At 55.6% G+C, this 44,487-nt stretch carries 40 protein-coding genes and 1 pseudogene; 11 read left to right on the plus strand and 30 right to left on the minus strand.

What is annotated here, in order from left to right; genetic code table 11:
* Positions 1 to 564: 564 nt before the first annotated feature.
* From ACIQ2T_RS02150 to ACIQ2T_RS02160, 3 genes are read left to right on the plus strand one after another with little or no spacing between them, the layout of a single operon-like run.
* The gene (locus ACIQ2T_RS02150; RefSeq protein WP_333568635.1) at positions 565 to 1,473 is read left to right on the plus strand and encodes an enoyl-CoA hydratase/isomerase family protein; all 909 of its coding nucleotides are present in this window, start codon (positions 565 to 567) and stop codon (positions 1,471 to 1,473) included.
* A gap of 3 nt (positions 1,474 to 1,476) precedes the next feature.
* The gene (gene fabG, locus ACIQ2T_RS02155; protein WP_333568634.1) at positions 1,477 to 2,232 is read left to right on the plus strand and encodes a 3-oxoacyl-ACP reductase FabG; all 756 of its coding nucleotides are present in this window, start codon (positions 1,477 to 1,479) and stop codon (positions 2,230 to 2,232) included.
* A gap of 53 nt (positions 2,233 to 2,285) precedes the next feature.
* Positions 2,286 to 3,152: an alpha/beta hydrolase gene (locus ACIQ2T_RS02160; RefSeq protein WP_333568633.1), complete on the plus strand. Its 867-nt coding sequence runs from the start codon at positions 2,286 to 2,288 to the stop codon at positions 3,150 to 3,152.
* A gap of 179 nt (positions 3,153 to 3,331) precedes the next feature.
* On the opposite strand, the gene ACIQ2T_RS02165 is transcribed toward ACIQ2T_RS02160, so the two are convergent.
* Positions 3,332 to 4,558 carry an MFS transporter gene (locus ACIQ2T_RS02165; RefSeq protein ID WP_333568632.1) on the minus strand — a complete coding sequence of 409 codons (1,227 nt, stop codon included), beginning with the start codon at positions 4,556 to 4,558 and terminating at the stop codon, positions 3,332 to 3,334.
* Between the two features lie 352 nt (positions 4,559 to 4,910).
* Between ACIQ2T_RS02165 and ACIQ2T_RS02170 the strand changes: the two genes are divergently transcribed.
* Positions 4,911 to 5,576: a glutathione S-transferase N-terminal domain-containing protein gene (locus tag ACIQ2T_RS02170; RefSeq protein WP_333568631.1), complete on the plus strand. Its 666-nt coding sequence runs from the start codon at positions 4,911 to 4,913 to the stop codon at positions 5,574 to 5,576.
* 5 nt (positions 5,577 to 5,581) lie between these two features.
* Here the strand turns inward: ACIQ2T_RS02170 and ACIQ2T_RS02175 are convergent, their stop codons facing one another.
* The 8 genes from ACIQ2T_RS02175 to ACIQ2T_RS02210 are packed head-to-tail and all read right to left on the minus strand — an operon-like array spanning position 5,582 to position 14,353.
* Positions 5,582 to 6,358: a cyclase family protein gene (locus ACIQ2T_RS02175; RefSeq protein WP_333568630.1), complete on the minus strand. Its 777-nt coding sequence runs from the start codon at positions 6,356 to 6,358 to the stop codon at positions 5,582 to 5,584.
* 3 nt (positions 6,359 to 6,361) lie between these two features.
* Positions 6,362 to 7,288, minus strand: a complete 927-nt coding sequence (locus ACIQ2T_RS02180) for a 3-keto-5-aminohexanoate cleavage protein (protein WP_333568629.1) — start codon at positions 7,286 to 7,288, stop codon at positions 6,362 to 6,364.
* Entirely contained in the window at positions 7,285 to 8,085 is an 801-nt protein-coding gene (locus ACIQ2T_RS02185; protein ID WP_333568628.1) for an ester cyclase, read from the minus strand. The genes ACIQ2T_RS02180 and ACIQ2T_RS02185 overlap by 4 nt, the downstream gene beginning before the upstream one ends.
* Positions 8,082 to 9,608 carry a long-chain-fatty-acid--CoA ligase gene (locus ACIQ2T_RS02190; RefSeq protein WP_333568627.1) on the minus strand — a complete coding sequence of 509 codons (1,527 nt, stop codon included), beginning with the start codon at positions 9,606 to 9,608 and terminating at the stop codon, positions 8,082 to 8,084. The genes ACIQ2T_RS02185 and ACIQ2T_RS02190 overlap by 4 nt, the downstream gene beginning before the upstream one ends.
* 1 nt (position 9,609) lies before the next feature.
* The gene (locus tag ACIQ2T_RS02195; RefSeq protein ID WP_397589397.1) at positions 9,610 to 10,788 is read right to left on the minus strand and encodes an acyl-CoA dehydrogenase family protein; all 1,179 of its coding nucleotides are present in this window, start codon (positions 10,786 to 10,788) and stop codon (positions 9,610 to 9,612) included.
* 15 nt (positions 10,789 to 10,803) lie between these two features.
* Positions 10,804 to 11,649 carry a 3-hydroxyacyl-CoA dehydrogenase family protein gene (locus ACIQ2T_RS02200; RefSeq protein ID WP_333568625.1) on the minus strand — a complete coding sequence of 282 codons (846 nt, stop codon included), beginning with the start codon at positions 11,647 to 11,649 and terminating at the stop codon, positions 10,804 to 10,806.
* Positions 11,646 to 12,413, minus strand: coding sequence for a crotonase/enoyl-CoA hydratase family protein (locus tag ACIQ2T_RS02205; RefSeq protein ID WP_333568624.1), 768 nt, complete (start codon positions 12,411 to 12,413; stop codon positions 11,646 to 11,648). The genes ACIQ2T_RS02200 and ACIQ2T_RS02205 overlap by 4 nt, the downstream gene beginning before the upstream one ends.
* Positions 12,410 to 14,353: a flavin-containing monooxygenase gene (locus ACIQ2T_RS02210; RefSeq protein WP_397589398.1), complete on the minus strand. Its 1,944-nt coding sequence runs from the start codon at positions 14,351 to 14,353 to the stop codon at positions 12,410 to 12,412. The genes ACIQ2T_RS02205 and ACIQ2T_RS02210 overlap by 4 nt, the downstream gene beginning before the upstream one ends.
* Before the next feature lie 433 nt (positions 14,354 to 14,786).
* Between ACIQ2T_RS02210 and ACIQ2T_RS02215 the strand changes: the two genes are divergently transcribed.
* Positions 14,787 to 16,205 (plus strand): aldehyde dehydrogenase family protein, encoded by a 1,419-nt coding sequence (locus ACIQ2T_RS02215; protein WP_333568622.1) that lies wholly within the window; start codon positions 14,787 to 14,789, stop codon positions 16,203 to 16,205.
* Here the strand turns inward: ACIQ2T_RS02215 and ACIQ2T_RS02220 are convergent.
* The 11 genes from ACIQ2T_RS02220 to ACIQ2T_RS02270 all read right to left on the minus strand — a co-directional run bounded on the left by ACIQ2T_RS02220 (position 16,202) and on the right by ACIQ2T_RS02270 (position 27,640).
* Entirely contained in the window at positions 16,202 to 16,855 is a 654-nt protein-coding gene (locus tag ACIQ2T_RS02220; RefSeq protein WP_333568621.1) for a TetR/AcrR family transcriptional regulator, read from the minus strand. The genes ACIQ2T_RS02215 and ACIQ2T_RS02220 overlap by 4 nt on opposite strands.
* 79 nt (positions 16,856 to 16,934) lie before the next feature.
* On the minus strand, positions 16,935 to 18,707 hold the full coding sequence (locus tag ACIQ2T_RS02225) for an amidohydrolase family protein (RefSeq protein ID WP_333568620.1): 1,773 nt from the start codon (positions 18,705 to 18,707) through the stop codon (positions 16,935 to 16,937).
* A 245-nt stretch (positions 18,708 to 18,952) separates the two neighbouring features.
* Positions 18,953 to 20,110, minus strand: coding sequence for a CoA transferase (locus tag ACIQ2T_RS02230; RefSeq protein ID WP_333568619.1), 1,158 nt, complete (start codon positions 20,108 to 20,110; stop codon positions 18,953 to 18,955).
* 49 nt (positions 20,111 to 20,159) lie between these two features.
* The gene (locus ACIQ2T_RS02235) at positions 20,160 to 20,966 is read right to left on the minus strand and encodes an enoyl-CoA hydratase/isomerase family protein (protein WP_397589399.1); all 807 of its coding nucleotides are present in this window, start codon (positions 20,964 to 20,966) and stop codon (positions 20,160 to 20,162) included.
* A gap of 9 nt (positions 20,967 to 20,975) precedes the next feature.
* On the minus strand, positions 20,976 to 22,142 hold the full coding sequence (locus ACIQ2T_RS02240) for a thiolase family protein (protein ID WP_397589400.1): 1,167 nt from the start codon (positions 22,140 to 22,142) through the stop codon (positions 20,976 to 20,978).
* A complete protein-coding gene (locus tag ACIQ2T_RS02245) occupies positions 22,139 to 23,710 on the minus strand; it encodes an AMP-binding protein (RefSeq protein ID WP_397589401.1) in 1,572 nt (523 codons plus the stop codon). Before ACIQ2T_RS02245 ends, ACIQ2T_RS02240 begins: the two co-directional genes overlap by 4 nt.
* The gene (locus tag ACIQ2T_RS02250) at positions 23,710 to 24,111 is read right to left on the minus strand and encodes an OB-fold domain-containing protein (RefSeq protein ID WP_333568269.1); all 402 of its coding nucleotides are present in this window, start codon (positions 24,109 to 24,111) and stop codon (positions 23,710 to 23,712) included. Before ACIQ2T_RS02250 ends, ACIQ2T_RS02245 begins: the two co-directional genes overlap by 1 nt.
* Positions 24,112 to 24,114: 3 nt before the next feature.
* On the minus strand, positions 24,115 to 25,341 hold the full coding sequence (locus ACIQ2T_RS02255; RefSeq protein ID WP_333568270.1) for a thiolase family protein: 1,227 nt from the start codon (positions 25,339 to 25,341) through the stop codon (positions 24,115 to 24,117).
* Positions 25,342 to 25,809, minus strand: a complete 468-nt coding sequence (locus tag ACIQ2T_RS02260) for a MaoC/PaaZ C-terminal domain-containing protein (protein ID WP_333568271.1) — start codon at positions 25,807 to 25,809, stop codon at positions 25,342 to 25,344.
* Between the two features lie 77 nt (positions 25,810 to 25,886).
* Positions 25,887 to 26,477 (minus strand): TetR/AcrR family transcriptional regulator, encoded by a 591-nt coding sequence (locus tag ACIQ2T_RS02265; RefSeq protein WP_333568272.1) that lies wholly within the window; start codon positions 26,475 to 26,477, stop codon positions 25,887 to 25,889.
* Positions 26,478 to 26,491: 14 nt separating this feature from the next.
* Complete coding sequence (locus tag ACIQ2T_RS02270) at positions 26,492 to 27,640, minus strand: acyl-CoA dehydrogenase family protein (protein ID WP_333568273.1); 1,149 nt, start codon at positions 27,638 to 27,640, stop codon at positions 26,492 to 26,494.
* 92 nt (positions 27,641 to 27,732) lie between these two features.
* On the opposite strand from ACIQ2T_RS02270, the gene ACIQ2T_RS02275 reads away from it, so the two are divergent.
* Positions 27,733 to 29,388, plus strand: a complete 1,656-nt coding sequence (locus tag ACIQ2T_RS02275) for a class I adenylate-forming enzyme family protein (RefSeq protein ID WP_397589402.1) — start codon at positions 27,733 to 27,735, stop codon at positions 29,386 to 29,388.
* Positions 29,385 to 29,675, plus strand: coding sequence for an antibiotic biosynthesis monooxygenase (locus ACIQ2T_RS02280; RefSeq protein WP_333568275.1), 291 nt, complete (start codon positions 29,385 to 29,387; stop codon positions 29,673 to 29,675). Before ACIQ2T_RS02275 ends, ACIQ2T_RS02280 begins: the two co-directional genes overlap by 4 nt.
* A gap of 4 nt (positions 29,676 to 29,679) precedes the next feature.
* On the opposite strand, the gene ACIQ2T_RS02285 is transcribed toward ACIQ2T_RS02280, so the two are convergent.
* From ACIQ2T_RS02285 to ACIQ2T_RS02295, 3 genes are read right to left on the minus strand one after another with little or no spacing between them, the layout of a single operon-like run.
* Positions 29,680 to 29,880, minus strand: coding sequence for a ferredoxin (locus tag ACIQ2T_RS02285; RefSeq protein ID WP_333568276.1), 201 nt, complete (start codon positions 29,878 to 29,880; stop codon positions 29,680 to 29,682).
* Positions 29,881 to 29,902: 22 nt separating this feature from the next.
* Positions 29,903 to 30,709 (minus strand): enoyl-CoA hydratase/isomerase family protein, encoded by an 807-nt coding sequence (locus ACIQ2T_RS02290; RefSeq protein WP_300038623.1) that lies wholly within the window; start codon positions 30,707 to 30,709, stop codon positions 29,903 to 29,905.
* The gene (locus tag ACIQ2T_RS02295; protein WP_333568277.1) at positions 30,706 to 31,953 is read right to left on the minus strand and encodes a cytochrome P450; all 1,248 of its coding nucleotides are present in this window, start codon (positions 31,951 to 31,953) and stop codon (positions 30,706 to 30,708) included. Before ACIQ2T_RS02295 ends, ACIQ2T_RS02290 begins: the two co-directional genes overlap by 4 nt.
* Positions 31,954 to 32,115: 162 nt before the next feature.
* On the opposite strand from ACIQ2T_RS02295, the gene ACIQ2T_RS02300 reads away from it, so the two are divergent.
* The 3 genes from ACIQ2T_RS02300 to ACIQ2T_RS02310 all read left to right on the plus strand — a co-directional run bounded on the left by ACIQ2T_RS02300 (position 32,116) and on the right by ACIQ2T_RS02310 (position 35,552).
* The gene (locus ACIQ2T_RS02300; RefSeq protein ID WP_333568278.1) at positions 32,116 to 33,753 is read left to right on the plus strand and encodes an NAD(P)/FAD-dependent oxidoreductase; all 1,638 of its coding nucleotides are present in this window, start codon (positions 32,116 to 32,118) and stop codon (positions 33,751 to 33,753) included.
* 73 nt (positions 33,754 to 33,826) lie between these two features.
* A complete protein-coding gene (locus ACIQ2T_RS02305; protein ID WP_333568279.1) occupies positions 33,827 to 34,570 on the plus strand; it encodes an SDR family oxidoreductase in 744 nt (247 codons plus the stop codon).
* A gap of 25 nt (positions 34,571 to 34,595) precedes the next feature.
* Positions 34,596 to 35,552, plus strand: coding sequence for an SMP-30/gluconolactonase/LRE family protein (locus tag ACIQ2T_RS02310; protein WP_333568280.1), 957 nt, complete (start codon positions 34,596 to 34,598; stop codon positions 35,550 to 35,552).
* A gap of 81 nt (positions 35,553 to 35,633) precedes the next feature.
* Here the strand turns inward: ACIQ2T_RS02310 and ACIQ2T_RS02315 are convergent, their stop codons facing one another.
* The 6 genes from ACIQ2T_RS02315 to ACIQ2T_RS02340 all read right to left on the minus strand — a co-directional run bounded on the left by ACIQ2T_RS02315 (position 35,634) and on the right by ACIQ2T_RS02340 (position 42,647).
* Positions 35,634 to 36,641 carry an NAD(P)-dependent alcohol dehydrogenase gene (locus ACIQ2T_RS02315; RefSeq protein ID WP_333568281.1) on the minus strand — a complete coding sequence of 336 codons (1,008 nt, stop codon included), beginning with the start codon at positions 36,639 to 36,641 and terminating at the stop codon, positions 35,634 to 35,636.
* A gap of 11 nt (positions 36,642 to 36,652) precedes the next feature.
* Positions 36,653 to 37,399, minus strand: a complete 747-nt coding sequence (locus tag ACIQ2T_RS02320; protein ID WP_397589403.1) for a glucose 1-dehydrogenase — start codon at positions 37,397 to 37,399, stop codon at positions 36,653 to 36,655.
* A 155-nt stretch (positions 37,400 to 37,554) separates the two neighbouring features.
* The gene (locus tag ACIQ2T_RS02325) at positions 37,555 to 38,727 is read right to left on the minus strand and encodes an LLM class flavin-dependent oxidoreductase (protein ID WP_333568283.1); all 1,173 of its coding nucleotides are present in this window, start codon (positions 38,725 to 38,727) and stop codon (positions 37,555 to 37,557) included.
* A gap of 43 nt (positions 38,728 to 38,770) precedes the next feature.
* Entirely contained in the window at positions 38,771 to 41,152 is a 2,382-nt protein-coding gene (locus ACIQ2T_RS02330; RefSeq protein WP_397589404.1) for a TonB-dependent receptor, read from the minus strand.
* Positions 41,153 to 41,191: 39 nt separating this feature from the next.
* Entirely contained in the window at positions 41,192 to 41,539 is a 348-nt protein-coding gene (locus tag ACIQ2T_RS02335) for an iron-sulfur cluster assembly protein (RefSeq protein WP_333568285.1), read from the minus strand.
* Complete coding sequence (locus tag ACIQ2T_RS02340) at positions 41,532 to 42,647, minus strand: amidohydrolase family protein (RefSeq protein WP_333568286.1); 1,116 nt, start codon at positions 42,645 to 42,647, stop codon at positions 41,532 to 41,534. The genes ACIQ2T_RS02335 and ACIQ2T_RS02340 overlap by 8 nt, the downstream gene beginning before the upstream one ends.
* 484 nt (positions 42,648 to 43,131) lie before the next feature.
* Here ACIQ2T_RS02340 and ACIQ2T_RS02345 point away from each other — a divergent pair, with 484 nt between their 5' ends.
* Positions 43,132 to 43,470: a helix-turn-helix domain-containing protein gene (locus ACIQ2T_RS02345; RefSeq protein WP_397589405.1), complete on the plus strand. Its 339-nt coding sequence runs from the start codon at positions 43,132 to 43,134 to the stop codon at positions 43,468 to 43,470.
* Positions 43,471 to 44,401: 931 nt separating this feature from the next.
* Here ACIQ2T_RS02345 and ACIQ2T_RS02350 read toward each other — a convergent pair.
* Positions 44,402 to 44,487, minus strand: a pseudogene (locus ACIQ2T_RS02350) (IS481 family transposase); the annotation flags it as partial.

A 44,487-nucleotide genomic window follows, 5' to 3' on the forward strand; every position in this document is an offset into this window, starting at 1 on the left:
GGCTCTATCCTGAGCATCTGCGCAGCACTCAACATCGGTAAGTCACCCATCAAATCCTCCTTCATTACGGAGAGTTTGAATCAGACGTGCCGACCCAATGCAACTAATTTAACGCATCCTGAGCCTAAACAGCGAAACAGGTTGGATCAATAGATGGCCGAATGGTGCCTTCCTCAACGCCCTGCTTCAACCAACGTTCGGCGTCACGCCGAAATATAAGATAGTTCGGGGCCAATCGAGCCCCAAACCTCAGTGATGCTGCTGATCGACCCAAGCCATGTAATACAAACGATGGTGCGGTTCGTCTAAGGTGCTACCCTGAAATGTGACGAGAAATTTATGGTGTCGGACATGCAAGGAGCCGGACGCATTAAGCCCTCGAAGGCCAGCCAAGCACGCTCCCTTTATAATCGCATCAACCGTTTGCATCCCGCTATTCTTGCGGGAGCGACACGCTATTCCCAATAACGCATTTCCATTTTATCAACATAAATGTTGATAATTATTTTGATTGCGATAGTGTTGCTGATATTGAGCACGAGACTGGAATGAAAGGTAAGGGCTATGAAATTTGAAACTATCATTTATGAAAAAAAGGATCGGATCGCGACGTTGACGCTGAACCGTCCGCACACCGGTAATGCGATCTCGAAGCAGCTGCGCGATGAGCTAGACATGGTGATGGACGATCTTGACGATGATGATGAGACGCGGGTCCTGATAATCAAAGCGGCGGGCAATCATTTCAGCACCGGCTATGATCTCAAGGAATTCTCATATCTTTGGGATGCCGAGAGCGCACAGAATGAACAGCAGCGCCGCCCGCATAGCCGCTCTCCAATCTGGTCGCGACACCGTTTCCATCTTTCGCGCGAGCGCTGGATGCGGCTCTTCCATCTGCGTCAGGCGACGATTGCGGTGATTCATGGCCACTGTGTAGCAGGCGGGCTTGATCTGGTCGGCGTTTGCGATATTGCATTTGCGGCGGACGATGCGTTGCTGGGGCAGCCGGAGGCTCGCGCGATGGGTGAGCTCCATGTCTTTGCCTTCTGGCCAATCCATCTAGGTATGCGCAAAACCAAGGAATGGTTGTTCACTGGCGATAATATGACCGGCACCGAAGCCGAGGAGCTTGGGCTCGTCAACAAAGCGGTGCCGCACGGCGAGCTCGAGGCCGTGGCGCAGGCATATGCCGAGCGTGTCGCCAATGTACCACTCGACGCGATCTACAGTCACAAGGAAATTACTAATCGCTGGTTTGAAGCTGCAGGCATGCATGCTGGCATGGCAGCGGCAAACGATCTGGACGCGATGGGCATTGCTGGCCCTGGCATGGATGATTTCACTAGGGTCTGGCGCGAAGGCGGCGTTCGCCCCGCAGTCCGCATGCGCGATGAACCGTTCAAGCCCCATCGCACCTATCTGGAGGCCTATGCTGCCAAGCGCGACAGGGATGAGCCAAGCGGGGACTGAGAGATGACAACGCCCCGCATCGCAATCGTCACTGGCGCCGCGCGCGGAATTGGCGCAAGCATTGCTCTACGATTGGCTGAGGATGGTCATGATATAGCCGTACTCGATCTCGACGAATCAACCTGCGCAGCGACGGTGGCAGCAGTTACTCAGCTTGGACGGCGCGCGGTGGCGATAGGCGCAGATGTCGCCGACGAAGCTGCAATAAGGGCCGCTGTTGCCAAGGTCGTCGGGGCGCTTGGCGGGCCAACAATACTCGTCAACAATGCCGGCATAATTCGAGATCGCAGCCTTGCAAAAATGACAATCGACGATTGGGACAGCGTGATTACCGTCAATCTGCGCGGCGCATTTCTCATGAGCCGCGAGCTGCAGCCACATATGCGGGCCGCGGGCTGGGGACGGATTGTCAATCTATCGAGCACTGCAGCGTTAGGTAATGTCGGAGAGGCTAATTACTCGGCAGCGAAGGCCGGTGTGCAGGGCTTTACCAAGTCACTCGCCCTTGAACTTGGGCGCTACGGCATCACCGCGAACGCGGTTGCCCCAGGGTTTGTCGTAACCGAGATGACCAGAGCCGTTGCCGAACGAACTGGAATGTCGTTTGACGAGATGAAGCAGCAACAGATTGACGCCACCGCTGTTGGCCGAACCGGACAGCCAGAGGAAATCGCGCACGCTGTTTCCTTTTTCGCCGATGAACGGTCCGGCTTTGTGACTGGACAGATACTCTATGTCGCTGGAGGGCCGCGCGGATGACTTTGCACCCCCAACTCCAGACTATGATTGATAGCATGGTCGGAGCGCCACCAATGGATTCTTATGAACCCGAAATGCTGCGCACGATCTATGAGGATATGTCGGCCAAAGCCCGGCCGCCTTATGTTGCCTATGTTGAAGACAGGATGATACCCGGCCCACGCGGCGAAATTCGGGTGCGCATCTACCGTCCGGATCTAGCGCCCAGCCACCCTGTTATTGCTTATTTCCACGGTAGCGCATTTGTAATCTGCAGCGTCAACACCCACGATGTACTGTGCCGCTATTTGTGCTTGCGGGCGAATGCCGTGGTAGTGTCCGTGGACTATGGTCTTGGCCCGGAAGACAAGTTTCCAGCCGGGCCAGATGACAGCCTCGCTGCGGCACGCTGGGTCGCGGCAAATGCTTCAGCCTTTGGCGGCGATCCGACGCAGCTTATCATGGCTGGCGACAGTGCGGGAGCGACGATGGCAACCGTTACCTCGATGCGCATTCGCGATGAAGGTGGGCCAAAGGTCAAGGCGCAACTCCTAATCTATCCCGTCACCGACTATCCCGATAATGCACCCCCCTCCTATTTTGAGCGTTCCCAGGGTTGCGGGATGCTGACAGCAGAGGCAATGCGTTGGGGCTGGTCGCATTATCTTAAGGACCCTGCCGATGGAGCTCACCCTCATGCCTCGCCGAATCGTGCGACCGATCTGGGTAGCTTACCTCCTGCCTATGTCATCACCGCAGAGTATGACATTCTGCGCGATGAAGGCGAAGTCTATGCGAGACAACTGAAGGAAGCGGGAGTAGATACGACGCTCATCAGATACAGCGACATGAACCACGGCTTCATGGGAATGGTCGGCAGTCTTGATCGTGCTGATGAAGCTTTGGCTGCGGCTTGCGATTGGCTGGCCACTCGTCTTTAACCCAGAGTGATGCGCGACTGTTGCCGCAGGCGGCTTGTGAGCCGCCAAAACATGATCGCCAAGGGTCTTGATATGACCAATGCCGCTATTGGATCGCGTATTGGCGACCTGCGCAGGGGAACAGCTAAATCGATTTCCGTTCTCCAAAATGCGCGCGGTTCGACACCATGTGGCCAGTGTCAACGACCCTCCATCTGCGACCGCGCGCTTAGGCCAAAAGCCACTGCGGCCGATCCCAAGAGCAGCGAGACATTCGCCAGCAAAGCAATGTCGTAAGATCCGAATTGATCGTGCAGATGCCCCATCAACAATGGCCCTAAGCCAAAGCCGAATGAGAAGAGGCTGTAAGTCCAGCCATAGATCGCGCCGAACGCCCGTTGGCCAAACAGCCGAGAAGTGAGATAAGCAAGCAGATCAAGCTCTGCGCCCAACAATAATCCTATCAAGATGACGCCCGGCAATCCAAATCGCAAGCCCCCGAGCCAGATGAGCGCGATACCCAACGTCCCCAGACAGATCACCAAAACTGTTACAAGTCCAACCGGAAACCGGTCAAGGCTGAACCCGGTAAGCAACCGGCTGAACGTGCTCGAAATGCCGATCAGAGACGCAAGACCCGCCGCCGTTGCTGCGCTTGCTCCATAGTCTTGAAACAAGGGGTTCAAATGGACGACCATACCGCCGATACCGAGCGCCATACTGAACGCTAGGACTGAAACCATTGCGAAAGCTCGCGTGTTGCAGGCTTCGCGAAATGTCATTCCGGTCTTGGGTGTTCCACTAATGTTGGCTAGTTCATCACGTTTCTCAGAAGGCCGAAATCCAAACCAAACAATTGGTGCAGCCAGCATTGCCGCCGCTGCCACGGCCCAATAACCGGCCTGCCAGCCGTAGTTTGCGATGACGGCTGTGACCACGTTCGGGACCCAGAATCCAGAGAGGCCTGCGCCGGTCAAAGCGATACCGAGCGCCAATCCTCGTTGCTTGTCAAAACCCGCAGCTATTGGCCGGAGTAAAACAATAGGAGTGGATCCCACACCACACAATGCGATCATGAAGTAGAAAATCCAAAGCCCAGGAAGTGTCTGGACAGTGAGCGACATGACTACCACCATTGCAGCATAGCTCACCAAACTGATCGAGCCGACGGCTGCCGCTCCAAATCGGTCGCCAAGCCGGCCGACAACAGGGCCAAACAGAAAGACGCCAAGCGTCAATATCGTTGAAGCAAGCGAAACGTCACCTCGGCTCCAGCCGAAGGCAGAATTGAGTGGAACCATAAACGAACCCAAGCCATAAACCATTGTTGCGTTCATGCTGGCAGTAAGGCCCAACGCGGCGCAAAGTAGTAAGAGCTTGCGCCCCTCAAACTCGCTGCGAACAATGGTGCCAGCTGTCTCACTCATCGTTTAGTTTCCCAGTCGAAGTCGATCCCGTCATCCTGCGCCACGACGCCCGAATGCACTTTTATTTCTGAGCCTGGCTCCACCCGAAATACCAAGACCCAAATCACGGCTCATCGTTAGCGCTCCCAAATATGAAATAATCTCAAGTTTGCACTCGACAAACAGAATAATCAACATATATGTTGAATTAAGGATCGGATCACATTTTTCTGTCGCTAGACCGGAAGTTGAGGATGGTTACACGCATGGGTAGAGAAGACAGCTGTCGCCGCCATAACCGGCGCACCTGCCGCCATCGATTTTCTGGTCGACCATGCCGGCTGGACTTTTGATGAATTGAAGGAGAAACCCTATGATATTGATCAGTGCAACCCCCAGCCCCTTCGCTCGCAAAGTGCGCATCTCAATGATCGAAAAGGGGATACCCTTCACGGTTCAGAATGAAGTGCCCTGGCACGCCGACACCAAGACACGGCTCTATAATCCGCTTGAGCAACTACCCATATTGATCCGCGATGACGGCGATCCGGTGTTTGAATCGACCTATCTGATGGACTGGCTTGAGCATCAATATCCTGAGCCCTCCATGCTCCCAGCCGACCGCACGCTCGCGATGGAGGCGAAGCTGGTCCACACCATTGCCGAGGGCGTGGCCGACGCGACGGTATTGCTCTTCTGGGAAATGCAGCGTGAACATATCAGCGCTGAATGGGCCAGTCGCCAGTTGCGCAAAGTGAAAGGCGGCTTGACCGATCTTGATCGCCGTGTGGGAGACCAGGAGTTCGTTGTTGGCGATCGGTTCGGGCTGGCGGACATCGCGGTGATTGCGCTGCTGGGCATGCAGGATACCGTGATCGAGTCACAATTGATCCCAGCTTGGCAGAACTATGCGCCTGATATGGATGCGTGGAATGTGCTGTATCCGAATTTGAAACGGTTTGAAGCACACCACCGCGACCGCCCCTCGGTCAAGGATACCGCGCCGTTCATGTTTGATCTGGCGGAAAAAATTGTTTGAGGGGACTACTCCTCAAATATTGCCACGGCGCGTGTCCACCCTGCGGACGCCGCCCGTATCTTCATTGGAAAGCAGGCAATTGTAAAACCCGTCGCTGGGAGCACCTCGAGATTGTGGAGCTTCTCCAGATGGCAATATCCGATATCCCGCCCAGCCTTATGGCCTTCCCATATGAGCCCGGCATTACCCGTCGCTTCATAGGCTTCACGTGTATGGACGAAGGGTGCGTCCCAGCTCCAGCCATCGGTGCCGGTCAGCCGCACACCGCGTTCAAGCAGGTATATCGTCGCTTCATAGCCCATGCCGCAGCCCGCGGTCACATAGTCGTCCTGCCCATAGCGCTTGCCTGCCGCCGTATTGACCACGACGATTTCGAGCGGCGACAGCGTGTGGCCGATGCGCGCGAGCTCGGCCTCGACATCGGCAGCGGACACGACATAGCCATCGGGCAGCGCTGTGAAATCAAGCTTCACGCCGGGCTGAAAACACCAATCAAGCGGGACTTCATCAATCGTGATTGCGCGCTCGCCCTTATTCATCGTTGACGCGAAGTGATAGGGCGCGTCGAGGTGCGTGCCATTGTGCGTGATCAGCTCGACCTTCTCAATCGCCCAGGCCTCGCCATCGGGCAGGTCTTCAGGCTTGAGGCCGGGGAAGAAGTTGATCAGTGACGGGATAGAGGTGTTGTGATCAATATACTCGATCTTGGGCTGATAGGGTGGTGGATCGGAGATCACGTCATTTTCGAGATAGATGGAAAGATCAACAATCGTCCGTGCCATAACCTAAAACTCCACCCTGTCGCCGCCCTTGAGGTTCAACATAGCGCGGGCCTCTGCGGGGTTTGCGGGCTCATGGCCCATTTCGCGGATGATCCGTACGATCTTCTCAACCTGCTGCGCATTGGAGACAGCAAGCTGCCCGCGTTCGATGAACAGGCTGTCTTCTAGCCCGACGCGGACATGCCCACCCATCAGGGCGGCTTGCGTCAAGAACGGCATCTGATGTTTCCCCGCCGCGAGCACCGACCATTGGAAGCTATCCTTGCCAAACAGGCGGTCTGCAGTCGATTTCATGAACATCAGATTTTCAAGATCGGGGCCAATGCCGCCCAATATGCCGAAGATCATCTGGATAAAGAACGGCGGCTTGACCGCGCCAGAGTCAACGAAATAGGCAAGATTGTAAAGATGCCCGACATCATAGCATTCATGCTCAAACCGTGTGCCGGCCTCGCCCATTGTCTCTAAGATCGTGGCTATATCGCGGAATGTGTTGCGGAAGATGAAGTCGTCTGACCCAAGGATATAGTCCTTCTCCCACTCGTGCTTCCAGCTGCTGATCCGCTTGGCGGCGGGGAACATGGCGAAGTTAATCGTGCCCATGTTAAGCGAACACATTTCGGGCTTGAACCGCACGGCGGCTCGCAACCGCTCGACCAGCGGCATCGTCGCCGAGCCCCCGGTCGTGATGTTGACGATGGCATCTGTGCGTTGTTTAATGACGGGAAGGAACTGGTTGTAAACCTCCGGATCACCGGTAGGCTTGCCGTCTTCGGGCATCCGCGCATGGAGATGGAGGATCGCAGCCCCTGCCTCAGCCGCCGAAATGCTCTGTTCTGCAATTTCGGCGGGTGTGCAGGGCAGCGCGGAGGACATGGTCGGCGTATGCGCACCGCCCGTCACGGCGCAGGTGATGATGATCTTGCTCATTTGGGTCCCATCAAAGAACGGTGAAGGCCCAGCCGGTCGGCAGTCACCTGAACGCGGGCGACTTTGCCACCCGCAACGTCGAATATCCCTGAGAGGTGGAGGGTGACGATCTGGCCCGTTCGTGCTGGGTCAATATCCTCAAAGCCACCAGTGTAGGTTCCGGTGCAGCTGAGGTGGAACGCGCCGCGCTGTCCGGCCGAGAAAAGCTGATTGATCGTAACGGCATCAATCATCAGGAGCTCGACAAAGCGCGGTCCCTCGGCGCTAATTTCATCAATGCGTGATGTGTCGGTCCAGCTGTCAGGAGTAACGAGCCATTCACGAGCCAGCGCCTCAACCGCCGTGTCGGGTGCCTCACATGGCGCATCCCAAGGGGCGGGGTGCGGCGACTTCACGACATCGCAGGTTGCGTCAGCCAATTGCCGTTTGCGTGCGTAATAATCCTCTTCTGCCCAGCCCTTACACAGGCGACCATTCTTGATGCAGAAAAGGGTGACCCCTCCCCATGTTGACAGGCGACCACCATGTCGGTGAGACGCACCATGTTCGGTAAAGCGCATCGCAACCGCATCCGGGCCGATAACCGTATCATGGACAGTGACGCACAGGCCGGGAAATTGCTCCAGTTGCGCAGCAGTTGCAGGAAGGTATTTGTCATCCCGCCCGGCCAGCAGAAACCCGCCGATGCTCAGTGCATAATCGGGTTCCATAATCGTCTCGACTGTCGCAACATTGTGGCAAGTGAGAAAATCGACTGCAAAGCCGCGCAGCAATTGGGCCGATGCACCGATACTCATACGTTGTCTTTCAGCCAAAAAGGGTTGCGCATTTCTTTCTTCAGGATCTTCCCCGCGCCGTTCACTGGCAATGCGGCCACAAAAGCCACCGACGTCGGGCATTTGTAATGCGCCAACCGGTCACGCGTGAATTGGATCAGTTCGGCCTCGCTAAGCCGCGCACCCTCGCGTGCAACGACGAATGCCTTGGGCGTTTCGCCCCAGCGTTGATGCGCGACACCAATCACCGCGACCTGCGCGACACCGGGATGTTCAAACAGGGCATTTTCAATTTCGGTGGGATAGATATTCTCGCCGCCAGACACGATCATATCCTTAAACCGATCATGGATGTACACATAGCCATCGGCATCCTGATACGCCGCGTCCCCGGTACAGAGCCAGCCATCGGACGTGATCGTCTTCGCGGTTTCTTCGGGTTTGTTCCAATATCCAAGCATGTTGACCGCAGAACGGATACGGATTTCGCCTACATCTCCTGTTGAAACTGCTTCGCCCGTTTCCGGATTGATGAGCGCAAGTTCCGCCCAAGGCATTGGCAAGCCGCATGAGCGCAGACGGTGCGCGCGTGGTCCACCGGGATCATGATCCTCCGGCACCAGCGTGATCACCGTGCCGGCTGTTTCGGTCATTCCGTAACAATGGATAAAGCCACAGCGGAACATTTCCATGGCCCGCTTGAGGACCGCTTCCCCTATCGGCGCGCCGCCATAGAGCATACATTTCAGGCTCGACATGTTCATTTCCGCGACGCCGGGAACCTCCATCAGCATCTGGATAACAGTGGGAACAAAAAAGCCGTGGGTGACGCGGTGTTGGCGGATCGCTTCGACAATGTCGACCGGGATGACTTGCTGCATCAAAACCGTGTGTCCGCCCCGACCGAATGCCGACAGTCCATAGCCAATGCCGCCAATATGGAAGAGCGGCATCGCGACCAGATTGACGCCATCCGCGGGGAAATCCCACAACTCGCCTGCCATGCGGTTCATGTAAGAAAGGTTGCGATGGCTTAGTACTGCACCCTTCGGACGGCCTGTTGTGCCTGATGTATAGAGCATCAGCGCGGGTGTGTCGGGTGTAATGGGTTGCTCTGGAGCCTCTGCCGATGCCGCTTCACGCCACGCGGGATAGTCCGCATGCAAATCCATCGTCTCAATCGGCATCTCAGCCTCAGCGAGCAAGTCGCGAAAATCACCCTCGATGATCAACAGGCTTGGTTCCGCATCGGCCAGTATGTCCGCCACTTCGCGGGGCGCGAGCCGCCAGTTCACGGGCAGCAGGATCGCGCCGATAATACCGCAGCCAAAGAGCAATTCATATTGGGCCGGTGAATTGCGCGCGAGGATGGCGACACGGTCCCCAGCTTTTACGCCCTGTTGGGCCAAAGCTTGGGCGACACGGCGGCACCTTTGGTACATATCACCATAATTGAGCGTCTCCGTTTCGAACGAAAGGCATGGCGCGCCAGGTGTTTGTGTCGCGTGGTTTCGGACCAAATTGAGGATGCTGTCGCCCATCATATCAATAGCTCTTCGGTAATCCAAGGCTATGCGTCGAGACGTAGTTGAGGATCATCTCGCGGCTCACCGGCGCGGTGCGGTGCAGGCGCGCGATGAACCATAGATCAGACAGACCATACTCGTTCGAAAGCCCGTTGCCGCCGTGGACTTGGATCGCCTGATCCAGCGCCTTCAAGGAGGATTCCGCTGCTGCGAACTTGGCCATGTTGGCGGTCTCGGCGGCATCTTCCCCACCATCGCAGAGTTGCGCGGCGCGCGCATTGAGCAAGCGGGCGGCTTGCACGTTGATATAGGCCTCGGCCAGCGGGTGGGCCACGCCCTGATGCGCGCCGATCGGCGTGTTCCACACCGAGCGATCCTTGGCATACTGCGTGGCCTGCGTGATGGCGAAGCGCGAGATACCATTGTTGATCGCAGCGGCCGCGATACGTTCAGGATTAAGGCCCGAGAACACTTGCTTCAGACCCGCCCCCGGCTCACCGATCAGCGCTTCGTCGGGCACTTCGACATTGTCGTAGAACACGGAAAACTGCTTTTCGGAGGTGCGCAGGGCAGAATCGATCTGGGTCATGGAAATGCCCGGCGTGTTGGTCGGCACCACGAACAGCGACAGGCCCTGCCGCGAGCCATCGGTCACCGGCACGCCGTCACGCGCCACGACCATGACCGCGTCCGACTGGTCGATGTCCGAGGTCCAGTACTTCGCACCGTTAATCACCCAGCCATTGCCTTTGCGCACCGCGTGGGTGGTGACCTTGTGGGTGTTCGATCCGGCGTTCGGCTCAGTGATGCCGAAGCACATCTTGCGCTTACCGCTGGCGATGCCAGGCAGCCATTCCTGCTTCATCGCCTCGCTGCCGCAAGCTGCAATGATAGGTGCGGTGATCGAGGAGATGACCATTGAGAGGATCGGGCAGCCGTGCGCTGCGGTTTCCTCGATGCAGATGTTGAGTTCGGCCAGACCGCCGCCACCGCCGCCGTAGGCCTCAGACACGTGCACACCCAGAAACCCAGCTTCGCCCAGCGCTGACCACAGAGCGGTCGGCTGCTCGCCCTTGTTGACGACATCCTGAAAATACTTCCGGCCAAACTTACCGACAAGCTTGCTGACCGCATCGCGCAAATCACGATGGTGTTCAGCAGTGTCGCAGAGCGAGTTTTGAAAAAGTTCCGACGACATCAATCTTCTCTCCATTCATTCCGGCCAAGCAAAGAAGCCTTGGCCGGATTTGACCCCAAGTTTTCCCTTACCGACCATATCGATCAAAATTTGTGGTGCCGCAAACCGGTCACCGTGAGCGGCTTGCAGTGTGCGCGCTATGTCAAGGCGGACGTCTAGCCCGACAATATCGCTTAACCTGAGTGGCCCGACCGGATGCCGATAAGCAAGCACCGCTGCACGGTCGATATCCTCGGCACTAGCAACACCGCTTTCAAGCATGCGCATAGCCTCAAGGCCCGCGATCAGATCGAGGCGGCTGGTCGCAAAGCCGGGCACATCGCGCACGGTCAGCGATTGCTTGCCAAGCCAGCTGACGAAACCACGCGCGGTTTCGAGCGTCGTTTCGGAGGTCTTCTCGCCTCTGATCAATTCGACCAAGGGAAGCGACCAGACAGGGTTGAAAAAGTGCATCCCTAAAAAGGCGGTCGGATCGGGGAGAGCCTCAGCCAGCCGGTCGATCGACATAGCGCTGGTATTGCTGCCGATCATCTTTGGCCTGCGCGCAGCGATGCGGGACAGGATGTTGAGCTTTAGCTCCAAACGCTCAGGCACAGTCTCGATCGCTACGTCCAAACCCTCGGGAATTTCGTCAACATTTCCGATCCGTGTAATGCGCTCGACGAGAGCCTGGCCGCCCGCATCATCAAGCTTGCCGCGCTTGATCGATGACTGGACCGTTTCGGCGACGACCTTGCTGAATGTTGCGCCACGCGCATCATCGGGCTCCACAACCGTCACTAGGCCGCCAGCCATTGCCGTGACATAAGCAATGCCGACACCCATGGTGCCACCTCCAATGACTGCGACGTCGCGCGTCATTTGCCCTTCCAAACGGGTGCGCGTTTCTCGGCAAAGGCGCGCGCTCCTTCCCGTGCGTCTTCAGACGAGAGAACGAACTCAGTCAACGGGCGCTGCCGATCCCATATTTCATCTTCGGGCCAGCTCGCAGATTCCTGAATGATACGCTTGGTCATCAAGGTTGACAGCGGCGCATTGGCGGTGATTTGCGCTGCAAGCGCAAGCGCTTCGGTTAGCGCCTCACCCGAGGACGTTAGGCGATTCACCAGCCCCCAGTGATGCGCGGTCGGCGCACTGATGCGTTCGCCAGTCAAAGCATATTCAAGCGCAATCGCCGCTGGAATACGGCGCGGCAAACGCATGAGTCCGCCGGATCCAGCAACAAGCCCGCGCGTGACTTCGGGTAGGCCAAACCATGCGTTATCAGCTGCAACAATCATGTCGCATGCCAGCGCCAGTTCGCAGCCACCCGCCAGCGAATATCCCTCGACAGCGGCAATCAGCGGCTTCGTCGGCGGCGCTTCGGTCACTCCACCAAAGCCGCGCCCTTGAAGCTCTGGCCGTTCGCCGTTGAGAAAGGCTTTGAGGTCCATGCCAGAGCAAAAGGATCCGCCACGGCCCGTGATGATACCAACGCGCAGTCCGGGATCGTTATCAAGCCGGTCAAGCGCACCTGCGATTGCCAGCGATACCGCCTGATTGACCGCATTGCGCTGCGCAGGGCGATTGATTGCGATTACCAGCGTTGCATTGACCTGGTCGATCTCGACGGGCGCGTCTGTCATCGCACGGCAGCCTTCACAAGCGTTTCAACATGAGACGAGCAGTGAAAATCATCTAAATCAGAAACTTGGGTCATCCTCCACACATCGAGTATTCGGAACGGGTTGTTGATTACAACGCGGCCCTTACTGTTTTTGTAATAGCTTTCCACGCCGGGGTAGGTCCACACCATTTGTTCGTGCGTGGCATCGACCTTGGCGTTATAGGCATCGTGAACGTCCTGCCGGACCTCGACGTGCGTGAAGCCTTTCCCAAACATTTGACGCAGCATCGACATGATATAGTGCATTTGCCGTTCGAGCACGGTAATCAAACTCCCGCCATGACCGAACTGCGTGTTAGGACCGTATAGGCAGAAGAAGTTGGGATAACCTGGCATTACGGTGCCCAGATAGGCGCGGGCATCGTCTCCGCCCCAATCCTTGTGGAGTTCGCGCCCTCCAAGGCCCACGACCTTCATTGGCGCGAGCAGATTGACGACATCGAACCCTGTCGCCCATATTATCACATCTGCCTTGTGGACCGCGCCGTCGCTGATGACGACTGCATCAGGCTTCACCTCGGTCACGCCGCCGGTAACCAAGGTCACCTTTTCGCGCGCCAAAGTGCGGAACCAGCCATTGTCGAGCAACATGCGCTTGCCGAAGGGCGGGTAATCCGGGATGACTTCGGGCAGCAAATGCTGTGCGTCGCCAAGTTCGGTCTTGGCATAGGCCGTAAGCCCCTTGCGATGCAAATCGTTGATCGCATTGATAGAACGGCCTTGGTCGTCCCAGTCGGGATCTTGGGTCAGCGCCTCGTACAATTTGTCATTGAACGCCCAACTCAACCGCAATCGATACCAAAGGCGATATAATGGCACTTTATGGAGCAATCGGCGAAGTGGTTCGGGAATATCCCGACCGAATTTCGGGAAGGGCGACGCCCATTGCGGTGTGCGCTGGACAATAACGAGTGATGCCACCTCGTCGACGATCGCCGGTGCCACTTGCATCGCGCTTGCACCGTTGCCTACAAGCACGACCTTGCGTCCGGCAAGGTCCAGTCCGGCATCGGGATATTGCGCGGTGTGCACGCTAGGCCCCTTGAAGCCATCCAGCCCCGCGATGTTTGGAATGCGCGGCTTGTTGAACGCTCCGACGCAGCTGATTAGCATCGTCGCGCGGTAGGTTTCGCGCGCACCCGCAGCCGAGACGACCTCAGCTTCCCATTCTCCGTTGGCTTCATTGAAACGCGCCTCGGTCACTTCGCAGCCGAAACGGATATGCTGCCGGACATCATGATCGTCAGCAACCTTATTGAGATAATCGTGGATCTCGCGGCTGCCAGCGAAGAAACGCGACCAGTCATTCGGCGCAAACGAGAAGGAATAGAGATGACTTGGTACATCGCAGGCCGCGCCGGGGTAGCGGTTATCAAACCACACCCCGCCTAACTCGTGACGCCGTTCCAATATAATAGAGGGAATGCCGGCTTCCGCCAGTTCGATCGCCGCACATAGTCCTGAAATACCGGCACCGATAATAAGCGCCGAGAAGCCTTCTGGCGGCGGAACGTCGCTGCGCAATTCGTCAAGCGTCGGTGAAACAAACAGATCGTTCCAGATCATCGGAGCGTAGTCTACTGGCACTTGTTCGCCGAGCGACACACTCATCATTTCGACAAGCAGATCGCCCGCCGGATCCGGCAATGCGGGAGGCTGTCCGGCAAACCATGCGCGCAAGGCAACTTCGGCCGCGCTGCGGATCTCATCTTGGACCTCATCAGGCAAGCCCCCGCTGTCATTATCGTCCATGCCGCGTAAGCGGGTCGGCACAAACCGGCCCTCGATCCAGAGACGGTCGCCCGTCAGGTGCACCAATACACATGCTAATGTAGGCACATTTGCCGCAGCTAAGGCGGCCGTCAACCAGTCAACGTCTGCTAATTTGTTCTCCGACATTCCGGCGCTGTTGCTCAGCTGATTTAAAATGTCAACGTTATTGTTGACTAGATATTTGAATTCACCTCAGCGTTTTGGGTGCAATTGCTAATCAGGTACAGCTGCGCGCCTTTACCTTACGGCTCGCAGCAGCAGTTTTCAGAGAAGAAAGGCGCATTTTTTTACACTGGTCGCTTTATGCGCAACATCAATGCCAACAGCAGATACATAGACGAGTGAAAGAGCTTTTTCAATTTTTCTACATATGTGTTGACAAATGTCCATACGTGTTTCTAAATTTGAGCCCTTGGCGTTCTGACCCGATATGTACCGAATCGTTTCTGATAGAAATTCTAGGCTAGTTAGCAAAGAAGAAGATGCCTGCAGTCGGTTTGACTACTAGCCTCGTTAAGCGCCATGTCTATTAATTGGCACCGGAATTAGGAGAGCCCAAATGGAAGCGCGTTACGAAATGCTGGTGAACGGTAAGATGACAGGCGGCAGCCGTTCGCTTGATGTGATTAATCCAGCAACAGCAGAAGTCTTTGCGACCTGTGCCTGCGCTTCGCGCGAAGAAATGGAAGTTGCGGTAACGGCTGCTGCTGCAGCATTTCCCGCATGGTCCGCGACCTCGCTCGATGAAAGGCGCGCGGTTCTCATCAAGATGGCAGAAGCAATCGAAACCAATCTCGATTCTCTCGCTCGCACGTTGACCAGCGAGCAGGGAAAGCCGATCGGCGATGCCCAAGGCGAGGTCGGTGGTGCTGCCTATTTCCTGCGTTATTATGCAGGGCTCGAAATTCCGGTCGAAACAATTGAGGACAGCGACGCCCGCCGCATCGAACTTCATCGCAGGCCGCTCGGAGTCGTCGCGGCGATCGTGCCGTGGAATTTCCCCGTGCTGACCGCCGTCAACAAAATTGGCGCAGCCCTGCTGACTGGCAACACGGCTGTAGTAAAACCAGCCGCAACGACGCCGCTTGCGACGCTGCAGTTTGCCTCTCTGATCAAAGACTTTGTTCCAGCCGGCGTCGTCAATATTGTGACTGACAACAATGACCTTGGCGACGTACTGACCGGCCATCCGCTAGTGCGCAAGGTAAGTTTCACGGGATCGACCAACACTGGCATGAAAGTGATGTCGTCGGGCTCAGCAACGCTCAAGCGAATGACGCTCGAACTAGGTGGCAATGACTCGGGCATCGTGCTTGATGATTGCGATCCGGAAGTCGTCTCGCAGCAGCTGTTCGATTCCGCATTTGCCAATAATGGCCAAGTCTGCATTGCGCTCAAGCGGTTATATGTCCATGACAGCCAATATGATGCGATATGCGAAAAGCTTGCTGAAATCGCGAGAGCTGCAATTGTCGGCTCGGGATTGCAGCAGGGAACACAGCTCGGTCCGGTGCAGAACCGCACGCAATACAACAAACTCAAATCGCTGATCGAAGAGACGAGAAAAGACGGTAATATTATTGCCGGCGGAGACAGCCCTGATGGCCCAGGCTATTTCATCAACCCCACCATCGTTCGCGACATCGCCGACGATGCGCGACTGGTTACCGATGAGCAGTTCGGGCCGGTCCTGCCAGTCATGCGCTACACCGACGTCGGCGATGTGATCGCACGGGCCAACAATACTAGCTATGGCCTCGGCAACTCGGTTTGGTCATCGAGCGTCGAAAAGGCAGGCGCGGTTGCCAGCCAGCTCGATTCGGGTTCGGTCTGGATAAACAAGCATGGCGACATCGGCCCCGACACGCCATTTGCAGGCGCGAAGATGTCTGGTGTCGGGATCGAAATGGGAATGCACGGCCTGCTGGAATTCACGCAGGCCAAAGTCGTGAACTACGCCAAGGCAGCAAACGTCTAGTAAGGATTTTCCAAACCCGAAACAAGCATCTCGGCATAGGTGTTGCCGATCTCCTCGGCACTGACATCGCTTTTGTCCGGGCGAAACCAGCGGTGAGTCCAGCCGACAATCCCCAGCACACCGAAAGCCACAACACTTGGTGCACCGATATTGCGGAAGCTTTTTTCGGCATAGCCCTGCTCGATGATTGCAATCACGGCATCCGAGGTCTCCGCATTCAATTTGCGCATATAAGCCGACCATTCCGACCTGCTGTCGGACACATGGCTCAAATTCTCGCGAATATAGATGTAAAACAGAGGGTAATGCTCACCATATGACGTCATTAGCGCTGTAATAAGGTCGCGCAGTTTAAGGCGCGGACTAAGGTCGCTGGTCTCGATTTGCTTGACGATTTCCAAATTGCGCTCGACGACCGTACGGACGAGTTCATCGAACAGCTCCTCTTTTGAGGATATGTAGTAATACAGGGACGCACGATCGATTTCGAGTTCTGCTGCTACTGCGCTGAGGCTCGAACCCTTAAAGCCCTGCCGGTTAAACACACGGATCGCGGCCTCGGCGATTTCCCTGCGGCGCCGCTGGTAAGAGTCACTCGAATCTTCCTTGGCAACCGACCTTCGCTTGCCGATATTACTAACTTTCGTCATGCAGGTCCCTATTTATATGGCAGCGTAGCCGACCTATTAGACCAAAATTGGGCGGATGAAAACCCGGCAACCAATCAAATCAATCCGCCATTTCGAGTGCAGCCGCTGGTGTAAAAGCGTTGGGCGCGCTGCGCAGCAACTTTCCGGGAAGCGCGCCTGTTGAGACACCATCTTCAAACGTCACCACGCCACTCACAATTGTTGCGCGATATCCGGTTGCGGTCTGGAGCAACCGCTTGCCGCCTGCTGGCAGATCGGCAACCATTTTCGGACGAGAGCTTCCAATCTTCTCATAATCAATGATGTTGACATCAGCCTTCATGCCGCGGGCCAGAGTGCCGCGATCATTGAGACCATAAAGCGCAGCCGTAGCACGCGATTGCTTTTCCACCGCTTTCTCGACCGACAGTGTCGGTCCCGCTTTCCGGTCGCGCGTCCAGTGGCTGAGCATGAAGGTCGGCATTGCTGCATCGCAAATGGCACCGCAATGCGCACCTGCATCTGATCCAGCCGCAATCACGGTCGGATTGTCCATCAACTCATAGAGGAAATCGAGAGAATAATCACCGTAGTTAACGAGGATCACATAGATATAACCGTGGCCCTCATTCTCCATCATCATGTCATAAAGGATGGTATCTTCAGAGACGCCCGCGCGCATGGCGATCTGCTGAACGCTCGATTCAAACGAAGGTTCATAATCCAGAGAGCCGTCAGCCTGTTCAAGGCGGAACATCATTTCGTAACGAAGCGCCGTACCCTCAAACGGCAGTTTGTCTGATGTCTCAGCGATGATCGCCGCCCGGATTTCGGGTTGCTGCAACTTCTTGACCTGATCTTCAAACGGAAGGTTAGCGAGTGCGTCATAGGTGGGTCGTCCCATGAACATGTGGAAGCTGCTTTGCAATCCCATTACGATCCCGGTCGGCCGCATGCTGATCTGCGGATAGATTTCCGCTCCCTGCGCTTGCGCCTTGCTCGTCAGTTCAACGGTAGAACGCCATTTTGTGGTGTTGCCCGGATTCTGGAACAGCAAATAGGTGAATTTGACATTCTTGCGACGCGAGACATCGGCCATCCAGTCAATTTCCTCGGCATCGGTCAGGCTTCCGGGGATGCCGTCAAAATTGATATCAGACACCACTTCGAAAATCCCGTGACCCGCCTTGCTAAGCGCATCGCCAAAGCCTTCCATCTCGTCAATGCTTACCTGCGTGCCTGGCACAACCTTGCCGTCCGCTGTCCTGTGCGCAGTGATGCGTGAAGAGGTAAAGCCGAACGCCCCAGCGTCAAGCGCTTCGCTAACAAGCGCCGACATCTCTGCAATTTCGTCCGCAGAAGCCGGCTCATTATCTCCGCCCCTTTCGCCCATTACATAAGTCCGGATAGCGGCGTGGGGCACTTGAGAGCACACATCCATTGCATAGGATTTAGAGGCAAGCGCATCAAGGTACTGCGGATAGGTCTCCCATTCCCAAGTAATACCTTCGGTCAGCGCAGTGCCAGGAATGTCCTCAACGCCTTCCATGATGTTGATCAACCGGTCACGAAAATGCGGCTTCACCGGCGCAAACCCGACCCCGCAATTGCCCATCACCACCGTCGTCACACCGTGCCAGCACGAGGGCGACAGATAGGGATCCCAGCTGACCTGCCCGTCGTAGTGAGTATGGATATCAACCCAGCCTGGCGTAACCAGAAAGCCGGCAGCATCAATCTCGCGGCGTCCTTGGCTCTCTACGACACCAACAGTGGTAATGGTTTGCCCGTCAATTGCCACATCCGCTACGCGCCTTGGCGCACCAGTTCCGTCAACCACCGTCCCCCCACGAATAACCAGATCGTGCATCATGACTTCATCCTTTTTCAGTTCTGCTGCGTGCCAATGAGTAGGGGTCCAAAGTCCCAATTTGTTTGACGCCGAGACCTTCAATTTGCATCAACAACTACCACATAACCATCTGTTGTCAACAGATTTGTTGATAGCGTTAGTGAGATACTCAGTTGCTATAAAAGCTGGTAAGAACGACACTTAAACAGTGCTACTCAGGTCATCGAGCTCACGCCAATATTCGGCACCGCCATAGATCGGCCGCCTCAGCTCGGGGTGTTGCCGACAAGCGTGCTTATCTGAGCTTCTGAATAGCCCAGTCCGCCCAGTATCTCGCGCGAATGCTCGCCCAATTTTGGGGGGGGCTTGCGCAAACCGTCGGCGTCGGGGTCGATTGGCAGTCGCACTTGTATTTCTTTAAGCAAACACCGCTCGGCCACGACGGGCAAGGCGAGCGCCTCTGCCAGATCATTAACGCGGCCGCAGGAAATTCCTGCGCTGCCCAGATGAGCACGCCAATGTTCAACCGTCTGCAAACTGATAACCGCAGCAATAGCCAGATCAAGCGGCTCACGGTGCTGCAGCCGGTCCGCCGTCGTCCGGAAGCGAACATCCTCAATCAGCGTATCGAGCTTCAGCGCTTTACACAGACGCGGGAACTGCTGTTCACTCGCTGTGGCAATAAGTAACTCTCCGTCCGATGCTTTGAACACACCGTAAGGCGCTGCACTGGGCGCGCCCGATCCAAGCTTCTCTGGCGGCCGACCCGTTGCGAGCATGCCCAGCAGTTGGTGGTTCATCATCGTGAAGGCGCTGTCAATCAAGCTGGGACGGATATGTTCTGCCTCGCCGCTGGCATTCCGGCGCAAGATGGCGGCGACGAGACCCATCGCTGCCCACATCCCGGTCGACAGATCGAGTATCGACGGCGCGACTCGGATGGTTGGGGAACCTGGTGATCCAGTAAAACTCATCATCCCGCTGACCGCTTGCACCAAGGCGTCATAGCCGGGCATAGTTTTGCCAATAGGACCATCGCCAAAGGCCGAGATTGAAGCCATCAGGATGCGAGGATTGCAGGCCTTGAGCGCGTCAAAGGTGATGCCGAGTTTTTCGCCTAAGCCCGGCGGGAAGCTCTCGATTATTACATCTGCGGTTTCAATCAGACGGAAGAGCGCGGCCTTGCCTTCGAGCGATTTGATGTCCAGCAAAAGGCTCCGTTTGTTACGGTTCACAGACAGAAAAACCGTTGCTTCCCCCTCCCACCGGGGTGGCAGAGCGCGCGTGTCATCGCCGTACGGCGGGCGCTCAATCTTGATCACATCTCCGCCCATATCCCCAAGGATCATCGCGGCGAATGGTCCGGCAATATTGGTGCTGAGGTCCAGCACTCTTAGGCCGGGAAGGGTTTGGTTAAAGGTCATACGACGCGCTGCCGGCCTGGCATCCACGGATGGATGACAGATCCGACTATCACTCCTTGTCGCCCTTGTTGTAAACCGGCTCGCGCTTCTCCAGCGCTGCAGCCACGCCTTCGCGCAGATCGTTGCTATAGGTAAGCGCGGCAACTGCCCAAAAACTGGCATTCATTGATCCGGCCAGATCCATATGCCAGCTTTGGCGCAGCTGCTGCTTAGTTGCCTCTATCGCCAGCCGGGGCCGCTCTGCGATCCGCGCCGCCAGCGCTACAGCTTCTGTAATCAGGGCTTCAGGTTCGGCGATGCTGTTGACCAAACCGATTGCGAGTGCTCGCTCCGCATCGACCAGATCACCCGTCAGCGCCAGCTCTGCTGCCAAGCCGCTCCCGACCAATCGCGGCAAGAAATATGTGCCGCCATTGCCCGGGTTGAGGCCAAGCTTTATATAGGTCTCTCCCATTTTGGCTTTGGTGGAAGCAATGCGGACGTCGCACGCGAGTGCTAGATCAAGCCCCCCCGCAGTCGCCCCACCATTGATCGCGGCGATCACAGGCAGGCGACACGACACCAAACGCTGGGTGACAGGCCAAAGCACCCTGGCATTATACGGCTCTTGCTCACGAGCATGATCTTCGGCGAGAAATTTTTGGAACTCGACCAAGTCAGCGCCCGCACAAAATTGTTTGCCCGCTCCCGTCATAACAAGCACGCGCACTGACTTGTCAGCTTCGAGCGCCTCAAGCGCGGCAAGCAGATCACGCGCCATTTCAGGAACCACACCATTGCCGCGATCCGGGCGGTTAAGCGTGATAATTGCTACGCCCGGAGCAGGCCGGTCAAGCAGGATGGTTTCGTAAGTCATGAGCTATCCTTAGCTACGCGCGAGCACAGTGGCTATCGCAAGCGCATATGTTCCGTCCAGCCAGCCGCCGCCATTGACCGCGAGCGCCAGCCGTGCACCTTCGACCTGACGCGCGCCAGCTGTACCGCGAAGCTGATGAACCAGCTCGACAATTTGTGCGCATCCGGTCGCGCCAAGCGGATGGCCGCGGCTCAGCAATCCGCCGCTTGTATTCACTGGGGTGGCTCCGCCCAGATCAGTAACACCGTCGCGGATCAGCCTAAAGCCGTCGCCTTTGGCGCACAGCCCGATCTCATGATACTGCATCAGCTCTGCTGGCGCCGCTGCGTCATGCAGTTCGATCACGTCGAAATCCTGCGAGCCCACTGATGAATCCGTATAGGCCTTGGCCGCCGCATCGCCGACCGGATTGCCCGATGCGCCCGATGCGACTGCCGAAGCCTTTACCTGGACCACCGGATGACCAATCGATGCCCCCACCTTGTCCGAACAAACGATAATCGCCGCCGCACCGTCAGTGACAGGCGAGCACATGGGCAGAGAAAGGGGTGCCACAATCATCCGACTCGCCAGCACATCTTCGAGAGACTGCGGTGTGCGCAGATGAGCTAGCAGGTTCATCGTCGCATTTTTCCGGTTCTTGACCGCGACACGCGCGAAATCAGAGAGCTCAGCGCCAGACTCATCGAGATATCTCTGTGCGACCGCCGCATAAAAATCCATCAGCAGCGAATTCGCGCTTATCTGTCCGGGCTCTGATTCGCCGATCTCTTCAATGTCCGTGGATCCGCGCAGCGCGTTGAACGGGCGGCTGCGGTCAACATGGTTCATCTGTTCCGCGCCCACCACAAGTGCGACTTCGACTGCGCCGCTTGCCACCGCTTCACACGCAAGGCTGAATGCCGATCCGCCGGAAGCACAGGCATTTTCGATGTTGAACAAAGGCACTTTTCCAAGCACCTGATGGCGAAGCGCGACTTGCCCCCGAACCATCTCTTGCTGCGAAATAATCCCAGAAATAGCATTGCCGAAGTAGATGCGATCGATCCGATCCGAGGCTAGACCGCTATCGGCAATCGCCTCCTCAATCGCGGCGAGCGCCAAGCTGCGCACACCACGCCCTACTTGCTTGCCAAATTGGGTCATACCGATCCCGGCGATGGCGACACCCTTCACACTAATGCCCTTGCTGCCGAAGCGCCGCCGCCGATGCGACTCTCATGACCAGCCCAATAGGCCTCGCGCACTTCGCGGCGGAGGATTTTGCCATAGCCACTCACCGGAAGCTCATCGACAAAATCAACTGCCTTAGGCTTTTTATAGCCCGCCATATGGTCCCCGCAAAACGCGATAATCTCTTGTGCAGTGAGCATCTCACCGGGCTTTGGAACAACGACAGCATGAACCGCCTCGCCCCAATAGTCATCGGGAATACCGAACACGACACAATTGGCGACCTTCTCATGAAGGATGATCACCTCTTCCACCTCGCGGGGGTAAACGTTGTTGCCGCCGCTTATCACCATATCCTTCGCGCGGTCGAGCAGGAAGAGATAGCCTTGCGCGTCAAAATAGCCGATATCCCCTGTGTGCAGCCAACCGCCGCGCAAAGCTTCAGCACTGGCCTGCGGATCTTTCCAATATCCCGGCATCACAACATCACCGCGCGCAACAACTTCTCCCGCTTGTCCGGGTGGCAGCGGATTGTCGTCAGCATCAACGCAGTGCGCTTCCACATCTGTTCGCACTTGCCCTGCAGAGCCTATGCGAAGGTCGTTCGCGTCGAGCAGTTTCTGATGTGCCGCTGCCGTCAACCCAGTAATCGTGATTGGCGCTTCGCCCTGCCCGTAGAGCTGGACAAAAACGGGGCCGAATGTCGCGATCGCCTGTTTGAGTTGTTCAACATAAATCGGCGCTCCGCCATAGCAGATTGCCTTCAGGCTTGAGAGATTATGGCGAGCGGGCACATGATCTTCGAGCATCTTGATGATCTGGGTTGGCGCCATGAACGCTATGTGCGACACTTTGAGCAGCTCAATAGTGCTCAGCAGTTCCTCGACATCAAAGCTTGCCGACGTGGTGATCGCGTTTGTTGCCCCGCGCGCAACGGCCGGGAGTGCAACGATCCCGCTACCGTGCGACATGGGCGCGCAATGCAGCACCATTTCTCCGGGCTGGATGTTATGGAGATCAGCAAGATAGTTCATGATCACCACGCGAATCATACGGTGGTTCCAGATTGCGCCTTTGGGCTTCCCAGTGGTGCCAGAGGTATAAAACAACCAGCAAATGTCTTCAGGCGCGGCCTCAACCGCACAGGGGAGCCTATTGGCCGGGTTGAGCAGAGTGTTGAATGCGTCGGTCGAAATCTGGTGAGTCAGACCGCCGAACAGGTCGGCATGCAAAGCGATGCCTTCGGCAAACTCCGGGCCGTGAACCAAGATCTTTGCACCCGAATTCTCGACGATATAGGCCATTTCACGAGCGTGGAGCCGCGCGTTAATTGGTACAACAACCAGCCCTGCCGCAAAGCACCCGAAAACGACTTCCAGAATCCGGGGCGAATTTGCTAGGCAAAAGGCAACCCGATCGCCTGTCTTGCACCCGAGCGCCAGGAGGTTCCCGCCGATTGCAAGCGACCGGTCTCGGAAATGAGCGTAGGTATGACTCTCCTCGCCCTGCAGCAAGGCCACCGTATCGGGCCATTGTCGCGCTGATTTTTCGAGGAAAGAGAAACTGTTCATCAACCTACGCGGCGGAATGTGGCACATGGACGACGCTCGATCTCGCCGGGGTCGACAGCAACAAACTCAACCTCATCGTCGCACCCATAAGCCGACCAGTCATTCTCCCCAGTCGCCTCTAGCCGGACAAGTAGTTGAACACCCTCGGGCAGTTTCACCACGCCAATGGCATAAGGCAAATCACCCTCAAACCCTTCGGGCGCACCTTGGCGCAAGACGCAGAAGCTGTGCAATACGGCCTTGCCCGACGATTTTACCCAGCCGAGATTATCAGACTGGCAATGCGGACAGGCATAGCGCGGCCACATATTGGGTTTGCCGCAGTCATGACAATTCTGGATCAGCAGGTCTCCGCCAGCAAGGCCTGCACGGAAATCGGATACGATAACAGGTGTTTTCATCGTTCAGGCCCCTAATTTCGTGCGTTCGAGCAAAAGGATCTGCGCATCCATGTAGGAGCCGCCTGTGCCGCCAATGATCGCACGTTCGCAGCCTTCAACCTGACGCTTTGCAGGCGCACGGTGCAGCAATTGGCGGATACCTTCGACCAGCAAGGCCGTGCCGCCGCCAACGCCCGTATGCCCCGCCGAAAGCAGCCCGCCATTGGTATTCATCGGCAACTTACCGCCAGGATCACCATGGCCCGCAGCAAACCAGCGCGCTCCTTCTCCCTTTTCGGCGACGCCGATTCCCTCCAGTGCGATCGCCGTGACTGCAGCATAGCTGTCATAGATTTCGCCAATGTCCGCGTCCTTAGGACCCCAGCCCGATTGGTTCCACGCCCGCTCCGCCGCCAAGGGCCAGCCAAGCACAGCTTGATCAGATTCTTGGCTCAAACAGTAATGGCTGACGCAGCCCCCAGAGCCCGCAACTCTGACGCCGCTGCTGATGCCACGTTTTTTCGCGACACCAGCGCTCGTCATCACAAAAGCGCAGGCCCCGTCGGCCATTGGCGGGCATTCAAAACTGTGCAGCGGGTCAGCGACCATGCGCGAGGCGAGTATCTGCTCAACCGTCAGTGGCTTGGTGTAGAACATCGCATTTTCGTTGAGGTTCGCCCATTTGCGCAATGTGACACAGACCGACGCCAGTTCCTCCGCCGTGCTGCCCGACGCGTGCATATAGCGCCGCATTATCATAGCGCCGATGGCATTGAACTGGATGCCCGTCGGCAATTCCCATTCGCCGGGGATGCCGTTTTTCGACAACATGGTGATCATCTCATTAAGGTCAGCTGAACCCCAGCGTTCACATTGGAGCACTAACACGTTTTTTGCGTGACCTGTTGCGATCAGTCCGTGGGCTGCGCGCACCGCGTTGTCGCTGGTCGACCCGCCGGAATGCACCATGAAGCTCGACTTGCATGAGCCGTGGATTCCCAGCTCTTCTGCCATGCGCGAGAAGACCAGATCGGCCTGATCCGCGCCGCTGTGCAGGCACGGGATCAGCAGGATCGTGTCGATATCCCTTGGCACCATCCCCGCATCCCTGAGTGCCATGACGGCGACGCTTGTGAGGCCCTCAATGAAGCTGCGATCCGGAAACTTTCCGGTCGGGATTTCTCCAACGCCCACGAACACGGGGTCATTCTCCTGACCCGCGTCGACATGCAATTGCCAATTTTCTGTCATTCAAACTCTCCGCTTTGCCAGCATGGTCTGGAGAAACGTCATCACCTCGTCTCCCGATTGATTGCGCACTGAATAGGTGACCGCCAGTATGCCATGTTTTCCGCCCGTCGTTTCATGCCCCGTAACTTCGGCAACGACGTGAAGAGTGTCGCCCGCGAACACCGGCTTAGTCGCCTTGAGGCCCGTTATTTCGACAAGCGCGGCAATGGCGTCGCCATAAAATCCGCTGCCCCCAATCAAGCCGACTGCGAGCGAGAAAGTCAGCGGACCATGCGCGATGCGTTGGCCAAAGCGCGAGCCTTCCATGAACGTAGCATCGGTGTGAAGTTGGTAATGATCACCCGTCAGCCCGGCAAAACTGGTTATATCGCCAATATCGACTGTGCGACCTCGCGTCGTCATCGTGTCGCCAAGTTCGAAATCTTCAAAGCATTTTACCTGCGGATCAGAGAAGGCGCGCCGTGTCATCTAAACCTCAAAACAATCATTTGTTTTTCGATATGATAGGAACCATTATCTGTCAAGCGCGCGCACAAAAATTCGCTTTAACCGCGCAAGCCCATAAATAGAGTGTCCGCGATGACCCCGCCAACTTCCTCGGGTGAAAGCGCTCCATTGGGCGTGAGCCATTCCGGGGTCCAGTTTAGCGCGCCGAGTATCGACAGCACAGCGATACGGCGGTTCAGAGTCGCTCGAAATGTTCCAGATTTGATGCCATCCTCGATCACACCGATGAACGCCTGCTCGTAATCACGGCGTTTGCCAATAGCGGCTTGAATGTTGTCATCTCCCAAAAAGCGCCATTGATGGAAAACAACGAGTGAGCGTTCGGGATTATCAGCGACGACGGATACATGGGCGATCACCATTGCACGGAGCCTCTCCGCGGGTGTCGCGCCCGATACAATGTGCGGCCGAACAGCGTCGAGAAACCTGCGAATTCCATCGTCAACAATATCGACGAGCATCGCCTCTTTGCTCGCGATGTGCGCATAGAGGCTTCCTGGCAGAACCCCGACTGCTTTCGCAATGTCCCGCATCGATGTGCCGCTAAACCCTTGCTTGCCAAACAAGTGCACTGCCGCGTCCATGATGGCTTCTCGCGGGCCGCTAGCCGGATCGATAACAGTTGCCACGCTTAGTCTACTCCTTAACCCTCCCGCCCCAGCCCCATCGACTTCGCGATAATGCTGCGCAAAATTTCATTTGTGCCCCCGCCAACCATGCCATGCTTGGCTTCGCGAAAGTAGCGCTCCATATGATATTCAGGCAGTTGAGCATAGCCGCCAAGTGCTTGCATTCCGTTGAAGGCAATCTGAAACAGTGTCTTGGCAGTGAACAGTTTGGCTTTGGCCACATCGGCATTGGCGGGTTCGCCGCGTGCCAGTTTGTCAGCGGCATAATAGACCAACAGCCGCGCCGCCGCGAGTTCGGTTTCGTCGTCAGCCATACGGTGTTTAAGCACCTGATAGGATGAGAGCTTCTTGCCAAATGCGTCACGTTCGCTCAAATATTTTTTGGTGTCATCCAGCGCTGTGCGCGCATTTCCGACCTGCGAGGCAGCGATGCTCAGTCTCTCTAGATCGAGATGCTCGCCGATATAACGCCAGCCCTTGCCAACTTCCCCGAGCAACGCCGACTTCGGGATCCGCATGTCGTCCATAAAGAACTCGGTGGTGCCGAGACTCTTACGAACAAGAGTATTCATCTTCTTGATATGCAACCCCGGCGTTGTGTTGGGCACCAAAAATAAAGAGAAGCCGTCATAACGCTCTTGGCTTGTACGCGCCAGAATGGCGATGGTTGCGCCGGGCAACTGGGCACCTGAACACCAGACCTTATTGCCATTGAGCACCCATTCGTCGCCGTCGAGCCGAGCTGTGGAGCGACCGCCTGCTGCGTCAGATCCCGATTGGGGCTCGCTTATGGAAATTGAAAATTTAGCATCGCCACGCAGGAAGGGTGCAATGTATTGCGCCTGCTGCTCAGGCGTGCCGTGAGTGCAGATATTCTGAACAGTGAACATCGAGGTCATGATACAGGCGGCGGTATCTAAGCTATATTTACCAATTGCTTCGCAGAAGATCGCAAACATGACCGGGTCGGTCTGCATGCCGCCAAGTTTCTCCGGCACAAGCAGGCCGAGCCAGCCAAGGTCAGCCATCTTGCGAAATACATCTTCGGGAAACTCCCGCGACAAATCATGTTGGAGCGTATAATCTTGACCAACCTCGCGGGCCATGAAATCCTGAACGGTGTCGTTCCACATCCGCTGCTCATCACTAAAGCGGAAATCCATCTGCGATCGTCCTATTCCAAGTTTGCTAATAAACAAATGTTTGTTATGACAATTATGCTGTGTAGTCAATCGCACAGAGACGAGAGGAAAAGATGGCTCCGCAAAAACGCCGTAATCTGCTTGAGGCCCGTTACCCTAAATGGGAGGTGTTGACCATTTCCTGCAGGCTGGACCGTGCGGCTGAGTGTTGGGCAGATCGACCCCTGATCATCACTGATGCACGCACATGGAATTATGGTGAGGTGCAGGCCTGGTCGCGACAGATCGCCTCAGGCCTTATCGCTCACGGCCTTAAGGCTGGCGAACATGTCGCCCTCGATATGGCCAACTACCCTGAATTCACTGCAATCAAGTTCGCCATCGCACGGGCTGGTGCGGTCTGCATTCCGGTCAATTTCCTATTGCGCGGGCAAGAACTTGCCTATGTGCTAGATCAGTCTGATGCGGCGATGCTGATCACGATGGAGGAATTCCGTGGGCACGATTATCTTGCAGACTTGAACCAAATCAGGCCGGCACTGCCCAAAATTCGTCATGTCTTTTCGCTTGCGGGAATCGATGCCCTGATTGCTAGTGCCACACCAGACAGCGATGCGGAGCTCAGCGCACGGGAGGCGGCGGCAGATGGCACAGCACTGAGTGATATCCTCTACACTTCGGGAACGACCGGGCGTTCCAAGGGCGTGATGCTGACCCACGACATGGTTCTCCGCGCGGCCTTTTCGTCGGTGATTGCGGGCGCGTTCGAAGAGAACCGGCGGATGCTGTTTGCCATGCCGATGTATCATGTCTTTGGTTATGCCGAGTGCCTCCTCGCGGTGCTTTTCGTCGGCGGTGCGATCATCCCGCACCTTGTTTTCGATGCGGCAGAGATGCTGAATGCAGCGGAACGCCATCGCGCGACTGAGCTGGTCGCTGTGCCGATGATGACATCGAAATTGATTGAGGTTGCGCGCACGCGCGGCTTCGATTCAACCCATCTAAAGGTCATGTTCAACAGCGGGGGGGTCAATCCACCGGGGATATGGAGCGATATCCGCGAAGCCCTTCGTCCGCGAGAAATGCGGATGGGCTACGGCATGACTGAGACATCAGCGTCGGCGACATCAAATGTGGTCGAGGATGACGATGTAAAGCTGCTGACCACGCATGGCTGCCTCAAACCCGCAAGCGTCGCAGGCGATCCTGCGTTGGGCGGGCGCGTTGCGGTCTATAAAACGATTGACCCTGAAACGCTCACCGACCTGCCCCCTGATATGGAGGGCGAGCTTGTTGTGACCGGCCCCATCGTCACGCGCGGCTATTACAAAAAGCCAGAAGAAACAGCGGCCGCCTTTACTGTGGATGGCTGGCTTCGGACGGGCGACCTCGGACGGGTTAGCACAGATAACTATGTGACACTAACCGGACGGATCAAGGAAACCTATCGTTGTAATGGCGAAATGGTGATGCCGCGCGAAATTGAGATGTTGTTCGACGATCATCCACAGATTGAGCAAGCGTTGGTCATCGGCGTGCCGGATCCACGAGCGGGTGAAACTGGCTGCCTCTGCATTGTACAGCGCGGGATTGATCGTCCCGATGCCGACGCGCTTCTCGCGACATGCGCTGCAAAGCTCGCACGGTTTAAGGTGCCCCGCCATGTGCTGTATTTTGCAGCTAGCGATATTCCCCTGACTGTCACAGGTCGCCCGCAGAAATTCAAACTCGCAAAGCTTGCTATTGAGCGCATCCAAGGAGAGACATGATGTTCATCGAACGTGCTGAAGTGCCCGTGAAAGAAGGCATGGAAGAAGCCTTTGCCGCTGCAATGGCCGCACGGGGAGGGGCAATCCTCGCTTCAGCTCCCGGCTGCGCATCTGTTCGTGTCGGACGCGGAGTGGAAAATCCCGGGAAGTTCATCCTGCTATTGGAATGGGATTCGGTCGCGTCGCACGTTGCGCTCACAAAGACCCCTGCATTTGAGGAATTCAAGGCACTTGTCGGGCCATTCTTCGCTGGGGCAGCGAACATGGAGCATTTTGAAATGGCGTAAAATGCTATTCCGCTACCAAAGTAATAGCCCGCTCCGGGCAAGATTTCATCCCGCGTTTGGCATTTTCCTCTTCGCCCGCAGGCACGTCGATTTCGTTACTGCGATCGGCATTGTAACCGTCGTCGTCAAGAATGAAGACGTTGGGGGCATATTTTGCGCAGCGGCCGTGACCGGTGCAATGTTCACCGTCGATTTTAACACGCATCCTATATTCTCCTTGTCGGCGCTTATTGCGCGTCTTTCATACGGCCTTCGGTGGGCAAAGCATCGGTCGCTGCCAAAGCTTCAAGTCCTAGGCCAAGGCTCAGCCCTTCGTGCATCAAGCGCTTGTACCGCTGGGTGAGCGCAACGCGGGTATAGCGCCGTGTCAAGATCGGCTTAGCTGCGATCATATTCGCGATCTCCATCGTCCGGGCTTTCAATTGGTCCGCGGTGACGACTTCGTTGACCACCCCCCAATCGAGTGCCTTTGCCGCGTCGATCTCTTGCCCCATGATCAGGAAATATCGACCCCGATTTGGCCCGAGCAGGTGCGGCCAAACTACATGTGCCCCGTCACCAGGAACAATCCCGGACATGAAATGGGGCGCATCCTGAAACAACGCAGTATCGCTGGCGATTACAATGTCAGACATCACCGGGATTTCCGGATGGATGCGTGCAGGGCCGTTGATAGCGCTAATCACGGGCACTTCTATGTCGAGCAGGTTATTAAGCAACCGCCGTCCATCATAGAAGGTTAGATCCCATTCGCCGGCAGTACTAAGCTTGAAGCTGCCTGCATTGATATCGGCGCACCAGTTCGCGCCCGTGCCGGTCATCACCACGACCTTGTTCTCGCGATCTGCGCCGACATCGGTGAAGCAATAGCCGAGCTCTTCATGCGCAAGCGCGCTCCACACCAGTGGCCCACCATCGGTATGGAACCTCATCACGAGCACGCCCTCATCGGTACGGTATAGCTCGATATTCTCATACCGATCCTTATACTGCTCGAGGCGCGGGGCCGGACCATGATGTACCTTGGCGCTCATTTCGGCCACACCAGTTGAAGTTCACGCATTGAGCGCAGAAAGCCGGTGACATAGACCGGCGCAGTACCTTCCCGCACTGAGAATTCGGGGATGCGCCGGAGCCATTCTTCTATAGTCGCAGTCAGTTCGAGCCGGGCGAGGTTCGAGCCAATACACCGGTGCGGACCAACGCCAAAGGTCGAATGAAGGATTGTCTCGCGCTTGATATCAATCTTTTCAGGCTCTTCCATCGCACGCGGATCACGTGAGGCTGCACCCCAGGTGAGCATCACGAAATCACCCTCCTTCATTTCGGTACCCGCCACTTCCACGTCGCGGGTGCAGGTCCGACCAAGTGCAATCACCGGCGGGAAGACGCGGCTGAATTCTTCAATCGCATTCTCAATGAGCGAAGGATCATCAATTAGCTGCTGGCGCACCTCAGGATGCATCGCAAGATAATGAATGGCAGAGGACATGACGAAGGTGGTTGTCGCAATGCCGCCAAAGGTCAGATCGACAAGAATGCTTACTTTATGATCCCAGGGCGCTTCGGTGCCATCATCATAAATGACGCCTTCAAGGATGGTGTCGATGACGTCGCCGCGTTTCGGCTGGGTCGCGCGCCACCTAAGATGCGTATCGAGATAGGTAAACACGCGCGCCATGTGCGCTGGGCGCTCTTCTGCGGGCAGCGCAAACGTGCCTTGTTCCACGCCTTCAACGAGCATCGCAAGATCGTCGATCGGCACACCGAGCACGTTCTTGAAAAAAGCCCAACCAGGCAGAAGCGCACCGAACTCGCTTATAAACTCGCACTCACCCTTTTCGATGAAGGTATCTATCAAGACATTGCAATCCTTGCGGATGACGTCCTCATAGGTGGCGATAACCTTCGGGCTCATATGCGGATTGAGCTTGTGCCGCCAGTTAGTGTGCATCGGCGGGTCAGACTCTTCAGGCATCAGATAAGGAAGGCCCTCTGGCCGATTGGGCATATAGCCCTTGGCGCTACTGAATGTACGCCAATCCTGTGCGACGCGCCGCACTTGTTCATTGGTGTTGACCAAGTGATAGCCGGTACCAGCCTTGCTGTAAGAGATAGGGCATTTATTGACCATGAAAGTGAGCACTTCATCAAATCGGTCGTTAAACATCGGATCATCAAGATCAAAGTCGCGCGCTATGTCCCGCCCGAACCGAGCTTTCAACACTTCTGGGGCGACCTCGGGATCAGCCTCCATATCGGCACGGGTCTCATTCATGGCAGCGCATCCTTTTCCATCTGAGTTGACAAAAACAATCGTTTGTTTAAATCATTTTGAGATGTTAAGTCAAGAGACTGAGTGACACGAGCGGCGAAGGAAGATAGCGCCGACCTGAAGATAGCGCCGACCTTCCGTGTGAGATAAGCAAAAGGAGCCTTAATGACAACCGAACTTGACTTTGACGCCGTTGTGATTGGCGCAGGACTGACGGGTCTTTACCAAGCCTACCGGCTCCGCGAGATGGGTTATCGGGTGCTTGGCGTCGAAGCCGCGGAAGATATCGGAGGTGTTTGGCATCACAATCGCTACCCGGGCTGCCGCATCGACTCTGAAAGCGAAGTCTACGGCTACTTCTGGAACGAACAACTAATGCAGGAATGGAGCTGGTCCGAGCGGTTCGCTGCTCAGCCTGAAGTTCTCCGGTACATACACCGTGCAGCCGAGATTATGGATATTCGAAAGGACTTCATCTTTAACGCTAAAGTGCACAAGGCGACTTTTGACGATGTTTCAAATGCATGGTTGCTTGAATTCCAGCAGGGGCACCGGGCACCCGTGACCGCACGCTTCGTTTTCTCGGCACTAGGGCCTTTGTCTGCAACACAGATGCCTCGTATTTCTGGCATCAACACCTTTAAAGGCGAAAGCTATCATACTGCTGCATGGCCGCGAGACCCAATTGGTTTTGGGCCCGCCAAGCTCGACTTCTCTAACAAGCGCGTCGCAGTGATCGGTACAGGTTCGACCGGCGTTCAATTAATCCAGGAAATGGCCAAGGTGGCGAAGCACCTCACCGTGTTTCTGCTCGAACCGAATTGGTGCACGCCCTTGGGCAATGGGCCGATGACGCAGGAGCGGATGGATTATATCAAGTCGCACTACAACGAATTCACTGCTAAATGTGACGCATCGATCGCAGGCTTTCCGCATGAATTTGATCCTCGAAACCTTTTCGAGGTTCCTAAAGAGGAACGCGACGCAAAATTGGAAGAATTGTACAAGGGGCCTGGTTTCTCACTTTGGCTAGGTACTTTTCAGGATGGGCTTTCAGACCCTGAAGCAAATCAATATCTTTCAGACTTCGTTGCAAAAAAAATTCGTCAGCGTGTGAAAAATCAACATATCGCTGAGTTGCTGATCCCCAAAGACCACGGGTTCGGAACGCGCCGCGTACCTTTGGAGACCAATTATTATGAGGTCTACAATCAGGACAATGTGTCAGTTGTCGATTTAAACACAACACCCATCACACGGATCACGCCCGACGGCATCCAGACCACTGACGCTTTGCATGAGCTTGATGCTATTCTCTATGCGACGGGCTTTGATGCAGTGAAAGGCGCATGGAACCGTATCGACATACGCGGCACTGGAGGCGTTGCACTCAAGGACGAATGGGCGAAGGGCATCAAAACCTACATGGGCATGCAGTGCCCCGGATTTCCAAATTTCTTCATGTTGGTGGGCCCACATAGTGGAGCAACCTTCTGCAACATTCCGCGATGTTCAGCTCTCGCCGTGGATTGGTTAAGTGACATGATCGCTGAGGCGAAAAATGGCGGCGTTCAGCGCATCGAACCGGAAATCGCCGCCGCGGAGAGTTATAGCGAGTATTGCGCCAAATTGATGGGCAAGATGCTGTTAGGTCAGACAAATTCCTGGTTCACTGGGATCAACAAGAACATTGAGGGCCGCGACAAACGCGAAGCGCTGTTGTTCGTCGGCGGCAACCCCAAGTTTCGGGAATACTGTGACGATGTGCGAGAAAACGGCTATAAGGGATACATCATGACATGATCGCGCCCTGTCTTGCCTTCCCGGCGAGGCAAATAGGCTGCATGTGCTACTTTAATGCAAGGGAAGAAAAAGGATGGCTCTACTTGAGGGCAAAACGGCGGTCATCACGGGCGGGGCGCGGGGCTTGGGTTCGGCGATCGCAACTGCCATGGCAGCCGAAGGCGCGCATGCGGTTGTAGTAGATCGAAACAGTGAAGCAGCATCTGAGCTTGTGGCGCAAATCAACGCGTCTGGTGGTTCGGCCACGTCCGAGGTTCTGGACATCGGTGATCGCGAAGCCGTCAAGGCGTTCGGCGAGCGTATGATAGATCAGTTTGAACGGATCGATGTTCTTGTGAATAACGCGGGCATTGCGCCCCGCATCCGTCCACAAGATCCCGACCAGATGCAAAAATGGGATCAGGTGGTCAGCATAAACCTGACCGCTCAGTGGGACATCACCGTCGCTCTCCTGCCTGGCTTGAAGCACCCCGGAGCGAGCGTGATCTTTCTCTCTTCGATTGCCGGATTCTCTGCGCCGAGATCAAGCGCAGCTTACGGTGCGACGAAGGCCGCCATCCGCTCTCTGGTGCAATATTTTGCACGAGACCTTGGGCCGACCGGTGGCCGCGCCAACGGACTGGCACCTGGCCGGATGAAAAGCGACCTCATGACCGTGACAGGTGAAGCAGGCGACAAGTTTATTCAGCGTCTGCCGCTCGGGCGCGTTGGCGAGACTGAGGAGATCGTCGGCCCCGCCGTCTTTCTCGCCTCCAACATGTCCTCATATGTGACAGGTGTGACGATTCCCGTCGACGGCGGCTATCTGGCGCTGTGATGAGCCGAAAATTGAGCGCGCATCCATGACTAAGATAGAGCCATTTTCAATTGCCGACCTGTCGGAGATCGGAAGCGGTTTGAACCGGCCGGAATGCGTATTGGCCGCGCCAGATGGATCGCTCTACACAGGCGACTGGACGCTTGGCATTGCCCGGATTGCGCCAAACGGAACTACCGGTCCAGCAGTCGAGGTGGATTTAATCGCGCAAGGCTTCCGACCCAATGGTATTGCCCTCTTGCCTGACGGCGATTTTCTGATCACGAATATGGCTCGTGCAGGCGGCGTCTGGCGAGTTAGTCCGCGCGGGCACGTTAGTCCTTTTGCGACTGAAGTTGCAGGTCAACCAATTCCGCCGACAAACTTTGTGCTTGTTGACGGCGAGCGAACCTGGATCACGATCAGCTCGACCGAGCGCAAGCATGAACATTTCACCTCTGCTGCAAACACGGGCAAAATATTGCTGTTGAAGGACGGCCATTTATCCGTTGCAGTAGATGGACTGAACTGGACCAACGAAGTGCGTGTCTCACCTGGGAGCGAGTACCTCTTCGTCAATGAAACTTTCGCCTGCCGGACCACCAGATATGACATTGCGTTGGACGGCACGTTGAGCAGTCCAGTTCAGCTTAGCTTCCCGCAAGACATTTATCCCGATGGCATGGCTTTCGATTCGGAAGGGGGTCTATGGATTACCTGCGTGATCTCGAACCGCCTGATCCGGGTCGCTCGAGATCTGACTTGGACCATCTTGCTGGAAGATCCTGATCCGGCACTGGCCGACATCGCGTCATCCTATGCCAAAGGGAAGCTGACTTGGGATCAAATCTCCCGGAGCCGGGGATCCCAGCTTGCAAACCTGTCCAGCATCGCTTTCGGCGGGCCAGATTTGAAATCAGTCTATCTGGGAGGCTTGGGACATGACAGCGTGCGGGTTTTACGCTCGCCGGTGCCGGGCGTGCCAATGTGCCATTGGGAATAGACCGATTGGCGGTCTTCCAAGCCCGTGGGTGCGCTGTAAACCTTCCGTCGCCCAAAGGTCGCTTCTCCAAATGCGATTGTGTCAGGCGATTGATAACACCAGCTTACCAAAATGATTGCCCGCGCCAAGCTCGACCAATGCTTCGGGCAACTGGTCAAAGGCGAAAAGTTTATCGACCACCGGCCTGATCTTCGAATGTGAAAGTGAGCGGTTCATCGCGGCGAACATCTCGCGTGATCCGACTTCCTTGCCCCGCAGCGTGACGCCGGTCAGCAAGATGTGGACCGGGTCAATCTCGCCGGGCGCGATGAGGCCGATAATGTGTATCCAGCCGCCGCGCTTGGTGCTCTTTATTGAGCGAAGCAGCGTCGCGCCGCCGCCATTTTCAATGACATGGTCAACACCCCGCCCACCGGTAATCTCGCGCACGGCGACATCCCAATCAGGCGTCGTAACATAGTTGATAACATGGTCCGCACCAAGCGCTTTGGCGCGCGCCAACTTTTCGTCACTTGAAGAAGTGACGATCACTTCAGCTCCTGCCGCTCGGGCCATTTGCAACGCGTGGATCGAAACGCCACCCGTTCCGAGCGTTAAAAGGGTGTCTCCGGCTGAGAGCGGACACGGCCCGTGAAGGCTATTCCAAACGGTGAGGCCTGCGCAGGGCAAAGTCGCCGCCTCTTCATAACTCAAATGATCGGGGAATTTGAGAACGCCCATCTCGTCAAACGTGAGATACTCAGCCGCGACGCCGTCAATGCAGCCGCCGAGCGACCAGGCCGTATCGCTGTCCTGCATCTCGCCCGCCATCCAGCTCTGGCAGTAAAGCGGCGTCACTCGGTCACCGCGCTTGAGTGTCGTAACGCGGCTACCAACTTCGACCACTTCACCAGCACCATCGGACAGCGGAATGATCACTTCCTGCTGAACGCGCGGGAACTGCCCCGTCACGACCAACAGATCACGAAAGTTGAGCGATGCCGCATGCATCTTTATCAGCACTTGCCCTGGCCCAAAGCTCGGCATCGGGAGATCGACGATCTGCAGCGCGGCAATCGGCTCGCCCATGCGGTATTGATAGGCCTTCATCGCGGGCTGCCTTAGCAGGCGGTCATACCACCGTCGATGACATGTTCCATGCCGGTAATGAACGAAGATTCGTCAGAAGCTAGGAACAGAACCAGCTGGGACACTTCACTCGGCTTGGCCATCCTCTTGAGCGGTATCACATCGCCCGCGCCGCCGCCATTTTCATCCGTAGCCGCGACCATCATCGGGGTCAGGATATAACCGGGATGAACTGAATTGCAGCGAACGTTGTTTGGGCCATATTCAGCGGCGACCTGCTTGGTCATCCCGCGCACGGCGAACTTGCTGCCGACATAAGCCAAATTGGGCGACCCCATGCACGCAATCATCCCGGCAATAGACGAAATATTCACAATGGCTCCGCCACCAGCTTTGATCATCGAAGGGATAACCGCCTGCATCCCAAGATAGACGCCCAGTTGGTTTATGTCGCATACCAGCTGATAGTCGGCCTGTGAGAAATCGACCGTATGGGCAATGGTACCAATGATGCCAGCATTGTTAATGAGCACGTTGATGGTGCCGAACTTTGCTTCACTCTGGTCGACAACAGCCTTCCATTCAGGCGCGAACCGAACGTCCTGCTTGATAAACATCGCATTCTCGCCAAGGCTGTCGGCCAGCGCCTGCCCATCTTTTTCGTTGACGTCGGTCAGGATCACCTTCGCCCCTTCAGCGACGAACATCTTAGCATGCGCTTCGCCCATACCCTGCGATGCACCAGTTATGATGGCTACCTTGCCTGAAAGTCTTCCCACGTCTGCTCTCCCGTTGCACTTCTCAAACTCCGATTTAGACCGTAGTTGAGTCAAAAAACAAGTGTTTGTTTGTTCAAATTGGCGCGCGCTCGCTGATGAGATCATTTACCAGCCGAACGACTGATAACACTCCCCTCATAGCTCTTCCCAGAACACTATTTCTTGGGAGCGGATGCAGCGTGCTTGGACGCGAACGCGCCGATCGCATCGGACTGTGCCTTGGCTAGTTCGTCGCGCACGGCGCGGGCATAGAGTTCACTGGATTTAAGACGGCGATTGGTCTTCTTGAAATGCGGGATCACATATTCACCAAACAAATGATAATGGTGCTTTTTAGCATTCCAGTTGGCCCAGTTGTGATCGAAGAGCAGAAAAGCGCCGAAGCCGCCATTAGACAAATCTTGCAGATTCTCGATCTGCTCAATGGCATCCTCGTAGGTACCTATGACCGCTGATCCAGACGATAAGGCCCATTCTATGTAATCATCGAGCGAGCTTCCTGTCGGCACCATCTGGGGTGTCGGGGTGGTGTGTTGCAAATAGTCACAGAACTCGCGCAGACCAAAGGCGACATCTTTGAGCGCTTGATCTCTGGTCTCGGCGAGGTGCATCAGCCCGACCAGCCGCCATTTGTCACGATCCACTGTCTTGTTGCATTCCTTCGCCCGCGCTTCTGCAACATCCCAATGCATCGCGAGTACATCGACGCCCGCTTTCATCGTCGCGCCGATTGAGATCAATCCGATGCCATGCTGACCGGCCAGGCGCGGCCCCGAAGGTGACACGATCGCAGCGGCAAGCACTTCTGGATGGGGGTCCTGATAGAAATCAAGCTGAATTCGGGCGTTTACCAGTTTATAACGCTTGGTTTCGATCGAGATCGGCTCATCGCTGGTGAGCAGGTGCATGAGAACTGCTGTATCCTCTTCCAGCGCATCACGCTGCTCCGACGGATGAATACCAAGCATGGCAGCATCCGTGGCCAGCGCCCCTGGCCCCAAGCCAAGCATAACCCGACCACGTGTAAGATGATCCAGCATCGCAAGGCGATCTGCGATCCAGAGTGGATTGTGATAAGGCAGCGAAACAACGCCTGTGCCAAGCCGGATGTGTTTTGTCTGCGCCGCGACATGCGCAATGAACATCATCGGATCACCAATCGGCTCTGCACCGCCCGAGTGATGCTCACCAATCCATGCTTCATCAAACCCGATACTGTCCATCAACTGCACAATCTCGGTGTCGCGCTGCAGCGCATAGGTCGGATTGTAATTCACCGGTAAATGATGTGGCGGCACAAATGCACCAAAACGAAGCCGATCAGACATAAAAAATCTCCCTTACCAGGCCCGATCGGCCCATATCGTTATCTTAAAACTTATACTTCGCTTCGATTAGGAATGTCCGCGGCTCACCCGGTACAACGGTATTCAGCGAGAACAGGCTGTAGAAGGCAATGCCACCCACATAATATGTCTTTTTAAAGGCGTTCTTCACTATCCCGGCAAGTGACCAGCCAGCATCCATGCTTTCAATCCCTAAACGGAAGTTGGCGAGCGTATAGCCCGAGATGTCACTGAAAGGGTTGATTGTATCGTTCGTCGAGCCAAAAAATGTCTTAGTCTGGTGATAGACATCACCTCGAATTGACGCCTCAATGCTATCGCTCAACGGTACAGTCACTTCGGCATAGGCCGAGGCGCTCCATCTGGGCGTATCGGGATAAGGCCCGAAATTGACGAGCGGGTTGGCAAAAACCTGGACACGCCCGTCAGTAAACCGCGCTTTGGTGTAGTTGAGACTGCCGCCCATGTTGAGCCACGACGCCGGATTGATCGACCCGTCTAATTCAAACCCACTTACTTTCGATTCCGGCACATTAACTGTCAAACCAGCGAGTGAGCCATTGATTGAAACATAGTTAGCGCGCTGAATGTCTTCTATCTTCATTGTGTAAAGGGCAAGGTTCAGACGCGTTGGTACCGTGCCGAGATCGCCCTTAAATTTTAGTCCAAGTTCAAAATCCTGGGCGGATTCTTGACCATATGCAGCGCCGGCATTATTGCCAGTACCTGCCAACGGCGGCGCATAGAAGTTGAAACCACCGCTCCGAAAGCCCTTCCTCGTCTTGAAATAGGCTAGGACATTGCTGTTAAACTGTTGTTCAATGCCCAGCGACCAGCTGAAGTTTTTGAACGTATCCTCCTGCGCTCCCTTAACATATTCTGGCCTAGGGTTGGTGATGAAAAAGTCATCTCGCGTATGTTCAAACGTCACTTTTTCAGAGGAATAGCGCGCACCAGCAGTCAAGCTAAGGCCATCTAGTCCCGTCATTTCACTCAGATCGAGCGTGCCTTGGCCATAGCCTGCAAATGTCTTGTTTGTCGTCCGGCCAGAATTGTACTGGTTCGTGCATGGGATAAAAGGTTCCAGACAAACAATCTTACTGAGCGACCGGCTATTATCGCTCTCATCGGAGAAATAGATACCAACCACATAGGTCAGTGCCTTGTTGAATGCTTTGCCATTCAACTGGAGTTCCTCGCTGAATTGCCTAATTGTTCCCCCGCGTCCGATATCATCATTGTTCTGACCAAAAACGCCGTTGCTGTCGATCGTCAGGTTGGAGCCATCAAATTCGCCACCTTCTAGGGACTTTTGGCGTACATAACCGAGGACGTTCTTAATTTGTGTATCATCGCCAATATCGAAGGTCGTGATGTTCGACATCACCACTGAGTTAGCTCGGATGAAGTTGGCCCCATCCTGATCAACAATATAAGGACCACGAGCGTTTTGCTTTGCAGCGGCCCCAGCAAGGCCCAAAGGATCAGCCTTTGGGTGGAGGGCGAGATAGGAGTTCCACGCACCAGGAACGCCGCCAAGCGCCGCACCCAAGTTCGGGCTATAAAGCAGCGCAGCCGGCACGAACGATGTCGCGGGATTTGGATTTACATTCCGAATTACGCCTGTCGTGCTGCCGCCACCGGTATGGCTGTAGGCGACGACGAGATTATTCTCGATAGTATCATTCGGCTTGATTGTCAGGCTACCCCGGACGTTTTCCCGCTTTACATCGCCAACCCTCTGTTGGTTATACAGATTAAACTGAAAGCCATCGCGACGCTGGAGATAGCCTGCGACGCGCAGCAATACTTTTTCGTCGACGATCGGCACATTGATCGCGCCTTCGGCCTGAAAATGAGAAAAATTGCCCGCGCGGACCGATATGTAGCCGCCCATTTCATTCGTCGGTTTCGCCGACGTGAAGAGAACGGCACCACCAGTCGAGTTGCGGCCAAACAATGTCCCTTGAGGACCCTTCAAGACCTGAATTGAATCCAGGTCATAGAAGGACGATGCGCCAACACTGCCGACCTGCACCTCGTTAAAGTAGGGAAGCACCGACGGTCTTGAACTGGTGAAAGCGTCGACGGTCTGACCTCGAATGGAGTAATTCAACTGATTTCCGCTTTGCCCTGCCTTGATCGTCAGTCCGGGCGTTGCAATCTGGAGGTCTGCTTCAGAGACGATGGCCTGCTTTGACAGGAGTTCGCCGCTGACCACCGAAATCGCAACCGGCGTCCGCTCGAGTGATTCCGAGCGCCGCTGCGCGGTCACGATTATATCGCCATCATTATAGGCCTCATCTGAATTAGCCGACTGAGGCGCGCTTTGCGCAATTGCAGTTGAACATTGGAATGCGGCAAAAGCGGCAGCCACATAGGCAAATTTTGATTTCTGTATTGTCATAACACTATCTCCCTATTTTTCTTTTACAAATTATCGCATCTAACTGGTTGAATATCGGCTTTGGAGCATGGCAGAGCGTCGCTCCTTTGAGGCGCTACTGATCATTTCAGGTGTCCAATCCAAGCCGTTGTCGGCACTCAAGGACACGCTGGTGACGCCTGGCAACGCCATGAGCCGAGCATGCGCTTCCGTTTTAAAGAAGCCTATCATGTGACAAAAAGGCGAGGTCAGCCGCAACTCGATAGAGACGGCGCCAAGGTCGCTTACCTCAAGCGCGCCGATCAGCCCCATTTCACCGAGCCCCATAGGTACACCGCTGGCCACGCTGCATGGGTCCTTGATCTCGTCAAGCGCAGCGATGATGGCAGAGTACTTCGCGTCAAGCATTTTCGAGCCTCGCGTCAGCAGGCGAGGACATTGTAATTGTCGAATATGGCTTTGGTAACGCAGCGTCCGCCGGGCGACTGAATTCATCACCTGCAATCGCCCGCTTGCACGCATCAAGATCAATCCCGTGCAGTCGCGCGAACGTACCGCTCAGCATATTCTCCTTATTCGCCCGCGTAATCTGTTTCATGGGCATAAACAGACCGGCACTATCGAGGCTCTCTTCAGAGAATGCAAACTTGGCAAAGGCCTCAAGCCCGGCTTGGGGATGATGGAGCGTTCCGCCTGAACCCCAGAACATCCGGTCCAGAACACTAGTGCCGCCCACTTTGCATAGACCAAGCAAAATCTGTTCAAACACCTTCGGGCGGCGCTCGACGATGATATTGTGGATTTCCATGTTAATATAAACATTGGCAAAGCGGCCGAGCAACCAAGCAGTCTCGTCCAGAAATGCCAAGCCGCCATGTACGATCTCAAACGTGAGGTCAGGGAAATCGGTCGCCGCATTCTCAAGATCGCTGGGATTGTAAGCGTCGCCCACGGCGAAGGGTCCGATTGGCACTGCTTTGTGTATAGCAACATGTTTTAAGCCAAGTTTGGCCGCACGCTCGTAGAGCGGATAGATTAATTTGGGGTCATCCATCCGCCACGAAATCGGCCCCCTTCCATCCCAGCTGGTGGGATACAACTTCAGACCGAGTGGCTTGAACAGATCAGTCTGTTCATCCAGCGCCCGAATTGCCTCCGCCCCTTTGAGCGGATCAACACAGGCATAGGCACCGATGAAACGCGAGGGATAGCGGCTAATCGCCTCAGCTGCTTTGGGCACCGACGAATAGCCGTCTTTGAACGATGAAATGGCGAGCGGATGGACGACTGCAACATCCGTGTTACTTTCACCAAATAACAGATTTGCGGCATCCTCTACTGTCCAGTCACGAAGATAATTTTCACGGCTCATAGCATATTGAGGATCAGGCGGATCAGCTGCAAGTGCATAAGCGAGATCAACCATCGCCTTCCCCAGCACCGGATCCTCCCAATTTTCGGGGAGATGATTATAGGCGTGCGCGACAGCATCAAGCACAAACATATCGTCGATCATAGCACCACTCCTCGATTAGCCGAATGTCCCCGAACCATAACACTTTCTCTATAATGCAACGCCTATGTTGATTAGTCAACACTAGTATTGATTATTTTAAACAATCGTTTGTTTTATTACAGCCGACGATATTAAGGAATTGGATACAACGCAAGCGAATTGCGTGTGTCCCGTTTGACGTACTCTTCTGGAATGTGACCCGAAATGATTAGAGCCCGGCACGCAAGGTGTCGGGCTCATGAAGCGCAGCAGGTTCAGTGAAGGGCAGAATATAGTGGTATTGAAGGTGCAGGAGGCGGACATGGTTGCGCGGCATCACGATATGTTGTTGCCAGAATAGAGCCTGAGCGGGCAACGACAACAAACCGTTTAGCCAATGAAGGCGGTTCCAAATCTTCTCAAGGCTACGCTTGTCGCAAAACCCCCCACAACAATCCTTAGGTTATGCCGATGACCTGATATTTGGCATGTGCGACATTCGCGTATGTTTAACAAAAATACCAAAAAGCCGGTGCGTGTGCCTGCCGCTTCAACATTGGATAGCAGCCAAGACCTACCATCGTGGGTATACGCAAAGCCTGAGCCTATGGCTCACGCAGCAACGCCACAAGTGTCGGCGGAAAACTCGGCCGACCTACTGACCAGATTAGAAGTAGCGCAATATCTTCGCGTATCCGATCGCACGGTATCGCGCCTCATTCGCGCAGGCCAATTGCCCGCTTTACGCATCGGACGAGCCGTCCGTATCCGACAATCAGACCTGCTCAATATGCTTAATGAAAAGCCCAGCAATTCTGCCGGTTTAGGCGCCTGTCGTGAATAGGTGGAGCCCCATACTGGGTTGTAATAATTGTATATTTATTCACGAATATTACCTATTGTCCGCTCCAGTCCTCACGAGGTTCAGATGACCCATAACGACCAACATAAACCCACCCTCGCAGTTGCGCTTGTTGCGCTGCTGGACGCGCCGTTGACCGACATCCAGAAGCGCGACACGCGCAGCGCCGTGATGACCTTCTGCAAAGCGCTGGGTCTGTCGCCCAATGAAGTGCCTGCGAGCCCCATATATATCCGGCGTAAATTGGAAGGCATCTCGTTTCTTGCACATGGATATTCCAAGGGCCGCTGGGGAAATGTCAAAACCGGTGTGGCGCGTGCGGTAGGCCTTGTGGGCAAAAGCTATCCAAGCCGCAACACAACCCCGCTGCTGCCGCAATGGGCTGCGCTTTTGCAGACGCTGCCGGCGTCCCTTAAACGGAAAGTCTCGGGGGGCGCGCGTTATCTCAGTGGCCTTGGTGTGGATGTGGATGCTGTGTCATTGAGTGACCTGCATAGCTATCGCGATACCATATTGAACGATCGCATACGTGCAAATGCCGAGCAGGCATGGGACCATTTTTTGTGGGCGTGGAACCGAGCGGTCGATCAATTTCCGCAAGTGTGGCCTCAAATCACAATCCCGCGTGTCGAGAAGCGCGAGGTCTATGTCTATCCGTTCGCATACTTCCCAGCTTCATTCGAGGTGGATGTGAACGCCTATGCAGACCGCATGCGTAATGTGAACTTGGACGATGATGGACCATTGCGACCTTCACGGCCCGCGACCATTAATACCCGCACCCGCCAGTTACGGACCGCAGCATCAGCTCTTGCGCGGTCCGGCGTTGATCCTGCGACCATTATCGGCATCGCCCGTTTGGTCGAGGTCGATTGTAAGGTTGACGATCTAGCGGGACATCGACTGGGAGAGATTATAGCCTTTCGCGAAGGGCTTCATAGGGTGTTTTTCCGTTGAAAGCACCGTGCGGTCGGTTGAAGTTGTAGAAGTTCTCCCATT

The sequence above is a fragment of the Sphingorhabdus sp. genome, from assembly GCF_044357595.1.
Classification (GTDB): domain Bacteria; phylum Pseudomonadota; class Alphaproteobacteria; order Sphingomonadales; family Sphingomonadaceae; genus Sphingorhabdus_B.

Coding starts and splice junctions, on each gene's coding strand:
- ACIQ2T_RS02150 (WP_333568635.1), top strand. CDS start 565: ATGAAATTTGAAACTATCATTTATGAAAAAAAGGATCGGATCGCGACG.
- fabG (WP_333568634.1), top strand. CDS start 1,477: ATGACAACGCCCCGCATCGCAATCGTCACTGGCGCCGCGCGCGGAATT.
- ACIQ2T_RS02160 (WP_333568633.1), top strand. CDS start 2,286: ATGGATTCTTATGAACCCGAAATGCTGCGCACGATCTATGAGGATATG.
- ACIQ2T_RS02165 (WP_333568632.1), bottom strand. CDS start 4,558: ATGAGTGAGACAGCTGGCACCATTGTTCGCAGCGAGTTTGAGGGGCGC.
- ACIQ2T_RS02170 (WP_333568631.1), top strand. CDS start 4,911: ATGATATTGATCAGTGCAACCCCCAGCCCCTTCGCTCGCAAAGTGCGC.
- ACIQ2T_RS02175 (WP_333568630.1), bottom strand. CDS start 6,358: ATGGCACGGACGATTGTTGATCTTTCCATCTATCTCGAAAATGACGTG.
- ACIQ2T_RS02180 (WP_333568629.1), bottom strand. CDS start 7,288: ATGAGCAAGATCATCATCACCTGCGCCGTGACGGGCGGTGCGCATACG.
- ACIQ2T_RS02185 (WP_333568628.1), bottom strand. CDS start 8,085: ATGAGTATCGGTGCATCGGCCCAATTGCTGCGCGGCTTTGCAGTCGAT.
- ACIQ2T_RS02190 (WP_333568627.1), bottom strand. CDS start 9,608: ATGATGGGCGACAGCATCCTCAATTTGGTCCGAAACCACGCGACACAA.
- ACIQ2T_RS02195 (WP_397589397.1), bottom strand. CDS start 10,788: ATGTCGTCGGAACTTTTTCAAAACTCGCTCTGCGACACTGCTGAACAC.
- ACIQ2T_RS02200 (WP_333568625.1), bottom strand. CDS start 11,649: ATGACGCGCGACGTCGCAGTCATTGGAGGTGGCACCATGGGTGTCGGC.
- ACIQ2T_RS02205 (WP_333568624.1), bottom strand. CDS start 12,413: ATGACAGACGCGCCCGTCGAGATCGACCAGGTCAATGCAACGCTGGTA.
- ACIQ2T_RS02210 (WP_397589398.1), bottom strand. CDS start 14,353: ATGTCGGAGAACAAATTAGCAGACGTTGACTGGTTGACGGCCGCCTTA.
- ACIQ2T_RS02215 (WP_333568622.1), top strand. CDS start 14,787: ATGGAAGCGCGTTACGAAATGCTGGTGAACGGTAAGATGACAGGCGGC.
- ACIQ2T_RS02220 (WP_333568621.1), bottom strand. CDS start 16,855: ATGACGAAAGTTAGTAATATCGGCAAGCGAAGGTCGGTTGCCAAGGAA.
- ACIQ2T_RS02225 (WP_333568620.1), bottom strand. CDS start 18,707: ATGATGCACGATCTGGTTATTCGTGGGGGGACGGTGGTTGACGGAACT.
- ACIQ2T_RS02230 (WP_333568619.1), bottom strand. CDS start 20,110: ATGACCTTTAACCAAACCCTTCCCGGCCTAAGAGTGCTGGACCTCAGC.
- ACIQ2T_RS02235 (WP_397589399.1), bottom strand. CDS start 20,966: ATGACTTACGAAACCATCCTGCTTGACCGGCCTGCTCCGGGCGTAGCA.
- ACIQ2T_RS02245 (WP_397589401.1), bottom strand. CDS start 23,710: ATGAACAGTTTCTCTTTCCTCGAAAAATCAGCGCGACAATGGCCCGAT.
- ACIQ2T_RS02250 (WP_333568269.1), bottom strand. CDS start 24,111: ATGAAAACACCTGTTATCGTATCCGATTTCCGTGCAGGCCTTGCTGGC.
- ACIQ2T_RS02255 (WP_333568270.1), bottom strand. CDS start 25,341: ATGACAGAAAATTGGCAATTGCATGTCGACGCGGGTCAGGAGAATGAC.
- ACIQ2T_RS02260 (WP_333568271.1), bottom strand. CDS start 25,809: ATGACACGGCGCGCCTTCTCTGATCCGCAGGTAAAATGCTTTGAAGAT.
- ACIQ2T_RS02270 (WP_333568273.1), bottom strand. CDS start 27,640: ATGGATTTCCGCTTTAGTGATGAGCAGCGGATGTGGAACGACACCGTT.
- ACIQ2T_RS02275 (WP_397589402.1), top strand. CDS start 27,733: ATGGCTCCGCAAAAACGCCGTAATCTGCTTGAGGCCCGTTACCCTAAA.
- ACIQ2T_RS02280 (WP_333568275.1), top strand. CDS start 29,385: ATGATGTTCATCGAACGTGCTGAAGTGCCCGTGAAAGAAGGCATGGAA.
- ACIQ2T_RS02285 (WP_333568276.1), bottom strand. CDS start 29,880: ATGCGTGTTAAAATCGACGGTGAACATTGCACCGGTCACGGCCGCTGC.
- ACIQ2T_RS02290 (WP_300038623.1), bottom strand. CDS start 30,709: ATGAGCGCCAAGGTACATCATGGTCCGGCCCCGCGCCTCGAGCAGTAT.
- ACIQ2T_RS02295 (WP_333568277.1), bottom strand. CDS start 31,953: ATGAATGAGACCCGTGCCGATATGGAGGCTGATCCCGAGGTCGCCCCA.
- ACIQ2T_RS02300 (WP_333568278.1), top strand. CDS start 32,116: ATGACAACCGAACTTGACTTTGACGCCGTTGTGATTGGCGCAGGACTG.
- ACIQ2T_RS02305 (WP_333568279.1), top strand. CDS start 33,827: ATGGCTCTACTTGAGGGCAAAACGGCGGTCATCACGGGCGGGGCGCGG.
- ACIQ2T_RS02310 (WP_333568280.1), top strand. CDS start 34,596: ATGACTAAGATAGAGCCATTTTCAATTGCCGACCTGTCGGAGATCGGA.
- ACIQ2T_RS02315 (WP_333568281.1), bottom strand. CDS start 36,641: ATGAAGGCCTATCAATACCGCATGGGCGAGCCGATTGCCGCGCTGCAG.
- ACIQ2T_RS02325 (WP_333568283.1), bottom strand. CDS start 38,727: ATGTCTGATCGGCTTCGTTTTGGTGCATTTGTGCCGCCACATCATTTA.
- ACIQ2T_RS02330 (WP_397589404.1), bottom strand. CDS start 41,152: ATGACAATACAGAAATCAAAATTTGCCTATGTGGCTGCCGCTTTTGCC.
- ACIQ2T_RS02335 (WP_333568285.1), bottom strand. CDS start 41,539: ATGCTTGACGCGAAGTACTCTGCCATCATCGCTGCGCTTGACGAGATC.
- ACIQ2T_RS02340 (WP_333568286.1), bottom strand. CDS start 42,647: ATGATCGACGATATGTTTGTGCTTGATGCTGTCGCGCACGCCTATAAT.
- ACIQ2T_RS02345 (WP_397589405.1), top strand. CDS start 43,132: ATGTTTAACAAAAATACCAAAAAGCCGGTGCGTGTGCCTGCCGCTTCA.